We start from the raw sequence: 55,200 nt of genomic DNA, 5'->3' as shown, positions 1-55,200 counted from the left end.
GCCGTCAGCGGCCTCAACGCCTGGTATGGCGAGGGCCATGCGCTGCACGGCGTCGATCTGGAAGTGTATTCCGGCGAGACGGTCACACTGCTCGGCCGCAATGGCGTCGGCAAGACGACGACGCTGCGGGCCATCATGGGGCTGATCCGCAAGCGAACCGGCGGGATCGCCTTCGACGGCCAGGATCTGATGCGGCTGCCGCTGCACCGCACCGCGCATCAGGGCATCGGCTTCGTGCCGGAGGAGCGCGGTATTTTCGCCACGCTGACCGTCGACGAGAACCTGGTTCTGCCGCCGGTCGTGGCCGAGGGCGGCATGAGCGTCGAGGAGATATTCGATCTGTTCCCCAATCTGAAGGAGCGGCGCAACAGTCCCGGCACCAGGCTGTCGGGCGGCGAACAGCAGATGCTGGCGATCGCGCGCATGTTGAGAACGGGTGTGAAAATGCTGCTTCTCGACGAGCCGACGGAGGGGCTCGCTCCCGTCATCGTGCAGCGCATCGGCGCGTTGCTGGCGACGTTGAAAAAGCGCGGCATGACGATCCTGCTGGTCGAGCAGAACTTCCGCTTCGCCAGCCGTGTCGCCGATCGTTTCTATCTGATGGAGCACGGCAAGGTGGTGGCAGGGTTCCCGGTCGGCGAGTTGCCGGACCGCATGACGCAGCTCCACGAAGTCCTGGGTGTATGATGGCGCCATGACGATGATCTTCGGCATCCCCGTTCAGGCCTTCCTCGGCCAGTTGCTGGTCGGCCTGATCAACGGCTCGTTCTACGCCATGCTGAGCCTGGGCCTGGCCGTCATATTCGGCTTGCTGCGCGTCATCAATTTCGCCCATGGCGCCCAGTATATGCTCGGCGCCTTCGTCGGCTATCTGCTGCTCACCTATCTCGGCATCGGCTACTGGCCGGCGCTGATCCTTGCGCCGCTGATCGTCGGTGTCTTCGGCATCGTGGTCGAGCGCCTGGCGCTGTCGCGGCTGTACGATCTCGACCCGCTCTACGGGCTGCTCTTCACCTTCGGCCTCGCGCTCGTGCTCGAAGGCATCTTCCGCTACTATTACGGCGTCTCGGGAAACCCCTACGCGGTGCCGCCACTGCTTTCGGGAGGCACCAATCTCGGCTTCATGTTCCTGCCCAACTATCGCGGCTGGGTCGTCGTCGCCTCGCTGATCGTCTGCTTCGGAACCTGGGCGCTGATCGAGAAGACCAGGCTCGGTTCCTACCTGCGCGCCGCAACGGAGAATCCCCGCCTCGTCCAGGCTTTCGGCGTCAACGTGCCCTTGCTGCTGACCCTGACCTACGGCCTCGGCTCCGCGTTGGCTGGGCTTGCCGGAATTCTGGCAGCGCCGATCTATCAGGTGAGCCCGCTTATGGGGTCGGATCTCATCATCGTCGTCTTCGCCGTCGTCGTGGTCGGCGGCATGGGATCGATCCTCGGCGCGATCGTCACCGGCTATATGCTTGGCCTTGCCGAGGGCCTGACCAAGGTCTTCTATCCCGAGGCCTCAAACCTCGTGGTCTTCGTCATCATGGCCATCGTGCTTCTGGTCCGGCCGGCCGGCCTGTTCGGAAGGGACGCCTGACATGTCGGAAGAGACATCTGACATGTCGGAACTGACGCTTCGCGAGACATCGGCCAAAACGTCGGCACGGCTTGAATGGACGCTGGTCGGGCTCGGCATCCTGGCGCTGCTGGTGGCGCCTTTCCTGGTCTATCCGATCTTCCTGATGAAGATGCTGTGCTTTGCGCTGTTTGCCTGTGCGTTCAATCTCCTGCTTGGCTACACCGGGCTGCTGTCGTTCGGCCACGCCACCTTTTTCGGCGGCGCCGCCTACTTCACGGCGCATGCCGTCAAGGTCTGGGGCTGGCCGCCGGAAGCCGGCATTCTGCTCGGCATGGCGGGTGCGGCCCTGCTTGGCTTCGTCATGGGCTTCTTCGCCATTCGCCGGCAAGGCATCTATTTCGCCATGATCACGCTGGCGCTGTCGCAGATGTTCTTCTTCTTCTGCGTGCAGGCGCCGTTCACGCAAGGCGAGGATGGCATCCAAGGTGTGCCGCGCGGCATGCTGCTAGGCGTCCTCGACCTGAACGTCTCGCTGAACATGTATTATTTCGTGCTGGCGGTGTTCCTCGTCGGCGTCTTCGCCATCTGGCGCATCGTCAATTCGCCGTTCGGCATGATCCTGCGCTCGATCCGCGAGAACGAGAACCGCGCCATTTCGCTGGGCTATTCCGTCGCCAACTACAAGCTCGGCGCCTTCGTCATGTCGGCGGCGCTGGCCGGGCTGGCCGGATCGCTCAAGGCGATCGTTTTCCAGTTCGCCACGCTCACCGACGTCACCTGGCAGATGTCGGGCGAGGTGATCCTGATGACGCTTCTGGGCGGCATCGGCACCATGGTCGGGCCGATCATCGGCGCCAGCCTTGTCATCGGCCTGGAAAACACGCTTGCCACTTCCGGCTTTCCGGTGACCATCGCCACTGGCCTGATCTTCATGGTGTGCGTGCTCGTCTTCCGGCGCGGCATCGTCGGCGAATTTTACGCGCGGATTTTCAAGCGGGCGGGAAAGGACTGATCAGCTGCAGGTTGATGGGACGCGGCTTGCGCGTGATGACGCATGCGTCTCCCCAATGAGCACCTGTCCGGATACTTCAGAAAGCTATAGACCTCGATCAAATCGATGCGACTGCTTGCGACCTGGGGCAATTGCGACTCCATCGGAACGGGTGAGCACTGCTTTGGGCAAATCGTGATGCGCGCATTCTTTCGATTGCTTGTCGTTGTAATCGTGGCGTCCGGCGTGACCGGTTGCACCAGTATTTCCTACTACGCGCAATCCGTGCAGGGCCATCTGCGGATCATGACGGCGCGCCAGGATGTCGGAAAACTGATCGAGGATCCGTCGACGCCGAAGGCATTGCGCGCGCGAATGGCATCGGCGAGCGCTATACGACAGTTCGCAACGGATGAACTGGCGCTGCCCGACAACAACAGCTACCGCAGCTATGTCGACATTGGTCGGGACTCGGTGACATGGGCTGTCTTCGCCGCGCCGGCATTTTCGCTGACGCCGCGAACATGGTGTTTTCCTGTTTTCGGCTGTGTTCCCTACCGGGGGTATTTCTCCAGGAAGTCCGCGACTGAAACCGCTGTCGAACTTCAAGGACAGGGCATGGACGTCTATGTGACGGGCATCACGGCATATTCCACGCTTGGCTGGTCGAGCGACCCGCTGCTCAGCACGATGTTCGGCCAGGATGAAACCTATCTCGCAGCGCTGGTGTTCCATGAACTGGCCCACCAGCGCGTCTACGTGCACGACGATTCCGCATTCAACGAGGCGTTCGCTGTCGCCGTCGAAACAACCGGCGTGAAAAAATGGCTGCGCGCGGCTGGCGATACCGCCGCATTGCGCCGTTACGAAGCCGCCCGGAGACGCAAGGCTGAATTTCTTTCGCTGGTGTCGCGGACCCGGGACGAGCTGGCGCAAGTCTATTCCAACGCCGGCACCTCGGAGCAAAAACTGGCCGCGAAGACGGCCGCGATTGAACGGCTGCGGATGCGCTACCGACACATGCGCGACAGGCGCTGGGGCCGATACCGGGGATACGATGCCTGGTTCGCTTCCCCGATCAACAATGCAAAGCTCGCCGCGACGTCCGTCTATAGCGATCGGGTGACCGCGTTTCTGCGCCTGTTCGACTTGTGTTCGGGCGACTATGTCAGGTTCTATGCGTCAGTCCGACGGATTGGCGCACTGGACCAAGCTCACCGCGTCGATGCACTTGCGGCGGCAGATCGCTGTTATTGAGCCGGTCAAAAGGGATGGCCCGAAGCGTCGGGGAACTTGCGTCCGAAACCAACCAAATCGCGCGATTGAGATCGCCCGCGCGGTTCTACTGGTCCGAGAACTTCACGCTCACGCCGCGCTGCCGAAAATAAGCCTGCATCAACTTGCGGCCCGAGCGGTTGTTCTGCGCCAGCTTGGCCGGATCGAACACCGCCTGTTTGATCCCTTCTCGCGTCAGCGCCGCCTTAAGCGCCGCGATATGTGTGTCGATGTCGGCATTGTCCGCCCGGAGCGAGGCATAGATGCTCTCGGTCGCCTCGGCCACGGTCAGTTCGCTCATTGGTGTCGTCCTTTGGTTGGTTGGGCGGCGCTTAGCACAGATTCGCGGTCCGCCGATACCGAGACCGTCAGTACACAGCGCCCGTCGCGAAAGCGAACCGTTCCTTATGGGGCTTCGTAGAGTTCCAGCGGCAATCCATCCGGGTCCCTGAAAAAGGTAAACCGTTGGTCCGTATATGGGTCGATCCGGATAGGCTCGACGGCAACGCCTGCGGCTTCCAGGCGGATAATTACGGGCTCAAGATTAGCCACAGCGAATGCCAGATGTCTCAGGCCTGTAGCCTCTGGGTGGGATGGCCGCATCGCTGGTGCAGGGAAGGAGAACAATTCCAGTTGGGCCGACCCGATCCGCAGATCCGCTTTCCATGACTGCCGCTCCTCCCGATAAACCTCCCGGATCAGATCGAGGCCGAGGAGTTCGACGTAGAACTGTCGCGACCGGTCGTAGTCGGTGCAGATGAGCGCGACGTGGTGAATGGCGTTCAGCATGCTGCTAACCTTGGTCAAGCTGGGATATGAGGCCAAGTTGCTTCAAGGCCTGGATCGTCGCGCGCCACGGCTCTGATTTGCCCTGTCCTTCCACCTCACCGATAACACCCGCGTTCCACCGCCAGCCGCCGCACCAGCGCCAGCACGGCATCGATGGTCGGGGTCGGCTTGTCCGTGAGCCGGCCAAGTTCCTGCACCGCGCTCACCAGCGCGTCGATCTCCATCGGCCTGCCGCGCTCCAGGTCCTGCAGCATCGAGGTCTTGTGTTCGCCGACATCGCCGGCGCCCTTGATGCGCCGGTCGACCGCTATGGGAAAACGCACGCCGAGGCTTTCGCCGATCGCCTGCGCCTCCAGCATCATGGTGCGGGCGAGCGCGCGGGTGCCATCGTCGGCGACAATCGCGGCCAGCGTGCTGCCGGTCAGCGCCGAGATCGGGTTGAAGGAGAGATTGCCCCACAGTTTTACCCAGATTTCGCTGCGGATGTCCTCGCGCACCGGCGCTTGCAAGCCGGCCTTGACCATTTCCTCGGCCAGAAGCGTAACCCGTTCGCTGCGCTCGCCGGAGGGTTCGCCGAGCGAGAAACGTTTGCCCTCGACATGGCGGATGAGGCCCGGCGCATCGACCTCGACGGCGGGATAGACGACCGAGCCGATAACGCGGTCCGGTCCGATCCGCTGCCAGATCGCGCCGCCGGGGTCGACCGCGTTCAGCCTGGTGCCTTCGAGCGGCCCGCCGACGCCGTGGAAATACCACCAGGGCACGCCGTTCTGCATGGTGACGACTGATGTGTGGTCCCCAAGCAGCGGCGCGATCTGGTCAAGGGCTGGGGAGAGAGAATGGGCCTTCAGCGCCAGCACGACGTAATCCTGGGCGCCAAGCTCGTCGGCTTTGGCGGCGGCCCGGACGGGGACCGAAATCTCCTGGCCATCCTCGATCAGGCGCAGGCCGTCCGCCTTGATGGCTTCCAGATGGGCGCCGCGCGCGACGATCGAAAGATCGGTCCGCCCAGTGATGGCGAGCTTGGCCGCGAGATAGCCGCCGATCGCGCCGGCGCCGAAGATGGTGATCTTCATCGTCAAAGCCCGAGTTTGGCGGCGAGGCCGATGCGCTGCAATTTGCCGGTCGCACCCTTGGGGATCTCGTCCAGGATCAGGATCTTGCGCGGCACCTTGAAATCGGCAAGCCGTGTCGCGGCATAGGTGCGAATGTCGCCCTCGGTGGCACTGATGCCTTCGCGCAGCACAACCGCCGCGGCCACCTCCTCGCCAAGCTTGTCATGCGGCATGGCGAAGGTGACGACCTGCGCCACCGCCGGATGGTCCATCAGCACGTCGTCGACCTCGAGCGGCGAGATCTTTTCGCCACCGCGGTTGATGATCTCCTTGAGCCGACCGGTGACCCTGAGATAGCCGTCCTCGTCGAGCACGCCCTGGTCGCCAGTGTGGAACCAGCCATGCGCGAAAGCCGTGGCATTGGCATCCGGGTTCTTCTCGTAACCCGTCGTGACATTGGGTCCGCGAATGACGATCTCGCCTGTCTCGCCGGCTGCGAGCAGCCGCCCGTCAGGCGCCATGACAGCCACGGCCGGACCGGCGGAGGCACCGACGCTGCCCGGCTTGCGCTGGCCCGGCGGCAGCCGGTTCGAGGCCATCTGGTGCGCGGCCTCGGTCATCCCGTAGGATTCGATCACCGGGCAGCCGAAGGTCGCCTCCAGCTCGGCCATCACCTGCGCCGGCAGCGACGCCGAGGATGAGCGGATGAAGCGCAGACGCGCCGCCGCCAGCGCCTCGGTGTTGCGTGCCGCGCGGGGCAGGATCGCCTGATGCATGGTCGGCACCGCCGTGTACCAGCTCGGCTGCGCCTCGCTCAGCCACTGGAAGAAGCGCAGCGCGTTGAAACCCGGCGTGCAGTAGATGCTGCCGCCGGCAGCCAGCGACGACAGCACGGCCGCGATCAGGCCGTGGATGTGGAACAGCGGCATGATGTTGAGGCAACGGTCATCTGGCGTCAGGCCAAGCGTGCCGCCGATATGGGCAGCCGAGGCCGCAATGTTTGCATGGCTGAGCGGCACCAGTTTTGGACGCGATGTCGTTCCGGAGGTATGCAGCAGCAGCGCAATGTCGCTGTCTTGCGCCATGTCGGGCGCGGCCTGCGGTCCGATCGCTGCGCCCTCGATCATGAAGCTGCCGGCGGGTGTGGCGGGCTGCACGACAAGCCGCAGCACGCCGATGCCAAGGCGTTCGGCCACCGTCACCGCCGGTCCGGTCTCGCCCTCCGCGACAAGGATTGCCTTGGCGCCGATGTCGGTGAGGTAGAAATCGAGCTCGTCGGCCCGGTAGGCGGGGTTGAGCGGTGCCGTCGAGGCGGCGGCCGCCACGGCGACGAAGGCGGTGGCCATCTCGGGCCCGTTCGGCAGCACGATCGCCACCCTGTCGCCGCGGCCGATGCCGCGCGCATGCAGCTGTTTTGCCGTATCGGCGATCAGGCTGCGCAATTCGCCATGGCTGAGCGTCGCCCTGTCGGGTGCCAGGATGGCGGGCGCATCGTCGGCGCCGGCGGCGAGACGGCGGGAGAGGTCTGCGTGGGTTTCGGTTTGGGTCATGATCACCGGCTGGATTTCGAACGACTATTGGTGGAAGCCCCGCTGACGGGCTTGCCTCGATATGGATACGCCATTGGACAACGGATCGCCTCAGTAGCCAAGCGCCAAACCATCCTTGCGCGGATCGGAAGCGCCGGTCAGCGTCCCCTTCTCCCAATCGATCAGCACCACCTGCCCGCCGCCAAGCGGATGATGCGGTTCGGCTATGCGGTGGCCGCGCCCGCGCAGGCCTTCGATTGCATCAGTGGGAACGCCACGCTCGGCCTCCACGGTGTCGTCATTGTAAAACACCCTCGGCGCATCCAGCGCCTGCTGCGGGTCCATGCCGAAGTCGATCATGTTGGTCAGCAGATGGACATGGCCGAACGGCTGATAGCCGCCGCCCATGACCCCGAACGGCATCACCACGCGGCCGTTCTTCGTCGCCATGCCCGGCATGATCGTGTGCATCGGCCGCTTGCCCGGTGCGATCGCGTTCGGATGCGCTGGATCGAGGCGAAAGCTGGAGCCGCGGTTCTGCAGCACGACACCGGACTTGGGGCCGACGACACCGCTGCCGAACGAATAATAGGTCGAGTTGATGAAGGAGACCGCGTTGCGATCGCGGTCGACGATGGAGATGTAGACCGTGTCGCTGCCGGGCAGGTCCACGCGCGGCAGATGCGTCATGGCGCGGTCGCGGTCGATCTCGGCGCGCAGCCGGTCGGCATAGGCGCCGGACAGCAGCTCTCTGACCGGCACCGGGACATGGTCCTGATCACCGACATAACGGTCGCGGTCGCGATAGGCCAGGCGCCCGGCCTCGATCTCCAGATGCAGGCGCTCGGCGCCATTGGGATCCAGCCCGCCAAGCTCGAAGCCCGACAGCAAATTGAGCATCAAAAGCGCCGTCAGCCCCTGATTGTTCGGCGGCATCTGGTGGATGTCATGGCCGCCATAGGAGGTGCTGACCGGCGCCACATAGTCGCCTCTGGTCGCAGCGAAATCCTCGGCCGTATGAAGTCCGCCCAATGCATTGAGCCGACTCACCATATCGTCGGCGACAGCGCCTTCGTAGAAACCGGACCGGCCATGTTTGGCGATGATGCGCAAGGTCTCCGCCAGTTCCGGCTGCCGGTGGACGTCGCCAGCCCTCGGCGCCTTGCCGCCGGGCAGGAAGATGCGCGTGGCGTGCTCGTCGGCCGACAGATCGGTTTCCGGTTCGGCCCAGTCGAAGGCGACGCGGTCGTGCACGACATAGCCGTTCTCGGCATAGTGGATGGCCGGCGCCAGCGCCTCGGCAAGGCCCTTGCGGCCATGGTCTTCGAGCAGGCGGCTCCAGGCATCGACGGCACCCGGCACGGTGACCGCATGCGGCCCCTGCAACGGGATGCGGTCGAAGCCTTTTTCGCGGTACCAGTCGACTGTCGCCCTGGCAGGCGCGCGGCCGGACCCGTTGAAGGCCAGCACATTGCCTTGTCCCCCGGGAGAATAGAGCACGAAGCAGTCGCCGCCGATGCCTGTCGATTGCGGCTCGACCACGCCCTGCACGGCGGCGGCGCAGACCGCGGCATCCATGGCATTGCCGCCGGAGCGCAGCATGTCGATGGCCGCAAGGGTTGCAAGCGGATGCGAGGTCGCGGCAACCGCCTCGGTGGCACGAACCGGCGAGCGGCCGGGAAACTGGAAATCACGCATTCTGTCTGGATATCCCATGGTCACTTCTGCGAATTCGTCTGGTGAAATCAATGCCGCCGGCCGAAAATCTGCGCAACCGACAACAGCACGACCGAGAGCACGATCAGGCAGGTCGAGATGGCGGCGATCGTCGGGTCGATCTGATCGCGTAGCGCATTGAACATGCGGCGCGTCAATGTCGTGGTCTCGCCGCCCGATATGAACAGCGAAACCACCACTTCGTCGAAGGAGGTGATGAAGGCAAACAGCGCGCCCGAGACGATCGAGAAGCGGATCTGTGGCATCGTCACCTGCCAGAAGGCGGCGACGCGGCCGGCGCCGAGGCTGCGCGCCACCCGCTCCTGGTTCATGTCGTAGGAGCGCAGCCCGGAAAGCACGGTCAGCACCACCAGCGGCAGCGCCTGCACCGTGTGCGCGATGACCAGGCCGGTCAGCGTGTTGTTGAGCCCGATGCGCGCATAGAGGAAGAAGGTGCCGATGCCGATCAGAATCACCGGGACGATCAGCGACGCCGTCAGCAGCGCGTTGATGGTGCCATTGAAGCGCAGCGTGCCCCGGTTGATGGCATAGGCGGCCGCGGTCCCGAGCGGTGTCGCCACCAGCACCGTCATGACAGCCACCTTGGCCGAGACGATCGTCGCGTCGCGCCATTCCAGCGACCCGAAATAGGTCTGGTACCAGCGCAGCGACCATTGCTGCGGCGGGAATTGCAGCAGCGTCGAGTCCGAAAACGACATGATGACGATGATGATCGACGGCGCGATCAGGAACAGAAGCACGAGGCCGCCGAGGCAATAGAGCCACAGCCGTTGCCGGTGCGAGATAGGCAGGCCAAAATCCTCGCTCATCGCGAACTCCACACACCTGTGGCGCGCGCGCCGAGCAGCCACTGGAACAGGCCGAGAAGCGCCAGCGTGACCACCAGCAGCACCACGCCGAGTGCTGCACCCGCGCCCCAGTTGGAATAGAGGCTGGTGGTCTGTTCCATGCGCATCGCCCACATGATGACCTTGCCGCCGCCCATCAGCGCAGGCGTGACGAAGAAGCCCAGGCAGAGCACGAAGACGATGACCACGCCCGAGGCGAGGCCGGGCAGCGACAGCGGAAAGAAGATCTGCCGGAAGGTGGCGGCCGGGCCGGCGCCGAGGTTCATGCCGGCGCGCAGGCAGTCGGTGTCGATTGTCTTCATCGAGGCGTAAAGCGGCAGCACCAGGAACGGCAGCAGGATATGCGTCATGCCGATGACGACGCCCGAAAAATTGTTGGCGAGCGATAGCGGCTGGCTGATGACACCGAGGTCGATCAGCCAGCTGTTGATCAGGCCCTTGCGCTGCAGGATCACCAGCCAGGCATAGGTGCGCACCAGGACCGATGTCCAGAACGGCAGGATGACGAAGATCAGGCAGATCGACGCCGCCCGGCGCGGCAGTTGCGACAGCATGTAGGCCAGGGGATAGCCAAGCAGCACGCAGGCGCCGGTGACGATGAAGGCGACCTTGAAGGTGGTGACAAAGGTCTTGATGTAGGAGGCCTGCTCGAAGAATCGCGCATAATTGGCGGCGCTGAAGCCGCCCGCTTCGTCGAACAACGACAGCCAGAACAGCCAGCCGATGGGCACGATGATGATGGCGAAGACCAGCAACAGGCTCGGCGACAGCAGCGCCAGCAGCCGTAGTGATTCACGCCGGGCGTCGGCGCGAAGTGCCTGCGTGTTGAGCTCCCGGCCTGCTGGGCTGCCGGTCTCCTGCATGAGGGCGGTCTGCGCGCTCATCAGTCTGCCGCCACCAGGATCGTGTCGTGCGCATCGAGACCGAAGCTGACCGGCTGGCCGGGAGCCGGCATTTTCGCCAGCACATCGCTGCGGCAATAGTCGCGCAAAGTCAGCTGCCGGCCGTCGCGCAGCACGGCATAGCAGACGAAGCTGTCGCCCTGATAGATGATGTCACTGAGCGTCGCGTTGAGCACGTTGACGCCGCTTGTCGGTTCGGCGGTTGCCAAGAGCCGCAGCTTTTCCGGCCGCACCACCATCAGGTACTGGCCTGCCGCCGGCGTCGCCGCCGCCGTATGGATTCTTCGGTCCTCGTACCAGACGGAGCCGTTGCGGCACTCGACCGGAATGAAATTCGATTCGCCGATGAAGCCTGCTACAAATTGCGTTTGCGGCCTGGCGTAGAGGCTTTCGGGCTTGTCGAGCTGTTCGATGCGTCCGCCGTTCATGACAGCAATGCGGTCCGACATGGTGATGGCTTCGCGCTGGTCGTGCGTGACATAGACGGTGGTCATGCCGAGCCGCCGATGCAGGGCGCGTAGCTCGATCTGCATGTGCTCGCGCAGGCCCTTGTCGAGCGCCGACAAGGGTTCGTCCATAAGCACGATGCGCGGCTCGAAGACGATGGCGCGCGCCAGCGCCACGCGCTGGCGTTGGCCGCCGGAGAGCTGGTCGACCCGGCGCTCGCCCAGTCCCTGCAATTTCACCAGATCGAGTGCCTTCTCGACACGCTCGGCCGTCTCGGCGGCGGCGACGCCGCGTTGCTTCAGCGGAAAGGCGATGTTGTGAAAGACGTTCATATGCGGAAACAGCGCGTAGTTCTGGAACACCATGCCGATGTTGCGCTTGTGCGGCGGCGTGGTGATGATCTCGTCGCCGCCGACCCTGATCGAGCCGGCATTGGCCCGCACGAAACCGGCCAGGATCATCAGCAGCGTCGTCTTGCCGGAACCGGAAGGCCCCAGCAGCGTCAGGAATTCACCAGCCTCGACATCGAGGTTGAGGTCGCGCAGCACAGGCACGCTGCCAAATCGTTTCTCGATCCCGCGCATGCCGATCGGCAACGCGGATGGCGCAATGGACAAGATTTTTCTCTCCCAGGGGCTGAGGCGGCGAAAGCAGGGCGAGGCGTCGCCCTGCCGTGGTTTGGATTGCGGCCGCAGCCTATTGCTGGATCAGATTGTTGAACTTTTCCGTCGCCTCGACCAGGTTGTCGCGCCAGAATTCTGCATCCTGCAACACCTGCTTCTTGACGTTTTCGGGCGCCGAATTGATGTCCTTGATCCTGTCCTGCGGGATCTTGCCAGTCTCGAAAGCCTTCTCGTTGACCGGGCCATTGTCGACATAGAGCGGCAGATTGGCCTGCAATTGCGGGCTGACGAACATCGCCAGCGCCTTCATGGCCGCCTCCTTGTTCTTGGCGCCCTTCGGGATGACCATGCAGTCGGCGGTCAGCACGCCCTGATCGAAGGAAAAGCTGATCGGCGCGCCTTCCTTTTTCAAGGTGCCGGCGCGGCCGTTCCAGATGCTCGCCATGTCGACTTCGCCGTCCTTAACCAGCTGCATGGCCTGGGCGCCGGAGGTCCACCAGGCGTCGACATTGCCGCGGATCTTGTCGACGGACTTCAACGCGCCGTCGATATCGACCGGATAGACCTTGTCGATCGGAATGCCCTCGGCCAGTGCGGCAACGCTCAGCGTTTCCGTCGCCTGGCTGCCGCTCAGCGCGCGCCGTCCCGGAAACTTTTCCACGTTCCAGAAATCGGCCCAGGTCTTCGGGCCTTTGTCGCCGAATACGTCGGTCCGGTAGATCAGCACGACCGAGGTGTAGGAAATGCCGACCCAGTCGTCGTGGACAAGCTTCGGGTTGATGCCGCTCTTGTCGATGATGCCGTAGTCGAGCTTTTCGAACAGCCCTTCCTTCGAGCCGCGCGCACATTCGTCGGCGCCAAGTTCGGTGATGTCCCACTTCACCGCATTGCCGGTCACCTGCAGCCGGACGTCGTCGAGGCCGTTGGTGGTGTCTTCCTTGATGGTGATGCCGAGCGCGTCGGCGGTCGGCTTGAAAAACGCCTTGGTCTGCGCCTCCTGGTAGGTGCCGCCCCATGAGGCGACGGTGATGGTGTCGCCCGCCATGGCGGGGGCTGCGAACGAAGCCATGAGGCCCGCCATCGCAACGATGCTAACGTTTCTGGTTCTGTTCATTTTTCGGCTCTCCAACCGGTGTTCCCATTGTTTTTGATTTGGCATGCTATTTTGTATACAATTTTGAGTGTAGCCTAGCGATCGATGTTGTCAACACCGCCGGCGCGCTCGAAATGTACGCTTCGTGCCGGACCAGGTTGGTGAGGGACGGCTTCACCGGAGGCGTGGCAAATTGCGCCGACTGCGGCTACAGCTATGCGTGTTCCGGCTGAAAGGCCGGAGAAGTGGGAAGGGAAGCTTGGCCAAGGAAACCAAAAATACGCTGCGCGACTCGGTCTACTCCGCGCTGAAGGCGATGATCGTGACCGGCCAGATCCCGCCGGGCTCCCGCGTCACCGAAAACGACATCGCGGCGAAGCTGACGGTCAGCCGAACCCCGGTGCGCGAGGCTTTCAATCGCCTCGAGCGTGACGGGCTGGTCACCGGCCGGCCGCGCCAGGGCTATGTCGTCACCGAGTTCGACATCAACATGTTCCGCGAGGCCTTCGAGATCCGCGAACTGCTCGACGGCCATGCGACGGAACTTGCGGCAACGGCCGCGACGGAACAGGACAAGGCGCGGCTGCGCGCCATGTTGGCCGAATGCGAACGGCTGGCAGCCATTCCGGAACGCACGAACCGGGAAAAATTCCAGGAACTGGAAGTCGGCATCGACCTGCACCGCGTCATCGCCGAAATCAGCGGCAACGTCATGCTGCACAACATGCTGTGCGGCATCCTCGACAAGTGCCAGCACTACGTCTGGACCGAACTCCTGTGGCTGGACGAATGGAAGATCGCCCGCGACGAGCACGCCGAGATCGTCGATGCCATCTGCGCCGGCGACGCTGCCCGAGCCGGCACGCTGGCACGCGCCCATGTGCGCGGCTCGCGAGACAATGTGCTGCGCCTGCTGCAGGCCAAGTCGGATTATCGGAATTTTCTGGCGAAGGCGTCTTGATACAGGTGGCCTTCCTGGCATTCCGCATCGCTGCACAAGAGGGCAACAAATGGCGGTGTGATCGCCGGTTCTCACTTCACCTTTTGCCGAAACTTGGAATGGCAGCTTGAGCAATCCTGGAGGATAAGGTGCAGAAGATGCTCCGCCGGCAATCCGGCCGGATCCGCCTCCGTTGTCTTCAGCCGCTTGCCGAGCAGACTGCCCCCGTCCATTGACGTCATCGCGCCCATGCGCATGTCCCCGGTGATCCGGGCAGGCGCGGTTTCGGCCTTGGCTGCCAATGCATCGGCGAGTTCGCCAATGTGACTGGCGAGCGCCTCGAACTCCGGCCGCGCCTGATCGATTTCCGCTTTGGCGCCCGACGGCGCGCCCAGCGTTCCCGCCGGGAATTCAGCCATCAGGGCGGGTCCGGTACGGGCGCTGAGCGCCTCCGCCGCCGCCTTGAAGCTGGCGGCGTCGTAGGCGCGCTTGCCGCCGAACATCTCGGCGATGGTTTTCGCTGCCGCCGCCATAGCCTTCATCGAGGCCTGGCGTGCGGCCACGATCTCATCACTGGAGGCGACCGCCTGCGGCGAGGAGAGGCTCAGCGAACCGGCCAGCGCCAGCACCACCGCTCCGAACGCGATGCCGAACTTCATGCCATGACATCGAGCACGCCCATCATGCCGAGCTGCTCGTGCTCGAGGATGTGGCAGTGATACATGCGCTGCCCCGGCCTATCCTGGCGCAGCAGGAGCCGCACCGTCTCGCCGCGGGCGACGTTCACCGTGTCCTTCCATGCGAGATAGGGCGGCTTGGACACCGCGCCGTCGCGCTCATGCTCGACGACCTGGAATTGAGTACCGTGGACGTGAAAGGGATGGTCCATGTCGGCCTCGTTGACTATCTCCCAGAGCTCGATCTCGCCGGCCCTGGCGACGAAGTCGACGCGTCCCATATCGAAGGCCTTGCCGTTGATCAGGAAACCCATCTCCATGCCGGTGGGTTTCATCGCCATGGTCTCCGTTAAAACGAGCCGCCGGCTGAGGACAGGGTCGGCGAACGGTGCGATCGGCCGCAGCCGCGCCGGCAGCTGCGGCACCGCCTCGGCTTCGTTCTCCGAGACATCGACCGTCAGCAGCGTCAGCCCCGCATCGGCCGGGCGGCCGGGACCCATCCAGCCACGGTCGTAGCCGAGCGTATCGAGGGTGATGGGGCCGGGCCTGTCGAAGGATGCGACCAACTCGAGGCGTTCGCCCGGGCTGAGCAGGATCTCGTCCGCCGCCACCGGCGCCGCGAGCAGCCCGCCATCCGTCCCGATGACTGTTATCGTCGCGCCGTCGAAGGCAAGCTTCAGGAACCGTGCGTTGGTGGCGTTGTAGAGGCGCAGGCGTCGCTTGGCGCCCTTTGCCACCGAGAGCCTGGGATTCTTCTGGCCGTTGACCAGCACGTGGTCGCCAACGCGGCCGTTCATCAGATCGCTCATGCTGTTGCTCGGTATCGAGCCATCGGCGGCAAGTCTGAGGTCGGTGAACACCAGCACCGTGTCGCCATATTCGGCCGGGATGGGATCGGCCTTGGCCTTGACGACGAAGGCGCCGGCAAGACCCCGATAGACCTGCTCTGCCGTCTTGCCGTGCGGGTGCGGGTGGTACCAATAGGAGCCTGCGGAGCCTTCCGGCAGCTCGAAGGCATAAACGCGCTCGGTGCCCGCCGCAACCGGATCCATCGGACTGCCGTCCTGGTCGGCGGGCACCGGCATGCCGTGCCAGTGGATGGTGCTCACCTCGTTATCGATGCGGTTGGCAAATGTGATCTCGACGCGGTCGCCTTCGAAGGCCTCGATCAGCGGCCCCGGGCTGATGCCATTATAGGCGAGGATCGGTGTGTCGCGCCCCTCGGCGAACCTCGCAATGGCCGGTGCCGCCGTCAGCCTCGCCCTGAGCAGGCCCGGCCGGTCGGCTTCGTTGGCAAGCACCTGCAGGGCGCGCAACGCCTGGCCTTCGGGCAGGGTGACCGCGTCTTGCACCATCGCGGCCATGTCGTGCCCGGCATGGCCGCCCATGCCGGGCATCGACATATCGTCCATCTTCGTCTGCGCCAGCGCACGCGGGCTCGCCAGAACCGTCGCCAGGCTTGCCGTCAGAAATCCGCGTCGATGCATTTCTCCGCTCCTTGCTCTCGATGAAAGGCCCGCCGGAAGACCTCGCGTGACCCTAAGGGTTCCAGCAGCTGGAAGGTCAAGTGAGATCGAGCAGTCGACGGTGACGATAGAAGCTGCGCTGGCGCACGATGTAGTGAGAGCCCGGACCCGCTGTCCGATCATGAACACCGGTCGTTCCGGCGAAGCCGCAGAGTTCTCAGCCCTTGCGCTCCTGAAGGCTGTTGCCGCCGTCGACCACCAGCAGCGCGCCATTGACATAGCTGGCGCCTTCCGAGGCCAGGAATGCCACCGCGGCGGCCACTTCATCCGGCCGCCCGGCCCGCGCCGGCGGCGTATGCAGGGCGGCTTGCCGCTCCATTTCGCTCGACGAGCCCGTTTCGATCCAGCCGGGAGCGACGGCGTTGACCGTGATGCCGTTTTTCGCCACTTCGAGCGCCAGTGTGCGCGTCAGGCCGGCCATGCCGGCCTTGGCGGCCGAATAGGCTGCCGTGCCTTCGAAAGACACCAGCGGGCCGGTGACCGACGCCACATTGACGATGCGCCCGTAGCCCGCTTCGACCATCGCCGGCAGAAAGGCCTTCGTGACGAGGAATGCCGTCTTCAGGCTGACGTCGATCCCCTGGTCCCAGTCGGCCTCGGTCATGGCGAGAAACGTCTTGTCGACCGATGGCGATGCCAGCGAGCCCATGCCGGCATTGTTGACCAGTATATCGACCGCCCCGACATCGGCCCGCAGCCGCGCGACATCGGCAGCGATGGTGAGATCGGCGACCACGGCCTTGGCATCGATGCCTTCTGCACGGAGCCCAACGGCGCGATCAAGCACACGCGCACTGGCACCGGTGAGAAAAACGGCATGGCCAGCATAGCCGAGCTGCCGGGCAATGGCAAAGCCGATGCCGTCGGCCGCGCCGGCCCCGGTGATCAAAGCGCGTTTGATGCGGGTATGGGGAATGGTCAAATCGGGCTCCGCTGGTTCCGCCTGTCGCGGTCTTACCACGCAGATTGGACGACGGCGCTGCGAAGATTTGCTCTGCAGCATTCTGCGCCGCTTTGCCGAGCTTCGTCCTGGTGACCCGCGTAGGCGCCGCCCGAATGCTTAGTCCATTGCGTGGCCGGTGTTGACCAGCCATCCTGCCACCGCCGTGCAGTCGCAGGCCGTCACTCGTTCCCGCCGTTCGGGTTGGAGCCCGCCATGACGCAAGTTGACACGCAACCGGACCTTATGCGCCCAATGTCATCCTCGATAGGTCACTTCCATGGCAGTCCTGCTGCGCTGAGGCGTGACCACAGGTTATTTCTAAACTCCGGACCGCGCGCTTGCTGCAATCGATCGACATACTCGCCGGTCAACCTGGGCGACTCGCGCGAGACGAACGACACGTCCTTCCGCGCAGACTCGAGATCGCCCATCCCCATGTATGATGCAGCCCGCAGGAGCCGTGCCCAGTGGTATTCAGGCAGGACCATCAGAAATCGATCAAACGAGGCAGTCGCGGCGTTATAGTTCTCCCCGGCGTATTCGGCATCGCCCCTGAACAGAAAGATCGGATGATAATTCGGACTGAGAAGGTTGGCCCGCGCGAAAGCTGCCTGTGCACCTTCGAGATCTCCGGCGTAAGTTAGCCCAATTCCCAGCCAGGTACGGCACTCTGCATCGTTCGGATTGAGTGCGATGGCCCGCCACAGGCAGCCAAGGCCCGTCTGCAAGTTTCCGAGATAAGTCTCGGCCAATCCGAGAGCACTGTGCAGAGATGCTTCCCGGTCATGGCCACAAAGTCCGGCCCGAGCCTCATCACCAGCCCGGCGAAAGGCCTCGATGGGTTCAATGGACCATCCGTTGAAGCAGGAGTGGAAATCGACCCAGGCAAGAGTCTCCCTTATCAATGCATGCTCTGGCTCGGCGGCGAGGAGCCTTTCACAGAGACGCCGCGCTACGACCATGCCTTTCGCCGTCGGCCGTTCGACGTGGTAAAACGCCTTCAGATAGAGCTTGTGGTGCTGAATTGCTTCCTCGAGGGCGGGCGGGCCTGCCGCGTGCTTCATCAACACCTGGAAGAGGTTTCCGCTGATCACGCCTGTCAATTCGTCATGCGATGACGTCTGGGCGAGATCATATCTTGCGCTCCAGACCTCGACTTCCTCCTCGGCGTCCACGAGATGCGCGAAGGCGTGCATGGCTTTGTCTTGGCTATGGACCGCGACCTCCAGGACATAGTTGGCTCCCGTGGTCCTGCCGATTTCCTTGACAGTGAGATGCCGCTTCGCGAGCGCGAACATTGTGGCCGCTGCGACGATTCCGATCTGGGAGAAGCGTCCGAGCTCTGCGGTCAACGCGCGCGTCAATGCATCCGCATCGGTCCTTGTTTTGCCGAACTGACCCTTGACCGGCATCACCGCCAGCCGCGGTTTTTCGCTTTGATGGGGTGACAGCCCGCCTGGCCTGGCGCCGGAAGCGCCGGCAAAGTACGCCGCGAGCCCGATCTTGGTCCGCACCCCAAGTTTTCCGTAGATGGTCGCAAGGTGAGTGCGAACAGTGGCCGGAGCAATGAAAAGCGCCTTGCCGATCTCCCGATAGGTCAGGCCGGCGGCAAATTTTTCCGCGACCTCGCGCTCACGACCCGACAATGCGACAAGCGTTTGAGCTTTCGAAGCGCCGAGCACCATTGTGGACCCCCGTCCTTGGAAACCCCTCCGTAGCCGAAGAATGCTACAGAAGAATGCTACAAATGCACTAGGCCGAATACCGCATCTGCCCGATTCCGCCGCAGGCTCGCACGGCGCAAGCTTCCCCGACGGCAACAAACAATCGGCTAAGGGGGGTTCCATGCGTCCTGTATCCATAGTGCTGGCATGCACGGCCTTGGGCTATTCCGCCCAACCGTCACCTTCTTTCGCAAGCGGGTGCCGACAGTTGCTGGAATCAAACGTGAAAATCGCCAGCGTGCATGCCTATGCCAGCATCTTGGCCAATGCTGCCCGCAACGGCTGGAACTACACGCCTGAATCGATCGTCAGCGGCTCGAAGCGTCACTTCGAGGAGATGAGTCTCCAGTTGATCGCAGCCGGTTATGAGATTGTCCCCGCCAACGCTCACCCGCACTGCGCCAATCTGAACAGGGCGGAAAACGACGAGAGCACGATGACGACCGAGCCGAACACCTAAGGAAGCCCGATCGACCGCGGTCTGATCTAAGCTGGTCTCACCGCGCGCCACATACACCAGCTTTTGTCGAAACATCGAAATGTCGAAGGTGCGGGCCAACTGTCTGCTGCTCGGATCGAGATGATCCAGCACGTCTTCTGCGTGCGCTGCCTGATCGCGGGGTTCGTTATCAATGATCATGCATGACCTTCCCGATGCCGCCGGAGAGCCGGGCGACACTTCAGGCCTGTCGCGTTTCGCCGCGGCAATCCGTTCACGCATGGTAGGTCCCGGAGGATATTACAATCTCGGCAATGGGCTCGGGCTGGCGACGGGCGTCATGGTCCAGATCGTTGCCGTGCCGCCGGGTTCCGCCGTGAGTGGCCATGCCGCGCTCCTCGATTATTTCGTTGGCAGCATCGCTGCCCTGTCGCTCACCCTGGCCACGCTGGTCTTCTTCTGGAGCGGCGAGATCTACTGCCGCGCATGGGCCAGGAAGCCGTCCCCAGACGTGTCCCTAAACCGCCTTGGCGACATGACGTCGGGGGTCGGGGCGATCGGACTCGGCATCGCCCTGTTCCTGTTCGGCGAACCTGTGCTTGCGGCGACCTCGGGCTTGCTGCATGCGCTCGGCAAGTTCGGCAGCGCCTTCGAGGACGGCAAGCCGTTGCCCGGCTGGCCAGCCAGCTGGCCCAATCCGTTCCGGAGTGCCGTTCTGGCCAGCCGTCTGCCGCCGCTGGTCTCGGCCGCGGTGGGGAGCGGCGGTGCCCTGCAACTGGTATGGTCGGGCGCTTCCTGGACGCTCGTCGCAGCGCCGCTGACATTGCTTGTCTGCTATCTGCTTTGGGCCAAGGCAGACCTGTTGCTGCTGCTCCAGGAGGTGCGAGCCGGGAGCGCGCCGGCATCGTCCGCCGGCAACCGAGATCGAACGTGACGGCCCATGTCGAAGACAGAGGCCCCTGCTTGCAGGCGCCTTTGGGGGTTTGGCAACGTCGCGCAGAAGACCGTGCTGGATCATCTGCAGCATCAGAAGACTCTTCCGGAGTTGAAGCGCACCAAATTCGAGGTGCGGGCGAGGGCCGGAGCGAGAGCGCGCCTCATCCCGCCGATCAGCATGTATGAGAACGCGAGGAATCGGCGGCAGTTGAAAACGGCCTTTTTTCGGACAGTCATTCCCTAGGTTTTGCGTTGGGAGCCGACAACACCAACACCGGTGCCTCATGCGTGTACCCAGCGACCGCGATGACCGCCAGCCCGATCCGTGCGAATCTGATCGAATCGTCTGTTGACCAACAGGCGGGCCACCATTCGTCAGGAATTCATGCCGATGCGGTTGATTGGCGAGGCCTGAAAGGCAAGCAATTTCAGCTGGATGGAATGGCGCGCCCGAAGAGATTCGAACTCCTGACCCCCAGATTCGTAGTCTGGTGCTCTATCCAGCTGAGCTACGGGCGCGCAACAGGCCATGCTTTCCATGACCCCGCAATCCGATCGTAAACGACCGGTCGCGACGAGACGTGTTCCCTAGCGACTGAATTTCGGAAAAGCAAGCCGATCCGGCAAAAGTTTTGTCACAAGTGCCTTGGCCGGCGATGAAGGCTGGGATTCCGGCGCCTGGCAACGGTCCGAAGTCGAGCCGGTTCCTGCTCATTGGAGACCCAGCGCTCAAAACCGTCAGGCGGGGCGGCGCAGGCTGTTGCGGGCCTGGTCGAGCCGGACCGGCTGGTCGGGGATGGTGACGGCGAATGTGGTGCGCCCGCCAATGCTCTCGACCAGTTCCACCGTGCCGCCATGCGCGCGGATCAGTTCGTGCGCGATCGCCAGGCCAAGGCCGGTGCCGCCGCTGCGCGCCGAGCCGCGAAAGGCCGCGAACAGGTTTTCCCGCGCCTTGGGCGGCAGGCCGGGTCCGGTGTCGCTGACGGCAATGCGGCTGACGCTGCCCAGGCGCACGGCCGAAACCGCCAGGCGGCGCACCAGGGCGTTTTCGCTGTCGGCCGCCATCGCCTGCACGGAATTCCGGCACAGATTGGTGAGCACCCTGAACAGCTGGTCGGAATCGGCATCGACCTCGAAGGCCGGCTCGACCGAATTGACGAACTCGATGCCTTGCTCGATGTCGAGCAGGCCTTGCACGTCCTCGACCAGCTGCCGCAGCCGGAGCCGGCGGCGCGCGGGCGGCGGCTCCTGCGTGCGGCCGTAGTGAAGCACGCCTTCGGAATAGGACACGGCACGGTCGAGTGCGCGCAGCAGTTTCGGCGCGAAGGCCTGCACGGTCGGATCCTTGACCTGGCGCAGGCGGTCCGACATCAGCTGCGCCGAGGCCAGGATGTTGCGCATGTCATGGTTGATCTTGGAGACGGCAAGGCCGAGGTCGGCAAGATGCTTCTGCTCGGAGAGCATTTTTTGCAGCCGCTCCTGCATTTGCGACAGCTCGCGCTCGGCAACGCCGATCTCGTCGGCGCGGGCAGCCGGATGGATGATCCGTCCGGGATCGTCGGGCGCCTCGGAGAAGGACAGCATCGAGCGCGTCATCGTCCGGATCGGCCCGATCATGATCAGGTCGATGGCGGCGTAGACCAGCATGGCGGTGAACAGCGAGATCAGCAGCGAGACGAAGGCGACGTTGCGCGAATAGCGCAGCATCGCATTGCGCAGGCTGTTGTCGGGCATGATCAGCTCGAACTCCTTGTCCGAGTCACCGACCGGACCGAAGACGCGCAGCATCCGGTCGCCGCCGAAAAACAACGTGTCGAGCGCGCCGGTCATGCCCTTGATCATGCCGATCGAGGCGATATCGATGTGCGCGTCGACCTTCGGCGGCATTTCGGCCACCACCAGCAGCCGCGAGACGCCGCCGTCGCGCACCGCGATCGCCTTGGCGCCGATCGCCATCAGCACGTCGTTCTGGGCCGTGCGCGACAGCGAGGCGGGCTCACCCTGCACCAGCACGATCGACACCGCAGCCGCCGTGCTCAGCCGTTCCTTAAGCCAGTTCAGCCGGTAGCTGGCGATCCAGGGCAGGAAGATCAGCACTTCGGCCAGAAGCACGAAGACGATGGTCAGCAGCAGCAGCTTGGTCGACAGGCCGCGCGACAGCGGCACCGTGCGCACGGCCGCTGGCGCCTCGGTGGACGCCACCGTGCCGATCCCTTCCTGTGCCTGTATGGTTTCGCTCATGCGGCTAATGTCTTCACGATCACTTGATCAACGCAGATTAGGCGATTACGGCTTTTTTGCCAATTTCATCCTTGGTCGCAAACATAAACCGGTCTGAACGGAGCCGGATTGCGCCCTACGACTCCGGATTGACTTCCAAAAGCCTTCTTTCTATAAGCCCGCACACGCTCGGGCCATTCGTCCCGGCGCGGTTTCGATCGCGCCAAAGCCGGCCCGGCAAAGCTCCTGTTACACAGTGACAGAATCAAGAAGGGCCGCACCCCGCGGTATTAAAACAAATGAAGCGTACCTACCAACCGTCTAAACTCGTCCGCAAACGTCGGCACGGCTTCCGTGCCCGCATGGCCACCAAGGGTGGTCGCGGCGTCGTCGCAGCTCGCCGCAACCGCGGCCGCAAGCGGCTCAGCGCCTGAACGGAAGACGAGATCGTTGCCCGCAACCGGCAAGCCAGTGGGACCAAATCCCAAGCGGCTTCTGAAGCGCGCGGAATTCCTGGCTGTCCGTCGTGGTGAAAAACGACGCGGGCGGCTTTTTCTCGTTGAAGTTCTCGACCGCGGCGACGGCCTGTCGCCGCGCGTCGGCTACACCGTCACCAAGAAGGTCGGCAATGCGGTTGTCCGCAACCGTGTCCGGCGGCGGCTGCGAGAAGCCATCCGTACGCATGCTGCAAGTGACATGGCGCCTGGCAATGATTATGTCATCGTCGGGCGCGAAGACGTGCTTACCACTCCGTTCGGCCAGTTGAAGGCCGAACTCTCCCGCCGACTGCGCGGAACACGATAGGCCAAGGGCTTTCGATGGAAAACAACCGGAACTTCTTCATCACCATCGCGCTGTCGGTGCTGATCCTTGCGGTATGGCAATATTTTTACGTGTTGCCGCGCAGCGAAGCCCAGCGCGAGGCGGCCCGCGTCGAACAGCAGCGCATCGAGGAGCAGAAGAAGGCCGCCGGTACCGACACCGGAACGCCCGCCGCACCTGGCGCCATTCCGAATGCACCGGGTACCGACGCCGTGACGCCGGCCGGCCGCGAACAGGCGCTCGCCACGACGACCCGCGCGAAGATCGACACGCCGAGCCTCGAGGGTTCGATCAACCTGACCGGCGCCCGCCTCGACGACCTCAAGCTCAAGCACTACACCGAGACGGTCGACAAGAACTCGCCCGAGATCAGCCTGCTCAACCCGGCGGCACTGCCCAATGGCTATTATGCCGAGATCGGCTTTGTCGGCAACGACAAGACCGGTGCGGTGCCCGGTCCGGAGACTGTGTGGACCGTCGACGGCAATGCGACGCTGACGCCGACGACCCCGGTCACGCTGACCTATTCGAACGACAAGGGCTTGACCTTCAAGCGCACCTTCTCCGTCGACACCGATTACATGTTCACGGTGTCCGACACGGTGCAGAATGCGGGCACGGCCGCCGTCTCGCTGTCCAATTACGGCCGCGTCACCCGCTTCGACAAGCCGCTCGTTGCCAGCACCTATGTGCTGCATGAGGGCCTGATCGGCTTCACCGGCACCGAAGGCCTGCAGGAGCACAAATACGCGTCCATCGAATCGGACAAGCAGTTCACGCCGGGCAAGTCGACTGACGGCTGGTTGGGCATTACCGACAAATACTGGGCGGTGACGCTGGTGCCGACCGAAAAGCAGCCGTTCCAGCCGCGCTACGCCTTTTTCGAGGACGGCCGCCACCGCTATCAGTCCGACTTCCTGACCGACCCGATAACGGTTGCCGCGGGTCAATCGGCGACGGTGGAGAGCGAGATCTTCGCCGGCGCCAAGGAGGTCGGCAAGATCAACGCCTATGCAGAGGACCGTCAAATCAAGCGGTTCGATCTTTTGATCGACTGGGGCTGGTTCCACTTCATCACCAAGCCGATGTTCTGGCTGATCGACACGCTCTACAAATTCTTCGGCAATTTCGGTCTGGCCATCCTCGCCACCACCGTCATCGTCAAGGCCATCTTCTACCCGCTCGCCAACAAGTCCTACGCGTCGATGGCGAACATGAAGAAGGTGCAGCCGAAAATGCTCGAGATCCGCGAGAAATACGCGGACGACAAGATGAAGCAGCAGCAGGCGATGATGGAGCTCTACAAGACCGAGAAGATCAATCCGATCGCCGGCTGCTGGCCGGTGGCGCTGCAGATCCCGGTGTTCTTCGCGCTCTACAAGGTGCTCTACATCACCATCGAGATGCGTCATGCGCCGTTCTTCGGCTGGATCCAGGATCTGGCCGCGCCCGATCCGACATCGCTGTTCAACCTGTTCGGCCTCATTCCGATCACGCTGCCGCATATGCTGATGATCGGCGTATGGCCGCTGATCATGGGCGTCACCATGTTCCTGCAGATGCGCATGAACCCGACGCCGCCGGACCCGACGCAGGCGGCGATCTTCACCTGGATGCCTGTCATCTTTACCTTCATGATGGCGGGTTTCCCGGCCGGCCTGGTCATCTACTGGGCCTGGAACAACACGCTGTCGATCCTGCAGCAAGGCATCATCATGAAGCGCCAGGGCGCCAAGATCGAGCTGTGGGACAATCTGGTCGCGCTGTTCCGAAAGAAACCATCACCGGCCGAATAGAAGGCGCAGCGCTTTCTCCATCCTTCAAAGCCCCGCCTCGCGCGGGGCTTTTTCGTTCAAGCCGCTTTCGGCATCACGTTCCTGTGATCGGCGAAACTTGCGCCCCGCCGGCGGCGTGACTGCCTGTGCGTTTCCAAAGGCTATCAATTCCGATCAGCCCTCACCCGGAGGAAGACCATATGCGCTTGCCGTCATTCAGGACCATCGCCCTTTCCGCGTTCGTCGCCGGCGTGGCGATTGCCGCGCCCGCCTATGCCAAAAACCCGAATGTCGGCGGCGCGCCGATGTACACCACCAAGAACATCGTCGAGAACGCCGTCAATTCGAAGGACCACACGACGCTGGTCGCCGCGGTCAAGGCCGCCGGCCTGGTCGACACGCTGCAGGGTGCTGGCCCGTTCACAGTCTTCGCCCCGACCAACGCGGCGTTTGCGAAACTGCCCAAGGGCACCGTCGACACGCTGCTGAAGCCGGAGAACAAGGGCAAGCTCACCAAGGTGCTGACCGCGCATGTCGTGGCAGGCAAGATTTCGGGCGCCGAAATGATGAAGAAGGCCAAAGCGATGGGCGGCAAGTACGAGATGAAAACCGTCTCCGGTGACACGCTGACCGCTGAAGTCAAGAAGGGCAAGCTCTACATCATGGATGAGTCAGGCGGCGAGGCGCGAGTGACGATCGCCGACGTCAACCAGTCGAACGGCGTCATCCATGTCGTCAACAAGGTGCTGTTGCCGAAGTAACGGCTTTCGGCAAAGGGGATCAAGGCAGGTCCGTTGGGGCTTTCTCGGGCCTGCCATCCCCACCTCATGACGAGGTGCCATGTTTCTTGGGAAGTCGTATCGGCATCGGCCGGGGTCCTGTCCCTCACAGGACCCGGTTTCTTTTGGTTCATGGACCGAAGACCGTAGAGGACAAATACCTGAACGGAGCGCTTGCAGGGGTAGCCGAGATGCCGGTTAGCCGTAAGCTGGCACGGACCGCCGCGCACCGGAATGTGGCGTCGCGATGCGACTGCCAACGCGGTTGAGGGGTAGAGAGACAACGCTCACCTAGCGCCCGCAGATGTGACATACTGACTGCATATCGATTTCGTAGCCTTGTTAGGAACACGACGTGGATTGGTTTACCCAACGCAAGCCTTTCCCAAATGCCGCAAAGTCAGCTTTCGGAGTTGGAGCGCTTGGCGATATAGCTGCTGAGGAATTGACTCCCATCGTCGACGACACTTACCGAACAACCTCGAGGCATCTCACATCTGATGGGATCAGCATCTACATTCCCTATCGGTTGCATTTTCTGCCGACCGTAGCTGTCGATTTCGCTAGCTTTTCGCCGGGGTCGCAGTGCTTGCTGACACGTTCGACAGACGGTTATCTGAGGCAAAAATCAGCCAAAATTATCCTTCCGCTGAACGAGCCTTGGACGATTCCATTCATCGTTCTTCTCTTAGGCGAGTACGTCGTCGAAATTCTCGACGATATCCATTTGGCGATGCCGTATTTCGATCAGACAGCTTACGCCAGTTTCGTCCGGCAGAACCGGCAGGTAATGCGTGCAATACGCGCTAAGGCGACAAGCTATTGGAATGCCTACTACCGCCAAAGTTATCCCGGCAGGAAATCGTATCCGGCGATTGCCGTCCTCAATCAGCTGGATACTTGGGCAACCTAGCATCACGTGCAACGGGACAGCCGACGACGTCGCCATACGTTGTATTTCCATTTTGTCGACGGTGACGCATTCGAAACTTGCTTCAACAAAAGGCCCTCGACCAAAACATCACTCCATCACGGCGCTGTGGTCGACCTTGGCTGGCGTCGCCGGCTTGCGCAGCAAGAGAACCAGCGGAATGGCGGCAAGCGACAGGATCATCATCAGCTTGAAGTCGTTCATATAGCTTATGATCGTCGCCTGCAGCGTCACCACGCCGTCGAGCGCGGCGCGGCCCGCGGCGCTGTAGGGATCCATCGCCTGGAAGATGGCCGGATTGCTGAAAGCCTGGTTGTAGGGCGTCACATAGGTGGCGATGTTGGCGTGGTTGATCTGCACGTTCTCCGTCAACAGCGCGGTGACGACGGATATGCCGACGCTGGAGCCGATGTTCCGCGACAGATTGTAAAGGCCTGTGCCTTCCGCGCGCCGCTCCGGCGCCAGCGTGGCGAAGGTGATGGTGGTCAGCGGCACGAACAGGAAACCCAGGCCAGCGCCCTGGATGAAGCCGGTGCTGATGATCGTCCATTGCGACACATCAGGGGTCCAGCCGGTCATGTCGTACATCGCCCAGGCGGTGACCAGCAGGCCGGTCAACAGCAGCCAGCGCGTGTCCACCTTGCCGATCAGCCTGCCGACCAGGAACATGCAAGCCATGGTGCCGAGACCGCGCGGCCCCATGACGATGCCGGCCGTCACCACCGGATAGCCCATCAGCGTCTGCAGATAGGGCGTCATCAGGGCCAGCGAGGCCAGATAGGTGATGCCGATGATGAAGATGAAGATCATGCCGACGGCGAAATTCCTGTCGAGGAACAGCCGCGGGTTCACGAAGGTGTTTTTGGCGGTGAAAGTGTGGACGAGGAAGATGTAGAAGGCCGACGCGCAGATCAGCGCCTCGACGATGATCTCGGACGACGAGAACCAGTTGAGCTGCTCGCCGCGATCGAGGAACATCTGCAGCGATGCGATGGTGACGCTGAGCATGCCGAAGCCCAGCCAGTCCAGCCTGGCCTTAAGGTCCGTCTTGGTTTCCTGGACGAACATCGAGACGCCGGCGAAGGCCAGGGCCCCGATCGGGACGTTGATGTAGAACACCCAGCGCCAGCTGACATTCTCGGTCAGCCAGCCGCCGATGACCGGCCCGAGCACCGGCCCGACCATCACCGAAACGCCGAACAGCGCCATCGCCGAGCCGCGCTCCTCGACGCTGTAGATGTCGAGCAGGATGCTCTGCGCCAGCGGCACCAGGGCTGCGCCGAACAGGCCTTGCAGCAGGCGGAAGCCGACGATCTGCGGCAGCGACTGCGCGAAGCCGCACAGCACCGACGCGACGACGAAGCCGGTGATGGAGATCAAAAGGATGCGCTTGCGGCCGAAACGATTGGCAAGATAGCCCGAAGGCGGCGTCATGACGGCCGCCGCGACGATGTAGGACGTCAGCACCCAGTTAATCTGGTCGGCGCTCGCCGAAACGCTACCCTGGATATAGGGCAGCGCCACATTGGCGATGGTCGTGTCCAGTGCCTGCATGATCACGGCCAGGATCACGCAGGCGGTGATGGCGCCGCGATTGGCGACCACGCCACCTGTCGCGGACGCGCCGGTCATGACTTTTGTCCGAACCGGCCGAGGAGGTCCGTCACGAAGTCCGGCAGGCCGCGCGCGTGGCCGGTATCGATGCCGACCACGACGCTCATCCCGCCACGCAACGGCGGCTTGCCTTGGAGATCGTCCAACGTCACGCGCATCGGAATGCGTTGCACGACCTTGACCCAGTTGCCGGTGGTGTTCTGCGCCGGAAGCAAGGAGAAGCTCGACGATGACGCCGGGCTGATCGAGGCGACCGTGCCGTGCCAGACGGCACCCGGGTAGCTGTCGACGCTGATCGTCGCCGTCTGTCCCGGCCGCACATAAGTCAGTTCGGTTTCCTTCGGCTCCGCCGCGATCCACAGATCGGTCGCCGAAATCAGGCTGAAGGCCGGCTGCGAAGCCGGCAGGTACTTGCCGACCTGAAGCGCGTCGACATTGGTGACTATGCCGTCGAACGGCGCCTTGACGATGGAATCGGCAAGATTGCGCTGGGCGTCGTCCACCGCCGACTGCGCCTGGAGGTAGAACGGATTCTTCTCCACCGGCTGGCTGGCGTCGCCGCCAAGCTGGGCAAGCGTCGCCTGTGCCTGCGCCTGGGCAACGGACACTTTCTGGCGGGCGGCGACGAGGTCGTGCTGGGCGCTGTCGAAGGTCGCCTTGGAGGAGGTGGAGGTCTTGAGCAGATCCTGCTGGCGCTGGAAAGCGGCCTCGTAATAGGGGATGTCGGCCTGCGCCTGCTCGATCAGCGCCTGCGACTGCTGGTAGCTCGCCTGCAAGGTCAGCACCTGGTTGCGCACAGTGCCGAGCTGCGCCTGGGCGGCGGCAAGAGCGGTTTCGAAAGAGGCCGGCCGCAGCCGGAAAAGCACCTGGTCCTTCTTCACCGCCTCGTTCTCGTGCACGTCGATCTCGGACACAGTGCCGGAGACATCGGTGGAAACGCCGAGCGACTGCGCCTGGATGTAGGCGTTGTCGGTCGTCATGACCTGGCCGCCGATGACGTAGTAATAGCCGCCGACGACCAGCGCGACCGGAAGCAGGGCAAACAGGATCGGCCGTGCCCGGCCGCGCTTGGGCTTGACCGGCGCCGGAGGCGCCACCGCAACCGTGGCCTGCCGTGGCTCCTTGGACGGCGCCTCGAGCGCCGCCGGCTCCAGGGCGACCGGTGCTTCGAGCTCGTCATTGCCGATGAGGGTGCCGGCTCGCCTTTGTTCGCGTTCGCTGTCCAGTCGGATGATCTGGTCGCGCGCCCGGCCGGCGGAGGATCCGTCTTCTTCGGCAGGCTTCTTTGGTGAGGTTGATTCAGCCATGTGTTTTCTCCCGGTCGGCGGCAGGCTGGGTGCAAGCCGCGAGCAGATTGGATTTGATGAGGGATAGGGTTTGCAGCAGATGCAGCTGGGCATCCGCGGAAAGACCGACAAAGGCCTCGTCCCGCGTCTTCTGCCCATTGGTGCGCATGGTTTCGATGAGCGGATAAGCTTGCGGCTTCAGGTAGAGCAGCCATGCCCGGCGGTCAGCGGGATTGGGCCGGCGCTCGATGAAGCCGCGTGCCTCCATCTTATCGAGCAGCCGGGCGAGCGTGATCGGCGTGATCTCGATAAGATCGGCCAGTTTGTTCTGGTGGATGCCCTCATGCAGGCAGAGATAGGCGAGCACCTGCCACTGGGCGCGGGTCAGCCCCGATGCCCGCGACCTCTGCTCGAACCGCTTTCGAAGCAGGCGCGCGACATCGTGCAGCACGAAGCTGATGTTGGGTGACGATGGCATGGAAGGTACTGAGGTTCTAAGGCGCAACTTTTAGTGAGCATGCTTATTATCATCATGCACATAATCCCGCTGGACGCGGTGCGCAAGACGGACTAAGCCCGCCTGGAAAAAATGACGCATGTGCTGCGACACCATAAAAAGGCTCAGGTAGCAGGCTGTTGCCGGGCAAGGATGGGACGATGAATTGGCTGAAGATCGTGACCGTGGCGGCCATCGCGGGATGGCCTGGCATTGCGCTCGCAAAGGACGCCGTCAGCTGCGGCGGCGCCGCCATGCTGGGTGGCGCGCAATTGAACTGCAGCCACGTCGAACCCCAGGCGCCGCCTCAGTTTTGCACCTATAGCTGGGCTCTCCACATGCCGGCCGGAGACCAGAAAATCGTCGAAGGCAGCTTCATGCTGCCGCCCGGCGCGGCGAACGTCACCGTCTATCAGGGCAGCGGTTTCGACAGCGCAATGTCCGATCCGATCGTGATCTGCCGCGGCGGCAAATGAGCAAGGCCGTCAAGGAAAGCTCGCTCGTCGCCCGATTGGTGCTATAGGGCGGATCACGCTATTTTGAACGGGCGCATCGAGTTTCGGATGTGCCTGGCTGCCATTTCTCTGACGGATTTCGACATGGACGGACCCAACCCAGACATCAAGCACCCGATCCCGATGCATACCCGCGTCGGCTTCCTCAAGGGACTGGTGAATGCGCCGAACATCGAGATCGGCGACTTCACCTATTATGACGACCCCGACGGGCCGGATAAATTCGCCGAGAAATGCGTGCTGCACCACTATCCCTTCATCGGCGACAAGCTGATCATCGGTCGGTTCTGCGCCATCGCCGAGGGCGCGCGCTTCATCATGAACGGCGCCAACCATGCTATGTCCGGCTTTTCGACCTATCCGTTCAATATCTTTGGCCATGGCTGGGAAAAGGGTTTTGACCCGGCGACGTGGTCGAAGGAAGTGCGCGGCGACACCATTGTCGGCAGCGACGTCTGGATCGGCATGGAGGCGGTGATCTTGCCCGGGGTGGAAATCGGCCACGGCGCCATCATCGCCGCGAAATCGGTGGTGACGCACGACGTGCCGCCCTATGCGATCGTCGCCGGCAATGCGGCCAAGGTGGTGAAGATGCGTTTCGACGACCGGACAATCAGGCGGCTGCTGGCGGTGGCGTGGTGGGACTGGCCGGTGGACAAGGTCAGTCGCAACCTCGATGCTATCCGGGGCGCCGATATTTCTCTTCTGGAGGCAGCAGCTTGAACGCTCTGAACAGCAGCATAATCGGCACCGAACTGTTTACGCGGGGGTGGATCTTCATCCGCGGCGTGCCGGCCATGAAATTCCTGCCGCCGGAAGGGCCGCCGGAAATCGCCTTTGCCGGCCGCTCGAATGTCGGCAAGTCGTCGCTGATCAACGCGCTGGTCAACCAGAAGGGGCTGGCGCGCACCTCCAACACGCCGGGGCGCACGCAGGAGCTCAACTATTTCGTGCCGGACGGATTTTCGGGTGAGGGCGCCGACCTGCCGCCCTTGGCGCTGGTCGACATGCCCGGCTATGGCTATGCCACCGCGCCGAAGGAGAAGGTCGACGAGTGGACCAAGCTGGTCTTCGACTATCTCAAGGGCCGCGTCACGCTGAAGCGCGTCTATGTGCTGATCGACGCCCGCCACGGCATCAAGGCCAAGGACGACGAAGTGCTGTCGCTGCTCGACAAGGCGGCGGTGTCCTACCAGATCGTGCTGACCAAGACCGACAAGATCAAGACTGCCGGCGTGCCGAGGCTGATCGAGGAGACGCTGGCAAAGATCAAGAAGCGGCCGGCGGCGTTCCCGTTCGTACTGGCCACCTCTTCTGAAAAGGCCGAGGGCCTCCAGGAATTGCAGGCGGCCATCGTGCTTGCCGCCAATGGCGGCTAAGCATCCACAGCTTAGAGCATGGCCTACGGCTTGGCCTCGATAGCAATCGTCTGGTGGCCTTCTTCCGCCACAAGCCTTTCGGTGCCGTATGCCTTGAGGAACATGCTGACGCCTGACCTGACGATGCGGTCGATCTCGTCCTGGGTCGGGGCTTTGGTGCGGTAGGCGAAGATGCACTGGCGGAACAGACCGGCCAGGCACAGTTCGGTGAACTGATAGGCGGCAAGATCGACATCGTCGATGCGCAGCAGGTCGCGCTCGATGGCAGCATTGAGAAAGGCCGCGACCTTGTCGTGGCCACGCTTGGGACCGCGCTCGTAAAACCGCGCGCCCATGTCGGGTATCCGGTCGGATGCACCGATCACCGTGCGCTGCGCCTGGATCACCTTGGCCGACGTGATCTTGAGGGCCAGCACCTTGCCGAACTTCACCAGCGTCTCGCGCAGGTTGTCGGCATTGTCCAGCACGTCATACATGTTCTTGAAGATGGTGCCGCGCTCTTCCTCGATCAGCGCTTCGAACAGCTCTTCTTTGTTGGCGAAATAGACGTAGATCGTACCCTTGGAGACACCGGCCTCGCGGGTGATGTCGTTCATCGAGGCGGCTTCGAAGCCCTTGTCGATGAAGACACGACGGGCGCCGTCGATGATCTGGCTGCGCTTGACCGGATCCTGCCCCGCGGCCGGGCGGCCACGACGCAAGCTTTCCAACAGGTCGTCGCACGACTCGTTTTCGACATTGGGCGGGGTCTCGGCCATGAAAGTCACACCTCGAAAATAATTCGAACCAAGCGGTTCGATTGCCCTTGATATGGTCCTGTTTACGCGCTATGTCAACGGCCGGATCGAACCGAACGGTTCAGTATTATATTATAACTTTAGAGAGATGTCATGTCCTCGAACGCGCCGACCACTGCCGAAGTCCGTCCCTTTCCCAACGCCAAGGTTGCGCCGGCGACGGAAGCTCCGGAAGTGCCTGTCCAGCCGGTCTCGTCGCCACCGGCAGAGGCTCCGGCCAAGAAGAAGCGTTCGGTGCGTTCCTTCCTGCTGCCGGTCATCGGCGTCGCCTTGCTGGGCGCCGGCGCCTGGTATGGTTACGATTACTGGACCACGGGCCGCTTCATGATCTCGACGGACGATGCCTATGTCCAGGCGGACATGGCGTTCATCTCGCCCAAGATTTCCGGCTATGTCGATCAGGTCAAGGTCAGCGAGAACCAGCAGGTCAAGGCCGGCGATCCGCTGCTCGTCGTCGATGACGGCGATTACAAGATTGCCGTCGCCCAGGCCGAGGCGCAGATCGCCACCTTGAGCAAGACGCTCGACCGTATCGACGCCCAGACTGAAGCAGCGCGCGCCTCGCTGCAGCAGGCGCAGGCGCAGAAGGTCGCCGATCAGGCCGCGGCCGACAATGCGGCCAAGGTCGCGGCGCGCGCCTCGCAGCTGCTCAAGACCCATGTCGGCACGCAGGCGCAGCTGGACGACGCCCAGACGGCGGTCCAGCAGGCCGATGCCGCCCTTGTCGGCGCCGACGCGACGATCGCCGCCGCGCAGGCCAATATCGGCGTGCTGCAGGCGCAACGCGCGGAATCGGCGAGCACGCTGGCGTCCCTGCAGCTCAGCCATGACAAGGCGCTGCGCGATCTTTCCTTCACCGTGCTCAAGGCGCCTTATGACGGCATCGTCGGCAACCGCTCGGTCGAACAGGGCGACCTTGTCAGCCCCGGCCAGAAGCTCGCCGTCATCGTGCCGATGGACAAGCTCTACATCGTCGCCAACTTCAAGGAGACGCAGCTTGCCCGGCTGGTGCCCGGAGAGAAGGTGAAGATCTCGGTCGATGCGACCGACGGCCAGGACTTCGAGGGAACCGTCTCGTCGCTGGCGCCGGCTTCGGGTGCCGTGTTCTCGCTGCTGCCGCCCGAAAACGCCACCGGCAACTTCACCAAGGTCGTGCAGCGCGTTCCGGTCCGCATCGATGTGCCCGCAGATGTCCTGAAGAGCGGCAAACTGCGCGCCGGCCTGAGCGTCATCGTCGACGTCGACAGCCGCACCGCCCCATCCGGGTCGGGCCCAGTGGCCGCGAACTGAGCGGCGACGGGAGCAATGCCATGGCAACCGCAACCCTGACAGCAGGAGCGCCGCCGGCGAGGCCGGCTGTGCCTGACACCATTTCGACGCGGCGCGTCATCGCCTTCCTGGCGATGGTGTTCGGCATGTTCATGGCCATCCTCGATATCCAGATCGTCTCCGCCTCGCTGTCGGAAATCCAGGCCGGCCTGAGCGCCAGCTCCGACGAAATCCCGTGGGTGCAGACCGCCTATCTGATCGCCGAAGTGGTGATGATCCCGCTGTCGGGCTTCCTCAGCCGGATGCTGTCGACGCGGGTGCTGTTCACGATCTCGGCGGCGGGCTTCACCGCGGCCAGTGCGCTGGCGGCGACTGCCACCAACATCGACCAGATGATTGTCTACCGCGCCGTCCAGGGCTTCATCGGCGGCGGCATGATACCGAGCGTCTTCGCCGCTGCCTTCACCATCTTCCCGCCCTCGCGCCGCGCCTTCGTCTCGCCGATGATCGGCCTGGTGGCGACGTTGGCGCCGACCATCGGCCCGACTGTCGGCGGCTATATCAGCCATGCCATGTCCTGGCACTGGCTGTTCCTGGTCAATGTCGTGCCCGGCATCCTGGTGACAGCGGCGGCCTGGACGCTGATCGACTTCGACAAGCCCAACCTCAAGCTGTTCAGCAAGTTCGACTGGTGGGGCCTCGCCGGCATGGCGGCTTTCCTGGGCTGCATGGAATATGTGCTCGAGGAAGGCCCCAACAATGACTGGCTGCAGGACCAGGGCGTCTTCATCTGCGCCATTGTCATGACCATCGGCGCGGTGCTGTTCTTCTGGCGGGTGTTCACCGCCGAGGAGCCGATCGTCGACCTGAAGGCCTTCACCAACATCAACTTCGCCTTCGGCTCGCTGTTTTCCTTCGTCATCGGCATCGGCCTTTACGGCCTGACCTATCTCTACCCGGTGTATCTCGGGCGCATCCGTGGCTACGATTCGATGATGATCGGCGAGGCGCTGTTCGTCAGCGGCCTGGCCATGTTCTTCACCGCGCCGATCTCGGGCATCCTGTCGAACAAGATGGACCCGCGGCTGATGATGATGATCGGCTTCTTCGGCTTCGCCACCGGCACCTGGTGGATGACGCATCTGACCGCCGACTGGGATTTCAACGAGCTGCTCATCCCGCAGATCCTGCGCGGCTGTTCGATGATGCTGTGCATGGTGCCGATCAACAACATCGCGCTCGGCACCTTGCCGCCCGAGCGGCTGAAGAATGCGTCCGGCCTGTTCAATCTCACCCGCAACCTTGGCGGTGCGGTTGGCCTCGCGCTGATCAACACCGTGCTGATCGACCGCAATGCCTTCCACTACGCAAGGCTCTCCGAGCATGTGCAATGGGGCAGTGAAGCCGCGCAGACCAAGCTGCAGAACATGACGCTCAATTTCGAGCAAACCCCCGGCCTGGATGCGACAAGTGCTGCCATCTCCAAGCTGTCGGGCATGGTCCAGCAGCAGGCGGCGCTGCTGTCATTCATGGATGTGTTCTTCATGCTGACGGTGCTGTTTGCGACGCTTGGCCTGTTCACCATGTTGATCCGCAAGCCGGCCGCGGCGGCGGGTGGAGGTGGTGGCGGCGGCCACTGATACCGGAGCAATTCCAGGAAAAGTGTAAGGCGGTTTTCCGTCAGGAATTGCGACAAGACAGAGATACGTGGGCAGCTGTTTCGGGAAGCTCCTCCAGTCCACGCCCGAAAAAGCTCTGACCGCGCAAAAAACTCCGGGCCGCAAGCCCGGAGTTTTTCATATCCAGTTGGAATTTGTCAGGCTGTGGCGGGCTTGAAGGTCAGCGCGACGCCGTTGATGCAGTGGCGCAGGCCGGTCGGCGCCGGACCGTCGTCGAAGACGTGGCCGAGATGGCCGCCGCAGCGGCGGCAATGCGCCTCGGTGCGCGTCATGCCGAGCGAGCGGTCCACGGTCGTGCCGATAGCCTTGGGGATCTCTTGCCAGAAGCTCGGCCAGCCGGTGCCGGAATCGAATTTCGTCTCCGACGAATAGACCGGCAGGTCGCAGCCGGCACAGGCGAAGATGCCCTTACGGTGTTCGTTGAGCAGCGGGCTGGTGCCGGGATACTCCGTGCCTTCCTTGCGCAGCACGTCGAAGGCGGCCGGCGACAGGATGGCTTTCCACTCGGCGTCGGTCTTGGTGACTTCGAATTTTTCGGCGGCCTGTGCTGCCTGCGGATCGCCCATGCGCAGCATCGTTGCTGCGGCCCCGACGACGCCGATGGCGGCGGCACCGCTCAAAAGAAAGTCGCGACGGTTCATGACCGGTTCCTCCTGATGTCCTTTTGCCAAACTATACCGCCGCGCGGAAATCAAAAGCCGGTGACGGTAGCCCCCTCGAACGAACACTCCGCGCCCTCCCACATCCGAATATGGGCGGCGCGGAGTGCGCGGGTCAATTGCGGATCACGGTAGCGGGATCGTGCAATCGACGGAGGGCCCTTGCTGCCAGTTCGCCGGCAGCAATCCCCTTGTTACATCTTCGGCAAAAGAACCTTGTCGATGACGTGGATGACGCCATTGGACTGTTCGACATCGGCGATCGTCACATTGGCGACATTGCCGCTCTCGTCGGTGACGGTGACCTTGCCGCCGTCGGCCTTGAGCGACAGCTCGCAGCCGCCGACCGTCTTGACCTTGTGGGCGCCGCCGTCAGCCTTGGCCATCGCGGCGACATCCGCCCCCATCGCCTTGGCGCCGATGACATGGCAGGTCAGGATCTTGGTGAGCTTGTCCTTGTTTTCAGGTTTGAGCAGCGTCTCGACCGTCCCGGCCGGAAGGGCCGCGAAGGCCTCGTTGGTCGGAGCGAACACGGTGAACGGACCGGCGCCCTGCAGTGTCTCGACAAGGCCGGCGGCCTTCACGGCGGCGACCAGCGTGGTGTGGTCCTTCGAGTTCACGGCGTTCTCGACGATGTTTTTGTTAGCATACATCGCGGCGCCGCCAACCATCGGGTTTTCGGCATAGGCAGCGGTGGCAAGGGCCGAAACGGCGATCGTACCGGCGAGCAAAAGGGTGGCGTATCTACGCATGATGTCAAACTCCTCGGGTTTTTCTCTTCCCATTTTTGGGGACGCGAGGAGATACGGAACAGAAGTGCGGGAGTTTCAGAAATATTCTTATTTTTTATTTTATCCGGGATGCCGAAGAGATTTTGCCACGCAACCGCTTGCCGGCTACCATGCTGTCTACGGGCGTGGAAGGTGGGAGATACACTTCAGGTACTCTATTTTGAGTCTGGCGACGCCAAGAGCCGGTCAGATGCTCTTCAGGTCGCCGGCGGCGACCACCGGTCCGGTCGGCTGTCCGGTCGGCGAACCGCCTGACGGCTCGAGGCTGACGGCAAGCACCGCGCCCTGGGCAAGCTTCTGCTGGGCCGCCGGCGAGACGACGATATGTGCCGTAGCACCGGTCGGAATGACGCCCATCGAGACCGGCGGGTTCTTGCCCTCGATCATCCACAGCTCGAAGTCCTTGCCGGAAGCACGCTCACCGGAGACATGCGACAGGCCGACTTCGTGATGCGCGGCGTCGTAGACGGCAAGATATCTGACGTCGCTGCCTTCGGCGGCCAGCGAAGCGACGAGGCGCGCCTGCGGCTCCTCGACCGGCGGGTTGAGGACTGGCACGGCAATGTAAATCGCCAGTGCCGCAACCGCAGCCGCGGCAAGGCCGCGCCAGAAAGCGAGGCTGGACCACAGGCCGCCGCGCGATTCGGCGGGCGTGGTCACGGCGGCAGCGTTCGCGAACAGCCGGCGGTCGACCGCGGTCTTCACCGAAACCGGCGGCTCGATTTCCGGGTAGGCGGCGGCCAGCGGTGAGAGACGGACCTCCCATCCCTCGACAAGACGAGCAAAAACCGTATCCGCATCGATGCGGCGGGCGACGATCTGGCGTTCGTCGGCATCGAGCACGCCGAGAACGTATTCGGCGGCGAGCAGGTCGTCGCCTCCACGTTCCGGTCCTGTGTCTTCTGCCAGCGTCATCTTTCCAGACATTCTCTGAGTTTCAACAGGCTGCGGCGCAGCCATGTACGCATCGTGTTCAGCGGCACGCCATGGCGCTCCGCCAGTTCGGCATAGCTCTCGCCCTTGAGATAGGCGCCCCGGACGGCGGCTGCCCGGTCCTTCTCCAACTCATCGAGACAATGGTGGATACGTTCGGATTCGTCTCCCGCCACCGCCATCGCTTCAGGCCCCGGCGCCGGATCGGCCACGTCGAGCGCGGCATCGATGTCGGCGGCAGGCCTGCGCCGCGCTCGTATGCGATCGATCGCATGATTACGCGCAATTGCCACCAGCCAGGAGATCGGGCTTAGATCGGAGACGGCAAAACGATCCGCCTTCGTCCATATCTTGACGAAGACTTCCTGTAGCGCTTCTTCCGCATCTCCCCGGTCGTTCAATACACGAAGACAGACGCCAAAAAGTTTCGCGCTGGTCTGCCGGTAAAGCAGATCGAACGCGGCCCGATCCTTCATCGAAGTCCGGACGATCAGCTTGGTGATGTCCTGCGGCGTCATCCGCGGCAAGTTAGGCGATTGCAATGTATTTGCAACGGCGGAAATAACCTTGTGCACGCCTAAGCTTTTGTGTGTCGCCAGCCGGGTCCGTCGACCGATTGCCAATGGAATCGCCACTGGCTAGCTTGCCCTCAGTGATGGGGGGAGCGCGCATGTCGGTCGAACGGATCCTTTGGGAAGAAGATGCCGCGGGCCTCGCCGATCTGGTCCGCAAGGGCGAGGTTTCGGCCGTCGAGCTGACCGACGCCGCGATTGCCCGCGCCGAGGCCACCCGTCCCGACATCAATGCCACGGCCGAACCGCTCTACGATGCCGCGCGGGCCCGCGCCAAGACCGTCGACCCTTCGCTGCCGCTGGCCGGTGTTCCCTTCGCCATCAAGGATCTCGGCATCGCCATCAGGGGCGTGCCGACGCATGGCGGCAGCCGCATTCCGGCATGGCTGGCCGATGTCAATTCGGTGCTGACCGACCGCTACATCGCTGCCGGACTTATCCCGATCGTCACCTCGACATCGCCGGAGCACGGGCTTCGATTGATGACCGAATCCAGGGCCTTCGGCATCACCCGCAATCCGTGGAACACCGGTCACACCAGCGGCGGCTCGTCGGGTGGTGCGGCTGCACTGGTCGCAGCCGGCGTAGTGCCGGTGGCACATGCCTCCGATGGCGGCGGCTCGATCCGCGTGCCTGCCGCCTGCACCGGGCTTGTCGGCCTGAAGACGTCGCGCGGCCGCACACCGCTGACGCCGCTGGTGAGCGAAAGCTGGTACGGCATGGTCGTCGACCATGCGCTCACCCGTTCGGTGCGTGATTGCGCGCTGCTGCTCGACCTCACCCATGGGTCCGATCCTCTGTCGCCCTATGCCGCGCCGCCGCCGAAAGGCACGTTCGCGGCCGCCGCGGCGCGCGACCCCGGCAAGCTCAGCCTGGCCGTGTACCGCAAATCCCCGCTTGGCCTGCCGATCTCGGACGAGACGCTCAAGGCGCTCGACAAGGCGGTGGCGCTTGCCCGCGAGGGCGGCCACACGGTCGAGGAGATCGACCTGCCCTTTATCGGCCGCGATTTCTTCGCCGATTTCTGCAGGACGGTTGCCTCCGCCGTCGCCGGCACGATGCGGGCCGAAGCGCTGCGCGTCGGCCGTTCCGTTACCGGTGACATCGAGCGGGCGACGCGGGTGCTCGCCCGCTTCGGCGAAATGGTGTCGGCCGGCGAGACCTATGCCGACCTGCAGCGGCTGCATGCCGCCTCGCGGCAGCTGATTTCGGAGACCGTGCAGTACGACGCCGTGCTGATGCCGGTCATTGCCCACCCGCCGCTCGCCTGCGGCGCCATGGATCCCAAAGGCGCCGACGAGCTCATCGAGAACCTGCTCGACAAGCTTCACCTGACACCCTTGCTGAAGCTGAAGCCGTTCTTCGGCCAATTGATGGACAAGAGCCTCTGGTTCACCCATTGGCCGGCGATCCAGAATGTCAGCGGCCAGCCGTCGATCGCGCTGCCGGTCCATGTCACTGACGCCGGCCTGCCGCTCGGCGTCCAGGCGGCCGGCCGTCCGGGCGACGAAGAGACGCTTTTGTCGCTCGCCGCGCAGATGGAGAAGATCTCGGGTTGGCTGGACCGCAGGGCGCCGCTGATGGTGCCGACACGATGACGAGGTCGTGAAGCGCTTGAATATGACAGCAAAGCCATTTGCGGGCGGCGCCAATTCCCGCTAAGACGCCGCCGTCCTTACCTGATGCATGTCGCCCAAAAGTGTCCAGGGGTTTTGGGACAACGACGTGCTTAAAATAAAAAGCCGGGAACCAAACCGATGACGGAAATAACCGCCACCGCCGAAATGCAGGCAGCCCTGTTGTCGCGGGCGCTGCCCTACATGCAGCGCTACGAACACAAGACGGTCGTGGTGAAATATGGCGGCCATGCCATGGGCGATATCGAACTCGGCAAGGCCTTCGCGCGCGACATCGCGCTGCTCAAGCAGTCCGGCGTCAACCCGATCGTCGTCCATGGCGGCGGCCCGCAGATCGGCGCCATGCTGGCCAAGATGGGCATCGAATCCAAGTTCGAGGGCGGCCTGCGCGTCACCGACCAGAAGACGGTCGAGATCGTCGAAATGGTGCTGGCCGGTTCGATCAACAAGGAGATCGTCGCGCTGATCAACGCCGAGGGCGAATGGGCGATCGGTCTCTGCGGCAAGGACGGCAACATGGTTTTCGCCGAAAAGGCTCGCAAGACCATGATCGATCCGGACTCCAACATCGAGCGCGTGCTCGATCTCGGCTTCGTCGGCGAGCCGGTCGAGGTCGACCGCACCTTGCTCGATCTTCTGGCACGCTCCGAAATGATCCCGGTGCTGGCGCCGGTGGCGCCAGGGCGCGACGGCCACACCTACAACATCAATGCCGACACCTTCGCCGGCGCCATTGCCGGCGCCTGCCAGGCGACGCGCCTGCTGTTCCTCACCGACGTGCCTGGTGTGCTCGACAAGAACAAGAAGCTGATCGACGAACTGACCGTGGCCGAGGCCAAGGCGCTGATCAAGGACGGCACGGTCTCGGGCGGCATGATCCCCAAGGTCGAGACCTGCATCGAAGCGATCGAACGCGGTGTCGAAGGCGTCGTCATCCTCAACGGCAAGACGCCGCATGCGGTGCTGTTGGAACTGTTCACCGAACATGGCGCCGGCACGCTGATCGTGCCCTGAGGGGCTCGTCAGCCGGCTAACTTTTTCGCCTCGGAATCTTCAATATTGCCGATGGTGGGAATGGCGAGCTTTCTGGCCGGCCGTGAAACCGTCATCGATTCCTCCTCGGCGTCCTGCGGCGCGCCCCAGAATTCAGCCAGCGTCGGGCCGTCTTTCACCCTGACGTCGCGGACCAGAAAACCCCAGACCTCGCGGAACCAGACGCGGCGGCCCATCTGTGTGTACCAGCGCATCGAATGCCGCTGCTCGGGATCCTTGTGTAACAGGATGCGGGCCAGCGCCTTCGGCCGTGATTGCACCGCCAGCTCGATCAGCTTGACGCTGAAGAACAGCATCCAGGGTTTCAGCCGCGTCATCTGCAGCACCTGGTGCTTGTAATCCCACAAGCGCGCATCCTGCTGGATCACCTTGCGATCCCGCGCGATGCGGAAGAACGGCGTCCAGCGATGCGGCGTCACATAGAGCGCCTGGATCTGGTCGGGGTCATAGGCGATGAGCTGGCGAAAGCCGCGCCACAGATCGCGGAACCCTTCGTCCTCGAAGCCGGCCACCCAGGTCGCCATCGACAGGATGCCGTTGAGGCGCAGCAGCCTTATCGCCTCGCGGTCGGATGATGTGCTGCCGCCCTTGCGGATCAATTGAAGCGTCTGCTCGTCGGTGTTTTCCATGCCGAGCAGCCAGCGGATGACGCCGGCCTTGCGGTAGAGATGCAGGGTGTCGGCATCGCGCACTATGTCGTCGGCACGGGTCGAACCGACGATCAGCACCGGCACGTTCTCGGCGATAAGGGCGTCGAGGAAGGCACGCCAGGCCTTCTTCGAGACCGTCGGATTCTCGTCGGCGAGATTGATCAGCTCGACGCCGTGCTCGCGGTGCAGCCAGGCGATCTCCCTGGCGAATTTCACCGGATCGCGATGCCGCCAGCGGGTCCAGAAGCCGCGCTGGCCGCAATAATTGCACAGATGCGGACAGCCGCGCGAAAACTGCATGACCACGGCCCGCTTGCCGCCCCAGTAACTGTACCGCGAGTGCTCAATCAGCTCCCAACCGACGCGGTAGGCGTCGAGGTCGGCAATGGTCATGGCCGCCTGTGTGGCGAAGGGGCGGCTGAGATCGTCGCGATAGGCGATGCCGGCCACGCTCGCCGGCGGCTGGTGCATTTCCAGCGCCTCGACCAGCGCCACGACGGTCGCCTCGCCCTCGCCGCGCACGATGAAGTCGAAAGCATCGGTAGCGGCCAGGATGTCGCGCCAATGATAGGTCGGGAAAACGCCGCCATAGACGATGATGGTCGCCGGCTCCCGCTGCTTGATCTGCTCAGCGATCAGCAAGGCGGTCGGGTGCGCCGAGGTCGAGCCGGAATGGCCGATCAGGACGAAGTCGGGGTGGTCCTCCAGTGCGTTGCGTACGACGTCATCGAGCGGCATCGGCCCAAACTCGGCGTCGACGAGCCGCACCTGATGGCCGGCATCGATCAGCGGTCCGCCGATCGCCAGCAGGCCGAGCGGCGGCAAATGATCGTCGGGCACGCGGCTGCCGATGGCGGTGTGCGGCGGATTGATCAGGACGATTTTCATGGCGGACCTCTTGGGCAGTTGGTCCGCGCAAGCTGGCCGGCGATGTGGACACGCGATTGGCCCGTTTCAGCAGTTTGCGTGCAGCTTTTCCCCAAGGAGTGCGAAGAGAGGCATTGTCATCGCCTGAGATGCCCGAGCGGCACATGGCCCGGCCCCTTGATGTTCTGCAGCACCAACTGCGTGTGGACGTCGCGCACGCCGTCGAGCCGCATCAGCCGGTGCATAACGAAGGCGTTGAGTTCGTCGACCGACGGCACCATGACATGCAGCAGAAAGTCATGGTCGCCAGTCATCGTCCAGCACGAGGACACCTCGTCCATGCGCTGCACGGCGGCGATGAAGCTTTCGGGCGAGCCGTCGCTGTGGCTGACCAGGCGCACCTGGATGAACACCTCGACCATCAGGCCGACCGCGCGGCGGCTGATCACCGCGGCAAATCCCTTGATGATGCCGGCCTCCTGCAGCGCCTCGAAGCGCCGCGCGCACGGCGTCGTCGACAGGCCGATCTCTTGCGCCAGTTCGGAAACCGGCTTGCGCCCGTCGCGCTGCAGGACATCGAGCATCTTGATCTCGAAATCGTCGAATTGAGGCACTTTCACTCCGATAGAGGGTTTTGTGAGTGGATGTTATCCCAAATATTCCGTTCGAGCCATCATCAAAACCGATTTGCCTCGGCAGATCGGGGTAGCCTTTTCGGCACGTCAGCCATTGATGATTTGCGAGGAGAAAAACCATGACGACGATGAGCGTTGCCGAATATGCCCGCGACTGCGCGGCGCAAGGATTGCGCGGCGACTATTCGGTCTGCCGCGCCGATTTCACCGTGTCCCAGGGCTACGATTACAGCGAAGAAGAGCAGGCGGTGTGGCGCACGCTGTGCGACCGCCAGACCAAATTGACGCGCAGGCTCGCCCACCATTCCTATCTCGACGGCGTCGAAAAACTTGGCCTGCTCGACCGTATTCCCGATTTCGACGAGGTCAGCGCCAAGCTGCGCAAATTGACCGGCTGGGAGATCGTCGCGGTGCCCGGTCTCATTCCCGCGGCCCCGTTTTTCGATCATCTCGCCGATCGCCGCTTCCCGGTCACCAACTGGCTGCGGACCAGGCAGGAGCTCGACTACATTGTCGAGCCCGACATGTTCCATGATTTCTTCGGCCACGTGCCGGCGCTGTCGCAACCGGTGTTCGCCGACTTCATGCAGATGTATGGCGAGAAGGCCGGCGACATCATCGCGCTGGGCGGCGACGAGATGATTTCCAGGCTCTACTGGTACACGGCCGAATACGGCTTGATGCAGGAGGCCGGCCAGCCGCTAAAGGCCTTTGGCGCCGGCCTGATGTCGTCGTTTACCGAGCTGCAGTTCGCGGTCGAAGGCAAGGACGCCCACCACGTGCCCTTCGACCTGGAAACGGTGATGCGCACCGGCTACGAGATCGACAAGTTCCAGCGCGCCTATTTCGTGCTGCCGTCCTTCGACGCCTTGCGCGATGCCTTCCAGACCGCCGATTTCGCGGCGATCGTCGCCCGACGCAAGGACCAGCCGGCGCTCGACCCGGCGACGCTCTAGGCAGCAGTTGCCCTGCAGCCGTCAGGCGGTGACCACCTTGCTCAGATGGTCGCCCAGCCGGCAGGCCAGCGCGGTGATCGTCGTCGTCGGGTTGCATTGGCCTGACGTGCAGAACACCGAGGAGCCGCCGACATAGAGATTGTCCATGCCGTGCACCTTGCAGTTGGCGTCGACCACACTTTTGGTGACGTCGGTGCCCATGCGCGTGCCGCCCATATGGTGATGGCCCGCCGTCTCGTCATTGGTCGGATAGTCCTGGCCGTTGCTGATCCAGTCGGCAATGCGCACGCGGCCGAGATTCTTCTCGATCAGCGTCTTGCCGAACAGTCTGAGCCCTTCGAGCAGGGTGCGATGTTCCAGTTCGGATTTCTTCCAGTGCAATTCGATGCGTGGCACGCCGGCATGGTCGACATTGGTCTTCGACAACTCGATCTGGTTGGAGGCCAGCGGCGCCTGTTCCCAGGCGACGTAGAGCTGCGCGGCGCAGCGCAGTCTCTGACTGAGCTTGGAGGACATCCACTCGGCCATGTCGGGTGCCGTGCAGGCGAGGTCGGCGATAAGGCTCTTGACGCCGGGATACGGCGTCTCGATCAGCCGGATGCCGAAATTCATGATCTGCAGCCGCTCCGTGGCGGCAAGTGTCGGCGAGAAGAAGGCCTCATTGACGGCGTCGACCTCGAACGCGTTATAGTCGGCCAGGATGGCATTGCCGCCCTCGAAGGTCGGATGCTCCATCCAGTAGCGGCCAAGCGCCGTCGCATTCGGCACGACGCCGCCGTTCGAGCGCTGGTTGGACCACAGAAGCAGCCGCGAATTCTCCAGCCCACCGGTGCAGACGATGAAATAGTCGGCGCTGAAGGAGCCGGCATTCTGCCCGTTCGACCACAGTCTGGCGCCCGTCACGCGTTTGCCGTCGCCGGTAAGCTCGGTGGCACAAGTGTTGAGCACCACCGCGATGTTCTTGGCCTTGTCGAGTTCATCGCCGAACTTCTCGGCGAAGCGCACGGCCGGGCTCTTGATCAGCTGCACCCAGCGAATGTCGTCCGAGATCGGCACATCTGGCCGGAGGGCCGGAAGGTCGAGAATGTCGCGCACTTCCGGCAGATAGGGTTCGATGTCGGTGCGGCGGATCGGCCAGCCCGTATCGGGTACCCAGGCCTTCGGCTCGAAATCCTGCTTGTCGAGCACGCGGCACCAGCCGGCCCAGTGGTTGGAACTGCCGCCCATCAACCGCAGCCGGGTTATGTCGAGATCGAAATAGAAATCGCCGACCGTGCTGCCACGGTAAAAGTCCTGCGACTCGTCGCTGAATTCGCGCGGACCGGCCTCCATCACCACCACCGGAATGCCGGCCGCGCCAAGCTTGCGGGCAATGGTCGTGCCGGCCGGACCGGAGCCTAGGATGCACACTTTTGGGGTGAAGTTCGCGGCGCGATACGCCTCGTAGCTGTCGAAGATCATGCCAGGTCGCTCCGCCTCAGAATCCAGCCATTGACCTCGACGATCTCGTTCGGGTTGGGCTCTGGATCGGCTGCATCGGCATCAGGCAGCTTGCGGAACAAAGACAGGGCAGGCAATGCGATCAACGCCTGCACGAGCGCGCGGCGTGACATTTTCTTGATGATGAAACTCATGGCTGGTCTCTCGGCTGGGCTTCGGCACTGCATGGCGTTCCCAGAACGGCAATTCCCGGAACGACACATGCATCACCGTGGAAGCCAGTATCGTGCCAAGTCTGGCCGCAAAGCAGTGAAAACCCGGCTAAGCGGTACAACCGAGTGCAAACAGGGTTAGAATTTTCTTAACAGGCCGGTTGCGGCAGATCGGATCACGCCGCCTCGGAAATGCCGGTGTCGATGATCGTCAGGTTACGGCCCTGGTGCTTGGCCTGGTAGAGGCGCCGGTCGGCGGCGCGCATCAGCTCCGACACACTGGCTTCCTCGCCGCAGACAGTGCCGCCGATGCTGACCGTGAGCGGAATGGTCCGCTCGTCGACGGGCCGGAAGCGGATCAGCTCCACTTCGCGGCGAATTCGCTCGGCGACGCGCTTGGCCTCCTGCTCGGTCGCGCCGATCAGGAAGGCGCCGAACTCCTCGCCGCCGATGCGGCCGAGCACATCGCCGCTGCGCACGCCGCGCTGGATCGCGCTGGCGATCAAAAGCAGCGCGTCATCACCTGTCAGATGGCCGAAATTGTCGTTGATGGTCTTGAAGTGATCGGCATCGATGATCAGCAGCGCGCCGCGATCGGACTTGCGGCGCGAACCGTCGAGCGCGGCAAAGAAGCTTTCCCGGTTGAGCATGCCGGTCATGTCGTCGCGGCTCGCCTTTTCCGCCAGGCGGCGATGCGCGGCGGCGAGCTGGGCATGGGCTCGGGCGAGATCGCGATGCGCGTTTTTCAGCCTGTCGCTTTGCCAGAAAGTGCTTGCGCTGGCAGCCCACGCCAGCACCAGCGGACAGAGCGTGGAGGTCAGCCAGATCGTGCGGTTGACCGGAAATCCCATGGCCGGAACGATGATCAGGGTCAGCAGGAGAGAGGCCGCGACTGAGGCGAAAGCAACGGCGGCGGATCTCAGAATTATGCTGTTCATCGCTTGCTCCCACAAGACTGCCTCTCTGCCAGCAAGCCCTAAAGGCCACCTTTCCCAGATGCCTAAAATTTGAATCGTGAGGCGATTTACGCAACCTCAACGAGCAGAAGTTGTGGATAAAGTCGCTTCCGGAATGCGCGTTTCATGCCATAAGGAGCCCATGACCACGCTCCCTGACCCCGCCCGCTTCGCCCATGTCACCGACTGGGTCTTCGATCTCGACAACACGCTCTATCCGCATCATTCGAATCTGTTCTCGCAGATCGACGTCAAGATGACCGCCTATGTCGGCGAGCTGCTGGCATTGCCGCGCGACGATGCGCGCAAGTTGCAGAAGGAACTCTACCGCGAATATGGCACGACGCTGAACGGCCTGATGACACGTCATGGCATCGACCCCGATGATTTCCTCGAGAAGGTCCACGACATCGACTATTCATGGCTGGTGCCAGACCCCGTTCTCGGCACCGCCATCCGCCAGCTTCCGGGCCGCAAGTTCATCTTCACCAATGGCGACCGCAGGCACGCCGAGCGCACCGCGCGCCAACTCGGCATCCTCGACCATTTCGACGACATCTTCGACATCGTCGCCGCCGGGCTCAATCCCAAGCCGGCGCGCCAGACCTACGAGAAGTTCGCTGAACTCCACGCCGTCACCGGCCACAATGCGGTGATGTTCGAAGACCTTGCCCGCAACCTGTCGGTGCCGAAGTCGCTCGGCATGACCACGGTGCTTATCGTGCCGCGCAATTTCGAGCCGACCTTTGCCGAGATCTGGGAGCGCGACCCGACCAACGAGGACGACGTCGATTTCGTCACCGACGACCTGGCGGGGTTTCTGACGGCGATTGTGGAGGGGGAAGGAAGAGGGGAATTGAAGAATTGAAGAATGAAGGACGGTCTCTACGGATCAATTCCCCCAGTTCCCCAGTTCTTCAATTCCCCACTCCCCTACTCCCCTAACTTGTAGAACCGGCTGATGATCCCCCAGGCTTCGTCGGCGGTGTCGACGAAGTCGATGATGTCCTGATCGCCGGGGCTGATCGTGCCCTGCTCGGCGAGAAAATCGAGATTGATCGCCCGCTTCCAGAAGGATTTGCCGAACAGGATCACCGGCACGCGCTCCATGCGCCCTGTCTGGATCAGGGTCAGCGTCTCGAAGAATTCATCCATCGTGCCGAAGCCGCCCGGAAACACCGCGACCGCCTTGGCGCGCATGACGAAATGCATCTTGCGGATAGCAAAATAATGGAAGTTGAAGCAGAGCTCCGGCGTCACATAGATGTTCGGCGCCTGCTCGTGCGGCAGGACGATGTTGAGGCCGATCGACGGCGCGCCGACATCGTCGGCGCCGCGGTTTCCCGCTTCCATCACGCCGGGCCCGCCACCGGTCACCACGACATATTCGCGGTAATAGGAGGTAGCCGACTGCTGCGAGCAGAGGCGGGCGAATTTCCGCGCCTCCTCATAGTATTTGCTGTTTTCCTCGAGGTTCTTCTTCTGCGTCTCGTTCTTGGCCGCCCAGGCCTCGCCGCCGGGTTCCGGCAGGCGCGCGCCGCCGAACAGGATCACCGTCGAACGGATGCCGCGTTCGGCCAGGATCATTTCCGGTTTCAGGAGTTCAAGCTGCAGCCGGACCGCGCGCAACTCGCGCCGCGTCATGAAGTCGGGATCGTTCCAGGCGAGCCGGTAGGTTTCGGCACGCGTCTGCGGCGTATCCGGCACACTCTTCGACCGCTCCAGATCCTCGTCCGAATGCGGCAGTGGCGTCCAGCCCGCCTTTTCCATAGGTGTCATATGCTCTACCCGTCCAAATTCTTCACTTGCGCCGCCCCATGACGCAGCCGCGATTGACCCTCACCAAGGCTTCACATAAGCAGGTTCCGCAAAAGTGTCCTGCGGTTTTGTGACAAGAACCTGCTACATGCGAAGATCCAGGCAGGCAAAGCCTGCCAAGGGGTCCGCGCGACTTTCAAAACAGGTTAAGGCGTTGCCCCTTAACAGCTTGGTAATGGAGCGAATTCATGTCGAAGCCCGATCTGGCGAGCCTCGAAAAGACCATCGAGAAGGCCTTCGAGGAACGCGACGCGATTTCGACGGCAACGCGCGGCGAAACGCGCGACGCCATCCAGTCGGCGCTCGATCTGCTCGACCGCGGCGCCGTCCGCGTCGCCGAGCGGCAGGCCGACGGCAAGTGGCATGTCAACCAGTGGCTGAAGAAGGCCGTGCTGTTGTCGTTCCGGCTCAACCCGATGGAGATCATCAAGGGGGGACCCGGCGAGGCGGTGTGGTGGGACAAGGTGCCGTCGAAGTTCGACGGCTGGAGTGCCGTCGATTTCGAAAAGGCGGGCTTCCGAGCCGTGCCGTCGTCGGTCGTGCGCCGTTCGGCCTATGTCGCACCGGGCGCCGTGCTGATGCCGTCCTTCGTCAATGTCGGCGCGTATGTCGACAGCGGCACCATGGTCGACACCTGGGCCTCGGTCGGCTCCTGCGCCCAGATCGGTAAGAACGTGCATCTGTCCGGCGGCGTCGGCATCGGCGGCGTGCTGGAGCCGATGCAGGCCGGCCCGACCATCATCGAGGACAATTGTTTTATCGGCGCGCGTTCGGAGGTGGTCGAGGGCTGCATCGTGCGCGAAGGCTCGGTGCTCGGCATGGGCGTCTTCATCGGCCAGTCGACCAAGATCGTCGACCGCGCCACCGGCGAGATCTTCTATGGCGAAGTGCCGCCCAATTCCGTCGTCGTCGCCGGAACGATGCCGGGCAAGCCCTTTCCGAACGGCGAGCCGGGTCCCAACCTTTACTGCGCCGTCATCGTCAAGCGTGTCGACGCCAAGACCCGCTCCAAAACCTCGATCAACGAATTGCTGCGCGATTGATCTTTGCGCAAAGCGAGCGCACCTTCCGCCGGCGCGACAATCGGTCGCGCTGGTTCAAGATGGAGGGGTGACATGGACTGGAAGTATCTGCTCACAAGTTTTGATGGTCGCATCAACCGTGGCAAGTTCTGGGCCGCGATTGGCGTTTTCATCGTCATTGGTATCGTTGCCTTCATTCTCGATGCGATCCTCGGTACACGTCTCACCACCGCCAGTGGCGCCCAGATCGGCATCATCGGCATTCTCATCGCTCTGGTCTCGATCTATTTCGCGCTCGCAGTCTACGCCAAGCGCTGGCATGATCGCGGCAAGTCGGGCTGGTGGAGCCTAATCATGCTGGTGCCGCTCATCGGCCCGATCTGGTTTCTGGTGGAATGCGGCATTCTCGAAGGCGCCAGAGGCGCCAATCAATATGGACCGGACCCGCTTGCCTGACAGATCAGATCTCACCTGGCTTTTCTTCAAAACCTCGGGCCGCGTCAGTCGCGCGGCCTATTTTCTTGGCGGGTTGCTCGTCGCCATCATCCAGGCCTTCCCGCTCTACCGCTTCACGCTGGTGCCGGAAGGTTCGGCCGAGAGCAACATGTGGTCGTTCATCTTCTTCGTCGCCTTCATCGCCTCGCTGTGGTCGAACATCGCCCTGGCGGTGAAGCGGCTGCACGATTTGGACAAGCCGGGCATTGCCGCGCTGATCCTGTTCGTGCCGGTGGTCTCGATCGTCGCCTTCCTTGTGTTGTGCCTGTTTCCAGGGCAGCCTGGACCCAACCGCTATGGCCGGCGCACCAACGAGCCGGAACAATCCTGAGGGCCGATCGGACATGCGCTACCGCACGCTTGATCCGAAACTGATCGTCGAAACCGCCGAGCGGCTGGAAGAGCGGATCGCCGACCGTTTCCCTGAAGCGGGATTGCGTGGCGTCGCCGCCGAACTGGTCTCGCTGTCGCGCGATCTGGCCAAGGCGGCCAAGGTGCTCGAAGCACCGATCTGGTGGCTGCGCGGGCTCATCGTCGCCGCCTTCGTCACGGGTGTGCTGGTGTTCCTGTTCGTCGGTACCATCTTGCCGATCGACCGCATTTCGGGAACCCACGATGCCCTGCAGTCGGTGCAAGGCATAGAGGCTTCGATCAACACCGTCATACTGGCTGTGTTGGGCTTGCTTGCTCTGATCCGCACCGAGGAGCGCATCAAGCGCAAAAGGGTGTTTCGCCAGCTGCACGGCCTGCGTTCGCTGATCCATGTCATCGACATGCACCAGCTGACCAAGGATCCGGCAGCCCTTTCGGCCGATTTCAAGCCGACGGCGCACTCGCCGGCCCGTATCACCAATGCCGCCGACCTGGCGCGTTACCTCGACTATTGCTCCGAAATGCTGTCGATCACCGGCAAGATCGCAGCGCTCTTCGCGCAGTCGGTCAATGACGACGTGGTCATCGACGGCGTCAACGACATCGAGAACCTGGCATCCAACCTGTCGCGGAAAATCTGGCAGAAGATCACGTTGATCGACGGCCGGCCGGTGCAACAACCTGCTCCGGCGCCAGGCCCGGCGAGCCAAGCCGCTCCGCTTCCGCTGCGCGCACCAAAGCGGTGATCCGCTGGACCGTCGGCAGGGGCGTGCCGGCTTTTTCCGCCAGCCGCAGGATGGCGCCCTGCAAGTCGTCGATCTCCGTCGGCCGGCCGCGCTGCAGATCGTCCCACATAGACGAGCGCGCCTGCAGGTCGATCGCCAGCAAGCGCCGCGCCAGCAGCTTGAACAGCCAGTCCGGCAGCCTGAGCACCTTCGGCAGCAACGCCGGCCGCAGGCCGGCGATCCGCGCCGGCTCGATGCCGGACGCTCTCATCGCTCTCAGGGCCTCGTCGATCTGGCTGGCCAGGATCAGCCGCCAGCGCCGGTCGGCCAGTTCGGTTGCCAGCGGCAGGCCGGAAAGCGCCACCAGCGCGTTGTTCAAATTCATCAGCAGCTTGCCCCACAGCACGGCTTTTATGTCGCCATGGGTTTCGACCGCAAACCCTTCGACGCCAAGCAGGCCGACCAGGCCGGCGGTGCCGTCCTCGACCATCACCATGCCGTCGCTAGCGCGGTGCACGCGCAGCGGCAGTTCGCCGTCCGGCGACTGCACCACATTGAACGGCACCATGCCGGCCAGCACCGTACGTCCGGCAACTCCAGCACGCAGCCTGTCGGCATTGTCGACACCGTTTTGCAGGCTGATCACCACGGCGTTGGGCCGGGCATGGGCTTTGATAAGATCCGCCATATCCTGGGTGGCGCCGCTCTTGACCGTGACCAGGATCACGTCCGCCAGCGGCAAAGCGGCGGCCGGATCGACGGTGACGACAAGCGCCTCGGGCTTGATCGAGCGATCGCGGCCCTGGAGGTCGCTGACCCGCAATCCACCCTGCCGTAGCGCTGCCTCGATGCGCGGCCGAGCCAGCAGAATGACCTCTCGGTTGGCCAACGCCAGGCAGCCGCCGGCATAGCAGCCGATGCTGCCGGCACCGGCTATGACGATCCTTCTGTCCTTGTCTGCCATCCTGTCGCCGCGCCGGGTCGGAGCTATACGACATGAAAACCATAATATTGGCGGCATCGCCAGCCATGACGCTGGCCCCTATGTCTGGCCGTGACAGGCCCTGCGCTTTCGACTATCGCTTTTGCCATGACGCTGCCGACCGATCCCGCCGAAAACCTCGCCGCCCTTATCCGTTGCGCTTCGGTGACGCCCGCTGAGGGCGGCGCGCTGACCGCGCTGGAGACGATGCTCAAACCGCTCGGCTTCCTGGTCGATCGGCCGGTGTTTTCCGAAGACGGCACGCCCGATATCGAAAACCTATATGCAAGGCGCTCCGGCAATGGCCCGCATCTGATGTTCGCCGGACACACTGACGTGGTGCCTGTCGGCGACGAAGCCGCCTGGACGCATCCGCCTTTCGCCGCCGAGATCGCCAATGGCGAGATGTATGGCCGCGGCGCCGTCGACATGAAGGGCGGCATTGCCTGTTTCATCGCCGCCGTGGCGCGCCATGTCGAGGCCAATGGCGGTCCGAAAGGGTCGGTCTCGCTGCTGATCACCGGCGACGAGGAAGGCCCGGCCATCAACGGCACGGTGAAGCTGCTCGAATGGGCGGCTTCGCGGGGCGAGAAATGGGATGCCTCTGTCGTCGGCGAGCCGACCAATCCGGACGCTCTCGGCGACATGATCAAGATCGGCCGCCGCGGCTCGATGTCCGGCGCGGTCACCGTCAATGGCCGCCAGGGCCATGTCGCCTATCCCCTGCTTGCCGACAATCCGGTGCGCGGGCTGATGAGCCTGGTCGACGCCTTGCTGCATCCGGTTTTCGACAAGGGGACCAGGGATTTCCAGCCGACCAATCTGGAGATCACCTCCATCGATGTCGGCAACCCCGCCACCAATGTCATTGCGGCCAAAGCGACCGCGACCTTCAACATCCGCTTCAACGACACCTGGACGGACGAGACCCTGCAGGCCGAGATCCACAACCGGCTCGACCAGGCGGCCAGGCGCAGGAAGTACCGGCAGGGCAAGAAGACGCCGGTCGACTACGAGCTCGTCTGGCGCGACCGGCCGAGCCATGTCTTCCTGACCCGCGACGACAGGCTTATCGAAACGCTGCGCGGCTCGATCAAGTCGGCGGTCGGCAAGGAGCCGACGCTGTCGACCTCCGGTGGAACGTCCGACGCGCGTTTCATCAAGGACTATTGTCCGGTGGTCGAGTTCGGGCTGGTCGGCAAGACAATGCATATGGTCGACGAGCGCGTCGCCATTGCCGATTTGGAAACGCTGACGCAAATCTACCAGCGCTTCATAGAAGACTGGTTCGGACAGGGCTGAACAGCATGCTTTCGGCGGACGAAACCCAAGCTTCGCTGACGGGCGCCTGGCGATTGATGCTCGGCAAGGCCGACGGCCTGCGCCTGCTCGACCTGTCGGCCGACGGCTTCTGGAATTCCTTCTTCGCCATTGTCGTTGCTGCACCGGCGCTGATCGTCGGCTGGGTCGGCATCGCCAACGAACTCGGCGATCCCGACGCCTTCGCGGGCCGCTTCAGCATGCTGGTGCGCCTGGCGACGGTCGACATCGGCTCCTGGGTGCTGCCGCTGATTGCGCTCGCCCTGATCGCGCCGCGCGCCGGCATAGGCGGCCGCTTCGTCCACTACGTCGTCGCCAGCAACTGGGCTTCGGCCATCACCGCCTGGCTGATGCTGCCCTCGGCGCTGATCCGGCTTTTCCTGTCGTCCGCAAGCCAGGCTGCGAGTCTTGTGTCGCTGTTCCTGTTTGCCCTGTCGATGGTGCTGACCTGGCGCATGACCAACGCCACGATCGGCAGGGGCGCATCGGTCGGCACCGCCGTTTTCGTCGGCATGTTCATCGCCTCGCTGCTGGTGCTGTTCGGCCTGCAGACGCTGCTCGGCATCACCGTGCCGGACGATGCCGGAGTTCAGAGCCTGTCCGGGCTCGTCTCGACTGGATAATCGACACCGGTGAGAAACAGCCCGTCGGGTGGCGCCACCTGTCCGCAGGCGGCGCGGTCGTGCGCCTCGAGCGCCGTTTTCAGGTCGGCCGCAGTCCAGCCGCCGTCGCCGACGCGCTTGAGCGAGCCGACCATCGAACGTACCTGATTGTGCAGGAACGAGCGCGCCGAAGCCCTGACCTCGATCATGTCGCCCTGTCGGCTCACATCGAGCCGTTCCAGCGTCCTGATCGGGCTGTTGGCCTGGCACTGGGTCGAGCGGAAGGTGGTGAAATCATGCCGTCCCAGCAGGACTTTCGCCGCTTCGTGCATGGCGCCGGCGTCGAGCCGCTTCGGCACCCACCAGACCTTGCCCTTGTCGAGCGCGGCCGGGGCACGGCGGTTCAGGATGCGGTAGAGATAGTGGCGGCCGATGGCCGAGAAGCGGGCGTCGAAGCTGTCGGAGACGACCGTCGCTTTCAGGATGGCGATGCGCGCCCCGGCCGCCTGCAGATGGGCGTTGACTGCATCGCGCACCTTGTCGCCCGGCCACGCCTTGGCGAGGTCGGCATGCGCCACCTGCGCGGTCGCATGGACGCCGGCATCGGTGCGGCCGGCGGCGCGCAGCCGGATCGCTTCGCCGCAGAATTTTTCGATCGCCCGCTCGATCGCCTGTTGCACCGAAGGCTGATCCGCCTGGTGCTGCCAGCCGGCAAACAGACTGCCATCATATTCGATGTCGAGGCGAAAACGCGGCATGCCGGGCGGCTATACGCTCTCGCCTACGCGGCGAGAGCGGTGAAGGCGGAGGCGTAGACCAGTGTGCCGGCCTCAGGCGCGTCGCCCCAGGCCAGCGCCTGCAGCGCTTCGCCCTGGTATTCGCTCTCGAAGTTCTCGGCACGCG

The 55,200-nt window shown here is 63.3% G+C and carries 58 protein-coding genes and 1 tRNA gene (2 of these 59 only partly in view); 27 read left to right on the top strand and 32 right to left on the bottom strand.

Annotated elements, in window-relative coordinates; translation table 11 throughout:
• From NP503_RS11120 to NP503_RS11105, 4 genes are all read left to right on the top strand, one after another.
• Positions 1 to 687, top strand: partial view of an ABC transporter ATP-binding protein gene (locus NP503_RS11120; RefSeq protein WP_127267608.1) — the 3' portion only. Its footprint begins 24 nt before the window's first position; 687 of the gene's 711 nt are visible here — the last part of the coding sequence; the start codon falls outside the window, past its left edge; the stop codon is at positions 685 to 687.
• A gap of 7 nt (positions 688 to 694) precedes the next feature.
• Positions 695 to 1,582, top strand: coding sequence for a branched-chain amino acid ABC transporter permease (locus NP503_RS11115; protein WP_127267609.1), 888 nt, complete (start codon positions 695 to 697; stop codon positions 1,580 to 1,582).
• A 22-nt stretch (positions 1,583 to 1,604) separates the two neighbouring features.
• Positions 1,605 to 2,576, top strand: a complete 972-nt coding sequence (locus tag NP503_RS11110) for a branched-chain amino acid ABC transporter permease (protein ID WP_127267612.1) — start codon at positions 1,605 to 1,607, stop codon at positions 2,574 to 2,576.
• A gap of 177 nt (positions 2,577 to 2,753) precedes the next feature.
• Positions 2,754 to 3,812, top strand: coding sequence for an aminopeptidase (locus NP503_RS11105; protein ID WP_127267613.1), 1,059 nt, complete (start codon positions 2,754 to 2,756; stop codon positions 3,810 to 3,812).
• An 85-nt stretch (positions 3,813 to 3,897) separates the two neighbouring features.
• On the opposite strand, the gene NP503_RS11100 is transcribed toward NP503_RS11105, so the two are convergent.
• From NP503_RS11100 to NP503_RS11060, 9 genes are all read right to left on the bottom strand, one after another.
• Positions 3,898 to 4,131: a hypothetical protein gene (locus NP503_RS11100; protein WP_127267610.1), complete on the bottom strand. Its 234-nt coding sequence runs from the start codon at positions 4,129 to 4,131 to the stop codon at positions 3,898 to 3,900.
• A gap of 104 nt (positions 4,132 to 4,235) precedes the next feature.
• The gene (locus NP503_RS11095; RefSeq protein WP_127267611.1) at positions 4,236 to 4,619 is read right to left on the bottom strand and encodes a VOC family protein; all 384 of its coding nucleotides are present in this window, start codon (positions 4,617 to 4,619) and stop codon (positions 4,236 to 4,238) included.
• A 95-nt stretch (positions 4,620 to 4,714) separates the two neighbouring features.
• The gene (locus NP503_RS11090) at positions 4,715 to 5,695 is read right to left on the bottom strand and encodes a 2-dehydropantoate 2-reductase (RefSeq protein WP_127272486.1); all 981 of its coding nucleotides are present in this window, start codon (positions 5,693 to 5,695) and stop codon (positions 4,715 to 4,717) included.
• 2 nt (positions 5,696 to 5,697) lie between these two features.
• Positions 5,698 to 7,224 carry an acyl--CoA ligase gene (locus NP503_RS11085; RefSeq protein WP_127268034.1) on the bottom strand — a complete coding sequence of 509 codons (1,527 nt, stop codon included), beginning with the start codon at positions 7,222 to 7,224 and terminating at the stop codon, positions 5,698 to 5,700.
• Positions 7,225 to 7,314: 90 nt separating this feature from the next.
• The gene (ggt, locus tag NP503_RS11080; protein WP_127268035.1) at positions 7,315 to 8,901 is read right to left on the bottom strand and encodes a gamma-glutamyltransferase; all 1,587 of its coding nucleotides are present in this window, start codon (positions 8,899 to 8,901) and stop codon (positions 7,315 to 7,317) included.
• Between the two features lie 47 nt (positions 8,902 to 8,948).
• A complete protein-coding gene (locus NP503_RS11075) occupies positions 8,949 to 9,749 on the bottom strand; it encodes an ABC transporter permease (RefSeq protein WP_127268036.1) in 801 nt (266 codons plus the stop codon).
• Positions 9,746 to 10,672 carry an ABC transporter permease gene (locus NP503_RS11070; protein ID WP_127268037.1) on the bottom strand — a complete coding sequence of 309 codons (927 nt, stop codon included), beginning with the start codon at positions 10,670 to 10,672 and terminating at the stop codon, positions 9,746 to 9,748. Before NP503_RS11070 ends, NP503_RS11075 begins: the two co-directional genes overlap by 4 nt.
• Positions 10,672 to 11,754 carry an ABC transporter ATP-binding protein gene (locus NP503_RS11065; protein ID WP_127268038.1) on the bottom strand — a complete coding sequence of 361 codons (1,083 nt, stop codon included), beginning with the start codon at positions 11,752 to 11,754 and terminating at the stop codon, positions 10,672 to 10,674. The genes NP503_RS11070 and NP503_RS11065 overlap by 1 nt, the downstream gene beginning before the upstream one ends.
• A 79-nt stretch (positions 11,755 to 11,833) precedes the next feature.
• A complete protein-coding gene (locus NP503_RS11060) occupies positions 11,834 to 12,874 on the bottom strand; it encodes an ABC transporter substrate-binding protein (RefSeq protein ID WP_127268039.1) in 1,041 nt (346 codons plus the stop codon).
• A 238-nt stretch (positions 12,875 to 13,112) separates the two neighbouring features.
• Here NP503_RS11060 and NP503_RS11055 point away from each other — a divergent pair, with 238 nt between their 5' ends.
• A complete protein-coding gene (locus NP503_RS11055) occupies positions 13,113 to 13,814 on the top strand; it encodes a GntR family transcriptional regulator (protein ID WP_127268040.1) in 702 nt (233 codons plus the stop codon).
• Positions 13,815 to 13,885: 71 nt separating this feature from the next.
• On the opposite strand, the gene NP503_RS11050 is transcribed toward NP503_RS11055, so the two are convergent.
• The 4 genes from NP503_RS11050 to NP503_RS11035 form a co-directional block, all read right to left on the bottom strand.
• Positions 13,886 to 14,452, bottom strand: coding sequence for a cytochrome c (locus tag NP503_RS11050; protein WP_127271413.1), 567 nt, complete (start codon positions 14,450 to 14,452; stop codon positions 13,886 to 13,888).
• Positions 14,449 to 15,957: a multicopper oxidase family protein gene (locus NP503_RS11045; protein ID WP_127268799.1), complete on the bottom strand. Its 1,509-nt coding sequence runs from the start codon at positions 15,955 to 15,957 to the stop codon at positions 14,449 to 14,451. The genes NP503_RS11050 and NP503_RS11045 overlap by 4 nt, the downstream gene beginning before the upstream one ends.
• A gap of 196 nt (positions 15,958 to 16,153) precedes the next feature.
• Positions 16,154 to 16,918, bottom strand: a complete 765-nt coding sequence (locus tag NP503_RS11040; protein WP_236383082.1) for an SDR family NAD(P)-dependent oxidoreductase — start codon at positions 16,916 to 16,918, stop codon at positions 16,154 to 16,156.
• A gap of 290 nt (positions 16,919 to 17,208) precedes the next feature.
• Positions 17,209 to 18,624 (bottom strand): LuxR C-terminal-related transcriptional regulator, encoded by a 1,416-nt coding sequence (locus tag NP503_RS11035; RefSeq protein ID WP_164748690.1) that lies wholly within the window; start codon positions 18,622 to 18,624, stop codon positions 17,209 to 17,211.
• A gap of 262 nt (positions 18,625 to 18,886) precedes the next feature.
• Between NP503_RS11035 and NP503_RS11030 the strand changes: the two genes are divergently transcribed.
• Both NP503_RS11030 and NP503_RS11025 read left to right on the top strand, forming a co-directional pair.
• A complete protein-coding gene (locus tag NP503_RS11030) occupies positions 18,887 to 19,123 on the top strand; it encodes a hypothetical protein (RefSeq protein WP_127268797.1) in 237 nt (78 codons plus the stop codon).
• Between the two features lie 172 nt (positions 19,124 to 19,295).
• Positions 19,296 to 20,036, top strand: coding sequence for a hypothetical protein (locus tag NP503_RS11025; RefSeq protein ID WP_206517401.1), 741 nt, complete (start codon positions 19,296 to 19,298; stop codon positions 20,034 to 20,036).
• A 444-nt stretch (positions 20,037 to 20,480) separates the two neighbouring features.
• Here NP503_RS11025 and NP503_RS11020 read toward each other — a convergent pair.
• A tRNA-Arg gene (locus tag NP503_RS11020) sits at positions 20,481 to 20,557 on the bottom strand.
• Positions 20,558 to 20,776: 219 nt separating this feature from the next.
• On the bottom strand, positions 20,777 to 22,279 hold the full coding sequence (locus NP503_RS11015; RefSeq protein ID WP_127271414.1) for a HAMP domain-containing sensor histidine kinase: 1,503 nt from the start codon (positions 22,277 to 22,279) through the stop codon (positions 20,777 to 20,779).
• Positions 22,280 to 22,557: 278 nt separating this feature from the next.
• On the opposite strand from NP503_RS11015, the gene rpmH reads away from it, so the two are divergent.
• The 5 genes from rpmH to NP503_RS10990 all read left to right on the top strand — a co-directional run bounded on the left by rpmH (position 22,558) and on the right by NP503_RS10990 (position 26,547).
• Positions 22,558 to 22,692: a 50S ribosomal protein L34 gene (gene rpmH, locus NP503_RS11010; protein WP_008833937.1), complete on the top strand. Its 135-nt coding sequence runs from the start codon at positions 22,558 to 22,560 to the stop codon at positions 22,690 to 22,692.
• A gap of 16 nt (positions 22,693 to 22,708) precedes the next feature.
• Entirely contained in the window at positions 22,709 to 23,062 is a 354-nt protein-coding gene (rnpA, locus tag NP503_RS11005; protein ID WP_127270243.1) for a ribonuclease P protein component, read from the top strand.
• 14 nt (positions 23,063 to 23,076) lie between these two features.
• Positions 23,077 to 24,876, top strand: a complete 1,800-nt coding sequence (gene yidC / locus NP503_RS11000; RefSeq protein WP_127270245.1) for a membrane protein insertase YidC — start codon at positions 23,077 to 23,079, stop codon at positions 24,874 to 24,876.
• 179 nt (positions 24,877 to 25,055) lie between these two features.
• The gene (locus NP503_RS10995; RefSeq protein WP_127271417.1) at positions 25,056 to 25,616 is read left to right on the top strand and encodes a fasciclin domain-containing protein; all 561 of its coding nucleotides are present in this window, start codon (positions 25,056 to 25,058) and stop codon (positions 25,614 to 25,616) included.
• 373 nt (positions 25,617 to 25,989) lie between these two features.
• Positions 25,990 to 26,547, top strand: coding sequence for a hypothetical protein (locus NP503_RS10990; RefSeq protein WP_127271419.1), 558 nt, complete (start codon positions 25,990 to 25,992; stop codon positions 26,545 to 26,547).
• Between the two features lie 108 nt (positions 26,548 to 26,655).
• Here the strand turns inward: NP503_RS10990 and NP503_RS10985 are convergent, their stop codons facing one another.
• The 3 genes from NP503_RS10985 to NP503_RS10975 are packed head-to-tail and all read right to left on the bottom strand — an operon-like array spanning position 26,656 to position 29,943.
• Positions 26,656 to 28,197 (bottom strand): DHA2 family efflux MFS transporter permease subunit, encoded by a 1,542-nt coding sequence (locus NP503_RS10985; protein ID WP_127271421.1) that lies wholly within the window; start codon positions 28,195 to 28,197, stop codon positions 26,656 to 26,658.
• Positions 28,194 to 29,486, bottom strand: coding sequence for an HlyD family secretion protein (locus NP503_RS10980; RefSeq protein WP_127267225.1), 1,293 nt, complete (start codon positions 29,484 to 29,486; stop codon positions 28,194 to 28,196). Before NP503_RS10980 ends, NP503_RS10985 begins: the two co-directional genes overlap by 4 nt.
• Positions 29,479 to 29,943: a MarR family winged helix-turn-helix transcriptional regulator gene (locus NP503_RS10975; protein ID WP_127267224.1), complete on the bottom strand. Its 465-nt coding sequence runs from the start codon at positions 29,941 to 29,943 to the stop codon at positions 29,479 to 29,481. The genes NP503_RS10980 and NP503_RS10975 overlap by 8 nt, the downstream gene beginning before the upstream one ends.
• A 158-nt stretch (positions 29,944 to 30,101) precedes the next feature.
• Between NP503_RS10975 and NP503_RS10970 the strand changes: the two genes are divergently transcribed.
• From NP503_RS10970 to yihA, 3 genes are all read left to right on the top strand, one after another.
• Complete coding sequence (locus NP503_RS10970) at positions 30,102 to 30,437, top strand: hypothetical protein (RefSeq protein ID WP_245456764.1); 336 nt, start codon at positions 30,102 to 30,104, stop codon at positions 30,435 to 30,437.
• 123 nt (positions 30,438 to 30,560) lie between these two features.
• Positions 30,561 to 31,199, top strand: coding sequence for a CatB-related O-acetyltransferase (locus NP503_RS10965; protein ID WP_164748689.1), 639 nt, complete (start codon positions 30,561 to 30,563; stop codon positions 31,197 to 31,199).
• Positions 31,196 to 31,855 (top strand): ribosome biogenesis GTP-binding protein YihA/YsxC, encoded by a 660-nt coding sequence (gene yihA, locus NP503_RS10960; RefSeq protein ID WP_024502094.1) that lies wholly within the window; start codon positions 31,196 to 31,198, stop codon positions 31,853 to 31,855. The genes NP503_RS10965 and yihA overlap by 4 nt, the downstream gene beginning before the upstream one ends.
• A gap of 23 nt (positions 31,856 to 31,878) precedes the next feature.
• Here yihA and NP503_RS10955 read toward each other — a convergent pair whose 3' ends face one another.
• Entirely contained in the window at positions 31,879 to 32,613 is a 735-nt protein-coding gene (locus tag NP503_RS10955; protein WP_027040117.1) for a TetR/AcrR family transcriptional regulator, read from the bottom strand.
• Positions 32,614 to 32,745: 132 nt separating this feature from the next.
• Here NP503_RS10955 and NP503_RS10950 point away from each other — a divergent pair, with 132 nt between their 5' ends.
• Positions 32,746 to 33,942, top strand: a complete 1,197-nt coding sequence (locus tag NP503_RS10950; RefSeq protein WP_127267222.1) for an HlyD family secretion protein — start codon at positions 32,746 to 32,748, stop codon at positions 33,940 to 33,942.
• A gap of 20 nt (positions 33,943 to 33,962) precedes the next feature.
• On the top strand, positions 33,963 to 35,561 hold the full coding sequence (locus NP503_RS10945; RefSeq protein ID WP_127267221.1) for a DHA2 family efflux MFS transporter permease subunit: 1,599 nt from the start codon (positions 33,963 to 33,965) through the stop codon (positions 35,559 to 35,561).
• Between the two features lie 176 nt (positions 35,562 to 35,737).
• Here NP503_RS10945 and msrB read toward each other — a convergent pair whose 3' ends face one another.
• The 4 genes from msrB to NP503_RS10925 all read right to left on the bottom strand — a co-directional run bounded on the left by msrB (position 35,738) and on the right by NP503_RS10925 (position 38,501).
• Positions 35,738 to 36,241 carry a peptide-methionine (R)-S-oxide reductase MsrB gene (gene msrB, locus NP503_RS10940; protein ID WP_127267220.1) on the bottom strand — a complete coding sequence of 168 codons (504 nt, stop codon included), beginning with the start codon at positions 36,239 to 36,241 and terminating at the stop codon, positions 35,738 to 35,740.
• Between the two features lie 212 nt (positions 36,242 to 36,453).
• A complete protein-coding gene (locus NP503_RS10935; protein WP_127267219.1) occupies positions 36,454 to 37,011 on the bottom strand; it encodes a fasciclin domain-containing protein in 558 nt (185 codons plus the stop codon).
• A 225-nt stretch (positions 37,012 to 37,236) separates the two neighbouring features.
• On the bottom strand, positions 37,237 to 37,965 hold the full coding sequence (locus NP503_RS10930; RefSeq protein ID WP_127267218.1) for an anti-sigma factor domain-containing protein: 729 nt from the start codon (positions 37,963 to 37,965) through the stop codon (positions 37,237 to 37,239).
• The gene (locus NP503_RS10925; RefSeq protein WP_127267227.1) at positions 37,962 to 38,501 is read right to left on the bottom strand and encodes a sigma-70 family RNA polymerase sigma factor; all 540 of its coding nucleotides are present in this window, start codon (positions 38,499 to 38,501) and stop codon (positions 37,962 to 37,964) included. Before NP503_RS10925 ends, NP503_RS10930 begins: the two co-directional genes overlap by 4 nt.
• 152 nt (positions 38,502 to 38,653) lie before the next feature.
• Here NP503_RS10925 and NP503_RS10920 point away from each other — a divergent pair, with 152 nt between their 5' ends.
• Positions 38,654 to 40,153: an amidase gene (locus NP503_RS10920; RefSeq protein WP_127272326.1), complete on the top strand. Its 1,500-nt coding sequence runs from the start codon at positions 38,654 to 38,656 to the stop codon at positions 40,151 to 40,153.
• Positions 40,154 to 40,312: 159 nt separating this feature from the next.
• Positions 40,313 to 41,206, top strand: coding sequence for an acetylglutamate kinase (gene argB / locus NP503_RS10915; protein WP_013528489.1), 894 nt, complete (start codon positions 40,313 to 40,315; stop codon positions 41,204 to 41,206).
• Positions 41,207 to 41,214: 8 nt separating this feature from the next.
• On the opposite strand, the gene bchE is transcribed toward argB, so the two are convergent.
• Entirely contained in the window at positions 41,215 to 42,783 is a 1,569-nt protein-coding gene (gene bchE / locus NP503_RS10910) for a magnesium-protoporphyrin IX monomethyl ester anaerobic oxidative cyclase (RefSeq protein WP_127272325.1), read from the bottom strand.
• Between the two features lie 116 nt (positions 42,784 to 42,899).
• A complete protein-coding gene (locus NP503_RS10905) occupies positions 42,900 to 43,376 on the bottom strand; it encodes an Lrp/AsnC family transcriptional regulator (protein ID WP_027040109.1) in 477 nt (158 codons plus the stop codon).
• Between the two features lie 140 nt (positions 43,377 to 43,516).
• Here NP503_RS10905 and phhA point away from each other — a divergent pair, with 140 nt between their 5' ends.
• Positions 43,517 to 44,353, top strand: coding sequence for a phenylalanine 4-monooxygenase (gene phhA / locus NP503_RS10900; RefSeq protein WP_127272324.1), 837 nt, complete (start codon positions 43,517 to 43,519; stop codon positions 44,351 to 44,353).
• A 21-nt stretch (positions 44,354 to 44,374) separates the two neighbouring features.
• On the opposite strand, the gene NP503_RS10895 is transcribed toward phhA, so the two are convergent.
• The 3 genes from NP503_RS10895 to NP503_RS10885 all read right to left on the bottom strand — a co-directional run bounded on the left by NP503_RS10895 (position 44,375) and on the right by NP503_RS10885 (position 46,943).
• On the bottom strand, positions 44,375 to 45,814 hold the full coding sequence (locus NP503_RS10895) for a GMC oxidoreductase (RefSeq protein ID WP_127269434.1): 1,440 nt from the start codon (positions 45,812 to 45,814) through the stop codon (positions 44,375 to 44,377).
• A complete protein-coding gene (locus NP503_RS10890) occupies positions 45,811 to 45,987 on the bottom strand; it encodes a hypothetical protein (protein ID WP_127269433.1) in 177 nt (58 codons plus the stop codon). The genes NP503_RS10895 and NP503_RS10890 overlap by 4 nt, the downstream gene beginning before the upstream one ends.
• A 194-nt stretch (positions 45,988 to 46,181) precedes the next feature.
• On the bottom strand, positions 46,182 to 46,943 hold the full coding sequence (locus NP503_RS10885) for a GGDEF domain-containing protein (protein WP_127269432.1): 762 nt from the start codon (positions 46,941 to 46,943) through the stop codon (positions 46,182 to 46,184).
• A gap of 160 nt (positions 46,944 to 47,103) precedes the next feature.
• Between NP503_RS10885 and NP503_RS10880 the strand changes: the two genes are divergently transcribed.
• The gene (locus NP503_RS10880) at positions 47,104 to 47,829 is read left to right on the top strand and encodes a pyrimidine 5'-nucleotidase (RefSeq protein ID WP_127272323.1); all 726 of its coding nucleotides are present in this window, start codon (positions 47,104 to 47,106) and stop codon (positions 47,827 to 47,829) included.
• A gap of 65 nt (positions 47,830 to 47,894) precedes the next feature.
• Here NP503_RS10880 and NP503_RS10875 read toward each other — a convergent pair whose 3' ends face one another.
• Positions 47,895 to 48,740, bottom strand: coding sequence for an LOG family protein (locus NP503_RS10875; RefSeq protein ID WP_023810769.1), 846 nt, complete (start codon positions 48,738 to 48,740; stop codon positions 47,895 to 47,897).
• Between the two features lie 227 nt (positions 48,741 to 48,967).
• Between NP503_RS10875 and dapD the strand changes: the two genes are divergently transcribed.
• The 4 genes from dapD (at position 48,968) to NP503_RS10855 (ending at position 51,414) form a co-directional block, all read left to right on the top strand.
• Complete coding sequence (gene dapD, locus NP503_RS10870; protein ID WP_127269742.1) at positions 48,968 to 49,822, top strand: 2,3,4,5-tetrahydropyridine-2,6-dicarboxylate N-succinyltransferase; 855 nt, start codon at positions 48,968 to 48,970, stop codon at positions 49,820 to 49,822.
• 72 nt (positions 49,823 to 49,894) lie between these two features.
• On the top strand, positions 49,895 to 50,257 hold the full coding sequence (locus NP503_RS10865) for a DUF805 domain-containing protein (protein WP_127269740.1): 363 nt from the start codon (positions 49,895 to 49,897) through the stop codon (positions 50,255 to 50,257).
• Positions 50,250 to 50,627: a DUF805 domain-containing protein gene (locus NP503_RS10860; RefSeq protein WP_023810766.1), complete on the top strand. Its 378-nt coding sequence runs from the start codon at positions 50,250 to 50,252 to the stop codon at positions 50,625 to 50,627. Before NP503_RS10865 ends, NP503_RS10860 begins: the two co-directional genes overlap by 8 nt.
• A 13-nt stretch (positions 50,628 to 50,640) precedes the next feature.
• The gene (locus NP503_RS10855) at positions 50,641 to 51,414 is read left to right on the top strand and encodes a hypothetical protein (RefSeq protein WP_127272696.1); all 774 of its coding nucleotides are present in this window, start codon (positions 50,641 to 50,643) and stop codon (positions 51,412 to 51,414) included.
• Here NP503_RS10855 and NP503_RS10850 read toward each other — a convergent pair.
• Positions 51,317 to 52,357 carry a 2-dehydropantoate 2-reductase gene (locus tag NP503_RS10850; protein WP_127269736.1) on the bottom strand — a complete coding sequence of 347 codons (1,041 nt, stop codon included), beginning with the start codon at positions 52,355 to 52,357 and terminating at the stop codon, positions 51,317 to 51,319. The genes NP503_RS10855 and NP503_RS10850 overlap by 98 nt on opposite strands.
• A gap of 126 nt (positions 52,358 to 52,483) precedes the next feature.
• Here NP503_RS10850 and dapE point away from each other — a divergent pair, with 126 nt between their 5' ends.
• A complete protein-coding gene (gene dapE, locus NP503_RS10845; protein ID WP_127273255.1) occupies positions 52,484 to 53,677 on the top strand; it encodes a succinyl-diaminopimelate desuccinylase in 1,194 nt (397 codons plus the stop codon).
• A 5-nt stretch (positions 53,678 to 53,682) separates the two neighbouring features.
• Positions 53,683 to 54,318, top strand: a complete 636-nt coding sequence (locus NP503_RS10840; protein WP_127270998.1) for a transporter — start codon at positions 53,683 to 53,685, stop codon at positions 54,316 to 54,318.
• Here the strand turns inward: NP503_RS10840 and truA are convergent.
• Both truA and NP503_RS10830 read right to left on the bottom strand, forming a co-directional pair.
• Positions 54,285 to 55,055, bottom strand: a complete 771-nt coding sequence (truA, locus tag NP503_RS10835; RefSeq protein WP_127271000.1) for a tRNA pseudouridine(38-40) synthase TruA — start codon at positions 55,053 to 55,055, stop codon at positions 54,285 to 54,287. The two genes, NP503_RS10840 and truA, sit on opposite strands and share 34 nt — an antisense overlap.
• Before the next feature lie 23 nt (positions 55,056 to 55,078).
• On the bottom strand, positions 55,079 to 55,200 hold the 3' end of the coding sequence (locus tag NP503_RS10830) for a GNAT family N-acetyltransferase (protein ID WP_127271002.1). Its footprint extends 385 nt past the window's final position; 122 of the gene's 507 nt are visible here — the last part of the coding sequence; the start codon falls outside the window, past its right edge; its stop codon occupies positions 55,079 to 55,081.

Source organism: Mesorhizobium sp. SEMIA396 (genome assembly GCF_024518615.1).
Lineage (GTDB): Bacteria > Pseudomonadota > Alphaproteobacteria > Rhizobiales > Rhizobiaceae > Mesorhizobium.
Note: the sequence above shows the minus strand (reverse complement) of the source record. Positions and strands in the feature narration are given on the sequence as shown.

Coding starts and splice junctions, on each gene's coding strand:
- NP503_RS10955 (WP_027040117.1), bottom strand. CDS start 32,613: ATGGCCGAGACCCCGCCCAATGTCGAAAACGAGTCGTGCGACGACCTG.
- NP503_RS10875 (WP_023810769.1), bottom strand. CDS start 48,740: ATGACACCTATGGAAAAGGCGGGCTGGACGCCACTGCCGCATTCGGAC.
- NP503_RS10885 (WP_127269432.1), bottom strand. CDS start 46,943: ATGAACAGCATAATTCTGAGATCCGCCGCCGTTGCTTTCGCCTCAGTC.
- NP503_RS11070 (WP_127268037.1), bottom strand. CDS start 10,672: ATGAGCGCGCAGACCGCCCTCATGCAGGAGACCGGCAGCCCAGCAGGC.
- NP503_RS10965 (WP_164748689.1), top strand. CDS start 30,561: ATGGACGGACCCAACCCAGACATCAAGCACCCGATCCCGATGCATACC.
- bchE (WP_127272325.1), bottom strand. CDS start 42,783: ATGAAAATCGTCCTGATCAATCCGCCGCACACCGCCATCGGCAGCCGC.
- NP503_RS11085 (WP_127268034.1), bottom strand. CDS start 7,224: ATGACCCAAACCGAAACCCACGCAGACCTCTCCCGCCGTCTCGCCGCC.
- NP503_RS10920 (WP_127272326.1), top strand. CDS start 38,654: ATGTCGGTCGAACGGATCCTTTGGGAAGAAGATGCCGCGGGCCTCGCC.
- NP503_RS11045 (WP_127268799.1), bottom strand. CDS start 15,957: ATGCATCGACGCGGATTTCTGACGGCAAGCCTGGCGACGGTTCTGGCG.
- phhA (WP_127272324.1), top strand. CDS start 43,517: ATGACGACGATGAGCGTTGCCGAATATGCCCGCGACTGCGCGGCGCAA.
- NP503_RS11110 (WP_127267612.1), top strand. CDS start 1,605: ATGTCGGAACTGACGCTTCGCGAGACATCGGCCAAAACGTCGGCACGG.
- NP503_RS11015 (WP_127271414.1), bottom strand. CDS start 22,279: ATGAGCGAAACCATACAGGCACAGGAAGGGATCGGCACGGTGGCGTCC.
- msrB (WP_127267220.1), bottom strand. CDS start 36,241: ATGAACCGTCGCGACTTTCTTTTGAGCGGTGCCGCCGCCATCGGCGTC.
- rpmH (WP_008833937.1), top strand. CDS start 22,558: ATGAAGCGTACCTACCAACCGTCTAAACTCGTCCGCAAACGTCGGCAC.
- NP503_RS11050 (WP_127271413.1), bottom strand. CDS start 14,452: ATGAAGTTCGGCATCGCGTTCGGAGCGGTGGTGCTGGCGCTGGCCGGT.
- NP503_RS10925 (WP_127267227.1), bottom strand. CDS start 38,501: ATGACGCCGCAGGACATCACCAAGCTGATCGTCCGGACTTCGATGAAG.
- NP503_RS11115 (WP_127267609.1), top strand. CDS start 695: ATGACGATGATCTTCGGCATCCCCGTTCAGGCCTTCCTCGGCCAGTTG.
- NP503_RS10930 (WP_127267218.1), bottom strand. CDS start 37,965: ATGACGCTGGCAGAAGACACAGGACCGGAACGTGGAGGCGACGACCTG.
- NP503_RS10975 (WP_127267224.1), bottom strand. CDS start 29,943: ATGCCATCGTCACCCAACATCAGCTTCGTGCTGCACGATGTCGCGCGC.
- NP503_RS10945 (WP_127267221.1), top strand. CDS start 33,963: ATGGCAACCGCAACCCTGACAGCAGGAGCGCCGCCGGCGAGGCCGGCT.
- NP503_RS10995 (WP_127271417.1), top strand. CDS start 25,056: ATGCGCTTGCCGTCATTCAGGACCATCGCCCTTTCCGCGTTCGTCGCC.
- NP503_RS11060 (WP_127268039.1), bottom strand. CDS start 12,874: ATGAACAGAACCAGAAACGTTAGCATCGTTGCGATGGCGGGCCTCATG.
- NP503_RS10895 (WP_127269434.1), bottom strand. CDS start 45,814: ATGATCTTCGACAGCTACGAGGCGTATCGCGCCGCGAACTTCACCCCA.
- ggt (WP_127268035.1), bottom strand. CDS start 8,901: ATGCGTGATTTCCAGTTTCCCGGCCGCTCGCCGGTTCGTGCCACCGAG.
- dapE (WP_127273255.1), top strand. CDS start 52,484: ATGACGCTGCCGACCGATCCCGCCGAAAACCTCGCCGCCCTTATCCGT.
- truA (WP_127271000.1), bottom strand. CDS start 55,055: ATGCCGCGTTTTCGCCTCGACATCGAATATGATGGCAGTCTGTTTGCC.
- NP503_RS10865 (WP_127269740.1), top strand. CDS start 49,895: ATGGACTGGAAGTATCTGCTCACAAGTTTTGATGGTCGCATCAACCGT.
- NP503_RS11105 (WP_127267613.1), top strand. CDS start 2,754: ATGCGCGCATTCTTTCGATTGCTTGTCGTTGTAATCGTGGCGTCCGGC.
- argB (WP_013528489.1), top strand. CDS start 40,313: ATGACGGAAATAACCGCCACCGCCGAAATGCAGGCAGCCCTGTTGTCG.
- NP503_RS10935 (WP_127267219.1), bottom strand. CDS start 37,011: ATGCGTAGATACGCCACCCTTTTGCTCGCCGGTACGATCGCCGTTTCG.
- NP503_RS11100 (WP_127267610.1), bottom strand. CDS start 4,131: ATGAGCGAACTGACCGTGGCCGAGGCGACCGAGAGCATCTATGCCTCG.
- NP503_RS11090 (WP_127272486.1), bottom strand. CDS start 5,695: ATGAAGATCACCATCTTCGGCGCCGGCGCGATCGGCGGCTATCTCGCG.
- NP503_RS10850 (WP_127269736.1), bottom strand. CDS start 52,357: ATGGCAGACAAGGACAGAAGGATCGTCATAGCCGGTGCCGGCAGCATC.
- NP503_RS10855 (WP_127272696.1), top strand. CDS start 50,641: ATGCGCTACCGCACGCTTGATCCGAAACTGATCGTCGAAACCGCCGAG.
- NP503_RS11025 (WP_206517401.1), top strand. CDS start 19,296: ATGATCATGCATGACCTTCCCGATGCCGCCGGAGAGCCGGGCGACACT.
- NP503_RS11035 (WP_164748690.1), bottom strand. CDS start 18,624: ATGGTGCTCGGCGCTTCGAAAGCTCAAACGCTTGTCGCATTGTCGGGT.
- NP503_RS10890 (WP_127269433.1), bottom strand. CDS start 45,987: ATGAGTTTCATCATCAAGAAAATGTCACGCCGCGCGCTCGTGCAGGCG.
- NP503_RS10985 (WP_127271421.1), bottom strand. CDS start 28,197: ATGACCGGCGCGTCCGCGACAGGTGGCGTGGTCGCCAATCGCGGCGCC.
- NP503_RS10880 (WP_127272323.1), top strand. CDS start 47,104: ATGACCACGCTCCCTGACCCCGCCCGCTTCGCCCATGTCACCGACTGG.
- dapD (WP_127269742.1), top strand. CDS start 48,968: ATGTCGAAGCCCGATCTGGCGAGCCTCGAAAAGACCATCGAGAAGGCC.
- NP503_RS11095 (WP_127267611.1), bottom strand. CDS start 4,619: ATGCTGAACGCCATTCACCACGTCGCGCTCATCTGCACCGACTACGAC.
- NP503_RS11075 (WP_127268036.1), bottom strand. CDS start 9,749: ATGAGCGAGGATTTTGGCCTGCCTATCTCGCACCGGCAACGGCTGTGG.
- NP503_RS10950 (WP_127267222.1), top strand. CDS start 32,746: ATGTCCTCGAACGCGCCGACCACTGCCGAAGTCCGTCCCTTTCCCAAC.
- NP503_RS10840 (WP_127270998.1), top strand. CDS start 53,683: ATGCTTTCGGCGGACGAAACCCAAGCTTCGCTGACGGGCGCCTGGCGA.
- NP503_RS10980 (WP_127267225.1), bottom strand. CDS start 29,486: ATGGCTGAATCAACCTCACCAAAGAAGCCTGCCGAAGAAGACGGATCC.
- yidC (WP_127270245.1), top strand. CDS start 23,077: ATGGAAAACAACCGGAACTTCTTCATCACCATCGCGCTGTCGGTGCTG.